Consider the following 55,483-nt stretch of genomic DNA (forward strand, 5'->3'; position numbering starts at 1 on the left):
AATGCGCTCAAGCGCGCGGCTGCAGAAGGGGATGGCGTAGCGCGCGCCCACCGAGCGGTGGGCCTGGAACACTGCCACCGGGATGCTGTCGGTGATGTCGCGCAGGCGCGCGCCGGCTTCCTTGAGCTGGCTGACGTCCTGCCAGATGCCGGTGTAGACGATGGAGCCGTCATCGGCCAGCTCGGCCTCGGGCCGGATCTCGGCGCGCAGCCAGCGTTCCTGCCCATCGGGCAGGATGATCTTGTAGTCCTCGCGCCAGGGGCCGCGCTGCGCGGCCGCTTGCAGCACGCCCTGGACGCAGCGTTCGCGGTACTCGGGCGCAATCTGGGCTGCCGAGATGCGGCCGTCAGCCAGCAGTGCCGCCGGCTCCAGGCCGCGCACCTCCTTGAGCCGGTCGCTGACAAAGGTGAAATGGGTTTGGCCGGTGCGCACATTGACGCGGCAGCGGTAGACCACGCCGGGCACGGTGTTGGTGATGTGGCGCAGCCGCGCCTCGGCGGCCTTGATGGCGGCCTCCATGGACTTGCGCTCGGTGATCTCGGTGCGGATGGCGATGAAGCGCTCCGGCTCACCGGACGCGCCCTTCAGCGGCACGATGGTGGCCTGCACCCAGTAGAGGTGGCCGGCCTTGGCGCGGTTGCAGACATCGCCGTGCCAGACCTCGCCGCTCAAGATGGTGGCCCAGAGGTTCTCGAAAAAGCTGAGCGGGTGGTGGCCCGAGTTGATCATGCGGTGGTTGCGGCCGAGCAGCTCGGCGCGGCTGTAGCCGCTGATCTGGCAGAACTTGTCGTTGACGTAGCTGATGTTGCCGGCCAGGTCGGTGATGCTGACGATGCCATGCTGGTCGAGCGCGAACTGCTGCAATGCCAGCTCGCTCAGGGCGTCCTGCAGCTCCTGCTGGCTGATCTCGCGCTGGTGCACCAGCTCGGACATCAGCTGCGACAGCGCTTCCAGATTGTTGTCGTCATGCAGGGGCGGCAGCGCCGTGCCGGTAGTCTGCAGCAGGCCTTGCGCCGTGCTGCGCAGCGATTCGATGGCCCGGGTGCGGCTGGCCAGTTCGCTGCGCAGGCGGTCGTTGCTGCCGCTCAGCTCGACCGAGCTGAGCTCCAGGCTGCGGGTCTTGAGGTCGAGGTCGCGGTCGCTCTGCTCGTAGGCCCCGTCCACCCGGTCAAAAAAACTGCCCAGGCCGCCCAGCAGCCGCGCCGCGGCCGGCGACAGGCCCGGCTGCAAGGACAGCTGCAAGAGCTCCTGCAGCAGCGCGGGCAGCTGCTGCTCCTCGCTGCCCAGCAGGCGCTTGATCTGGCGAGCCAGTAGCTTGTGCATAGAAGGGCCGAGAGTCGATCGATCCAGAAGGGGCGGCGCCGGCCTCAGGGCCGCTCGCCGAGGTAGGTGATGGTCATGGTCTGGTTGTGCAGCTTGCACTCCAAGTTGCCGGTGAAGGGGCTGATCTCGCCGTTGGAATAGAAACCCGTCAGCACGGCCGATTGGCCGAAGACGTCGGCCACGGCCTCGATCTCTTCCTCCACCCGCTCACCCATCACCAACTTGCGGCCGACGCAGCTGACCAGCAAGGCCAGGCCCTGGCCGCCGGCCTGGGCCACGGCGGCGGCTTCGGCCGCGGCTTGAGCGGCCGCCTCGGCGCCGTCCACCAGAGCATCGGTGCTGGCGTGCATGAGCTTGAGGTAGCCCTCGGGGTCGATGTCACCGGCCAGGGTCAGGCTGCCCACGGCCTCGTCGATGCCCAGGATGGTGCGGATCAGACCGACCTCGCTGTGGTCGCTGCCCAGCATGGCGAAGGGAAACAGCAGGCCGGAGGCCGGCAGGTCCTTGGCGTAGTCGCCCAGGTAGCGCTTGTAGACCGCCAGGGCCGGTTCGCCGTCCAGCTCGAACAGCACATTGCCCTCGCAGCGCGTGACGCGCCGCGCCGGGCCGAAGGGCGACCAGCCGCCGAAGGATCCGTGCGAAAACAGCAGCGCCTCGCCATAGAGGCCGACGCAGACCAGCTGGTCATTGCGCACACCGGCGCTGTTGAGCACCCAGGTCTCGCTGAAGGCCGCGGCGTCGCCGGCCAGGCCGCCGGTGATGGGCAGGTCCGGGCCCAGCACTTCGACCATGCCGGCGATCAGGGCGCTGCCATTGACCGCCACGCCCTGGCCCAGCAGCAGCACCGCGCGCAGGCCGGCCCGCGGCAGTTGCTCGGCCAGGCGGCGGCCGGCGGCTTGCGAGTCGGCCATGCCCAGCAGCTGGGTGCTGGCCTCGATGGCGCGGCTGGGCGCGCTGCCCTCTCGGGCCTCGAAATGCAGGGCGGTCAGCACGCAGCTCTGGTCGCTGACGCCGTCTTTGGAAATCTCGCCGGCCGTGGAGCAGCCGATGCGCAGGGCCTGGGGAAAACGGGCCGCCAGCGGTTCGGCCAGGCGCTGCAACAAGGGGATGGCGCTGAAGGCCAGCAGCAGATCGGGGGGCTCCGGCTGCCAGGCCGCCAAGGCGGCGCTCATATCGTCGTGCTCACGCAGGGTGATTTGAGAGACCTTCATGCAGCGCTTCCTTGGTGGCGTGGGAGTGGCGCGATGGCTGGTGGCCATGCGAGTGGCGAACCATTTTGCATGAGCTGGGGCAGGGGGATTCGGTACAGATGGCCGGTGTTCCCGGAAAACCAGCAATGCTGCGCACTTGTGCGCCGGCGGCGGCTTCAGCGCTTCGCTTCGGCCAGGGCGGCCCAGTCCGGCCAGCTCTGCGCCCGGCCCGGGCAAGCGACCGCGCCGGCCGGCCAAGGCCAGTCGCGCGCCAGCCAGGCCTGCAGCGTGCTCAGCACCTGGTCCTCGCTCAAGACCTTCAGCCCCGCCTCGCTGAGCCAGAAGAACAGCTGGGCCCGGAAGCGCTCACGCCGTGCGTCATGTTCCAGCCGCGACTTGATGGGCTTCAGGTAGAGACAGCCCAGATAGTCCTGGCCCTCGGCTGAGAACAGGGCGTAGTTGAAAGCGCGCCGTTCTTCGAACTCGGCGGCATGGCGCTGCAGATCGGCCAGGTTCTCCGCGAAGCTCAGCGCGGCGGAAGGCCAGCCATTGTCGGGGCCGAAGACATGGCGGATGCGCTCGGCGCTGCCGCGCACGGCGGCGAAATCGGCTTCGGCATGCTCGGGCGCCAGCTTTTCAAGCCGGAAGCCCGCCAGCGCCACGCGCGCTTCGGGTGTGAAGTTGTTCAGCAGCATGGCCTCAGTGCATCAAGGCATTGAGCGCGCCAGCCGCGCGCACAGATAGGTCCAGACAAACTGGGCGGCCGCATAACTGGTCAATTCGGCGTGGTCGTAAGGCGGAGAAACTTCCACGCAGTCCATGCCGACGAAGTTGAGTTGGGGCACCAGCTCTTCGAGGATGCTGAAGACCTGGTTGCTGCTCATGCCGCCGGGCTCGGGTGTGCCGGTGCCGGGTGCGAAGGCGGGGTCCAGGCAGTCGATGTCCAGGCTCAGGTAGACGGGCGGGTGGCCGTGGGCGGCCATGCGCTCGCGCACCTGCTGCAGCAGCGGCGCCAGCTGGGCGGGGCTGTCCAGGCCGCGCAAGGCGCGGGCGTTGTAGATCAGGCCGCCCTGGTCGGCCACATACTCGCGCGCCTCGCGCTGGCCGGCCGAGCGGATGCCGAACTGCACAAAGCACTCGGGCCGCACCAGGCCTTCCTGAATCGCCTCATAGACCCAGGTGCCGTGGCCGCTGGGCTCGCCGAAATGGTCGACCCAGGTGTCGCAATGCGCATCGAAATGGATCACCGCCAGCGGCTGGCCCTGCTGCGCCCGGTAGGCGCGCAGCAAAGGAAGGGTGATGCTGTGGTCGCCGCCCAGCCAGACCATGTGCTGGCGCGCGATCAGCGGGGCGATCAGCGGCACCATGGCCGCGCGCATGGCCTCCAGGCTGGTGTTGGGCAGGGCCAGATCGCCGTGGTCGTGGAGCTGGCCCTCGGGCGTGGTGTCGAACAGCGGGTGGATGCCGTCGCACAGCATCTGGCTGGCTTGGCGGATGGCCGAGGGCCCGAAGCGCGCGCCCGGCCGGTTGGTGACGCAGCCGTCCCAGGCGATGCCGGCGAGGCCGAAGGGCGTGTCGCTGCTACCTTGTTGGGAGGGCGACAAGCCCATGAAGGCGTTCTGGCTGAGAAAAGCAAAGTGGCTCATCGTCATCGCTCCGTCCAACAAACAAGGGCTTGAGCTTGAGCGCTTTCTACTGCGCGACTGTCATGCGTCGTTGGTCCGGTGCTCGGAATCCTCACGTACAGGAAGTACGTTCCGGTTCCTGTGCTCCGTCCGCCTAGCCTGACAGCCGCTCGCTACGAAAACGCTCAAGCTTTTAAGGGCAGATCCAGAGGAAGAGGCGGTGGCCTTGTGCGACTGCGGTCGCGGAGAACGCAGCCAAGTCCGCCACCAGAAACTCCAGCGCCTCGGCTTCCCAATGCGGGCGGCGCTCGGCTTCGGCCGTCAGCCAGGCGCGGGCCAGGGCGGGGAACTGGTCTTCCGAGAGCTGGGCCAGCAGGGTGCCCAGCTCCTCGGGCAGGGCCACCAGCCAGGGGTCGCCTTGCTCGCCGGCCGGGCCCACGCGCTCAAAATCTTGCATGGCGTGGCTCAGCGCCGCCGGGGCGGCGTCCATGGCACCGGGCAGGGCTTGCTGCTTGAGGATCAGGCGCAGGCTGGCCCATTGCGTGGGCTCGACGCCCGAGACCTCCAGCGTGGGCCAGATGTTGGCGTGGCCCGGGGTGTGGGGAATCACGGTCGCGTCTTCGGCGGAGGCGGCGATCAGGTCGGTCAGCATGGCTTGAGTGAGGCTTGGGTGTGGGATGCGCAAATAGTTGGCTGCGCAACAAAGGCAAATTGTCGGTGAAAGCCGAGCCTAGGGTTCTCGGCCGGGCTTGCCGCGCTTCAGACCTGGTGGCAGGCCACCTGCCGCCCGTCCACCTCACGCAGCACCGGAGCCTCTTGCGCACAACGCGCCACCGCCATCGGGCAGCGCTTGTGGAAGGCGCAGCCGCTGGGCGGGTTCAGCGGGCTGGGCAGCTCGCCCTTGAGCAGCACGCGCTCGCGCCGGTCGGCCGCGTGCAGGGCCGGCGTGGCACTCATCAGTGCGCGGGTGTAGGGGTGCAGGGGCTGGGCAAAGATGCGGCGCTTCTCGCCCAGCTCCACCGCGCGACCCAGGTACATCACCATCACCTCGTCGGCCACATGCTCGACCACGCTGAGGTTGTGGGAGATGAAGACATAGCTGGTGCCGGATTGCTCCTGCAGGTCCATGAAGAGGTTGAGGATCTGCGCCTGGATGGACACATCCAGGGCCGACACCGGCTCGTCCGCCACGACGATGCGCGGCTGCAGAATCATCGCCCGGGCAATGGCAATGCGCTGGCGCTGGCCGCCGCTGAACATATGCGGGTAACGCGCCAGATGCTCGGGGCGCAGGCCCACCTGGGTGATCAAGGCTTCGATGCGCTCGCGCCGCTCGGCTTTGCTGAGCGCGGTGTTGATCAAAAGCGGCTCGTCCAGCGTGGCGGCAATGCTCTTGCGCGGGTTGAGCGAGCTGAAGGGGTTCTGGAACACCATCTGCACCTGCTGGCGCAGCGCCTTCAGGCGCGCACCGTCGGCGTCGGCCGTGGCCTCGCCGCCCAGCAGCAGGCGGCCGGCGCTGGGTGGCTCGATCAGGGTCAGCTGGCGCGCCAGGGTCGATTTGCCGCAGCCCGATTCGCCCACCACAGCCAAGGTTTGGCGCGGGCGAAGGCTGAAGCTGACGCCATCGAGCGCACGCACCGTGGCCTTGGGCTGGAACAGGCCCTGGCTGACGCGGTAGTGGCGGCTCAGGTTCTCGGCTTGCAGCAGCACCGGCTGGCTCACGTGTTCATTGCTCATGCTGCGCCTCCAATCGGGCCGCAGGCGGCAGCGGGAAGAAGCAGCGGACGCCATCGGTGCTGAGAGCCGGGCGCTCACTCCGGCAGCGCCCCTGCACCTGCGCGCAGCGCGGGCCCAGCAGGCAGCCGGCCGGGCGGTCCAGCGCGCCGGGCACGATGCCGGGCAGGGCGGCCAGTCGGCGGGCGCCGCGGTTGTGCTCGGGGATGGCGGCCAGCAGGGCGGCGGTGTAGGGGTGGCGCGGCGCGTCGAACAGGGCCGGCAGCGGGCCGGTCTCGACCACCTGGCCGGCGTACATCACGGCCACGCGCTGCGCCATCTCGGCCACCACGGCCAGGTCGTGGGTGATCATCAGCAAGCCCATGCCCTGCTCGCGTTGCAGGCGCAGCAGCAGCTCCATGATCTGGGCCTGGATGGTCACGTCGAGCGCTGTGGTGGGCTCGTCGGCGATCAGGAGCTTGGGGCCGCAGGCGATCGCCATGGCGATCATCACGCGCTGGTTCATGCCGCCCGAGAGCTGGTGCGGGTAGGCCTCGGCGCGGCGCGCCGCATCGGGGATCTCCACCAGCTCCAGCAGCTCCACCACCCGCTGCCTTGCGGCCGCGCCGCGCAGGCCCAGGTGCGTCTGCAGCACCTCGGCGATCTGCGCGCCCACGGTGTAGCTCGGGTCCAGGCTGGAGAGCGCGTCCTGGAACACCATGGCGATGTCGCGGCCGATCAGGCGGCGGCGTTCCCGCGCGTTCAAGCGCAGCAAGTCCTGACCCTGGAACTCCAGCCGGTCGGCGCTGACGCGGCCGGGCGCGTCCACCAGGCCCATCAAGGCCAGCATGGCCACCGATTTGCCCGAGCCCGATTCACCGACGATGCCCAGCAGCTCGCCCGGCGCCAGGCTCAGGTCCAGGCCGTCCACCGCCGGGAAGCGGCCGAACTCGACCCGCAGGTTCTCGATGCGCAGCAGGGGGGGCAGCACGCTTGCGTCCTCAGCCATGGCTCAGCGCGTCCGTTTCAGTTTGGGATCGAGCGCGTCGCGCAGGCCGTCGCCGATCAGGTTGATGCTCAGCACGCTGAACAGAATCGTCAGGCCCGGCAGCGTCACCACCCAGGGCGCGCGCTGCATATAGTCGCGCGCGGCGCTGAGCATGGTGCCCCACTCGGGCGTGGGCGCCTGCACGCCCAGGCCCAGAAAGCCCAGGCCGGCGGTTTCCAGGATGGCGGAGGAGAAACTCAGCGTCGCGTTGACGATCAGCGGCGCCATGCAGTTGGGCAGCACGGCGCTGAACATCAGGCGCAAGGGGCCGGCGCCGGCCACGCGGCTGGCGGTGACGTAGTCTTTGTGGATCTCGGCCAGGGCGGCGGCGCGTGTCAGCCGCGTGTAGCCGGGCAGGGCGCCGATGGCGATGGCGATCACCGTGTTCACCAGGCCCGGGCCCAGCACCGTGATCACGCAGATGGCCAGCAGCAGGCCCGGCAAGGCCAGCATGATGTCCATCACCCGCATGATGGCCGGCGACAGCCATTGCTGGTGAAACGCCGCCAGCAGGCCCAGCAGCACGCCCGGCAGCAAGGACAGCAGCACCGAGGCCAGGCCGATGCCCAGCGACACCCGCCCGCCATGCAGCAGGCGCGAGAGCATGTCGCGGCCCAGCTCGTCGGTGCCGAGCAGGAAGCGTGCGCTGCCGCCCTCGGCCCAGACCGGCGGCTGCAGCATGTGCTCGCGGTACTGCTCGATCGGGCTGTGCGGCGCCACCCAGGGCGCGAACAAAGCGGCCAGGGCGATCAGCGCGAACACGGCCAGCGCCGCCAGGGCGCCGCGGTTGGCGGCAAAGCCTTGCCAGAACTCGCGCAGCGGGCCGGGCGGCTGTTGCGAAAGCAGCTGCTCTTCTTCCTGTGCGCTTGGGGGCAGCGGTGTCGGTGTCGAGGGGGTCGTCATGTCGTCACCGTTCATTGCGGATGCGCGGATTGACCACGCCGTACAAGACATCGACCAGCAGGTTCACGCCGATGAAGGTCAGGGCCGAGATCAGGATGCCGGCCTGCACCACCGGGTAGTCGCGCCGGGCGATGGAGTCGATCAGCCATTTGCCGATGCCGGGCCAGGAGAAGATGGTTTCGGTCAGCACCGCGCCGGCCAGCAGGCTGCCGGTCTGCATGCCGATCACCGTCAGCACCGGGATCAGCGCATTGCGCAGGCCATGGCGCAGCACCACGCGCGCCGGGCTCAGGCCCTTGGCGCGGGCGGCGCGGATGTAGTCCTCGCGCAGCACCTCCAGCATGCTGGAGCGCGTCATGCGCGCCACCACCGCCATGGTGCTGGTGCCCAGCACGGTGGCCGGCAGCAGCAGGTGCAGGCAGGCCGAGCGGAAGGCGCCCTCCTCGCCCGAGAGCCAGCTGTCGATCAGCAAAAAGCCGCTGCGCACCGGCACGTCGTACTCGATGCCGATGCGGCCCGACACCGGCGTCCAGCCCAGCTGCACCGAGAAGAACATGATCAAGATCAGCCCCCACCAGAACACCGGCATGGAGTAGCCCACCGTGGCCACGCCCATCACGCCCTGGTCCAGCAGCGAGCCGCGCTTGAGCCCGGCCGTCACACCCAGCAGCAGGCCCAGGCTCACGGCCAGCAGCAGGGCCGCCAGGGCCAGCTCCACCGTGGCGGGGAAGAGAGCGGCGAACTCCTTGGCCACCGGCTCGCGGCTGACCAGGCTCTGGCCCAGGTCACCGCGCGCCAGCTGCGCCAGGTACTGGCCGTACTGCACATGCAGGGGCTGGTCCAGGCCCATGCGCGCCATCAGCTCCGCATGGGTGGCCGCGTCCAGGCGGCGCTCGCCCATCATGATCTCGATGGGGTCGCCCGGCACCAGCCGGATCAGGCCAAAGGCCACCAGGGTGATGCCCAGCAGCGTGGGCAGCAGGGTGGCGAGTCGCTTGAGCAGAAAGGTCAGCACGAGGGGGAGGTCGGGGGTGGGGCCGCTAGGGCTTGGCGAATGCCGAGCGCCTTGCGACGGTGGGCGTTTGCCAAGTCTTGTTGAGTTGGAATGCGACTACAAAGATACGGAGGAAGGCAAAGCAGAGAACAGCATCTTCTTGAAGGCCTCTGAGTCTATGTGCTTGAAGGTTGAATATGAGTCGAAAGCGGCAGCCTGGCGTCGCCAGGGGCGGCTGTCACTTGCGAACTTGTGGTGGCAGCCTTTTCTTCGCGCTGCTCGCCAATGGCGAACATGAGCGATACCACCGCAAGAGCGAAGGCCGAGCACACCAGACCTAGATACCAGCGCGAGGGCGTGTGTCCTTTCATGGCGGAATCCCAGACCTTGTGAAAGTTCCAATGGGTCTCCGTCGCGAGGATGTACAGAAGCAATGGAACCGCAGGGGCAATGAGGACGCCTGCGGCTACAAGAAAGTACGTAGACATCAAGTAGCTGCTCCCAGGGGCCAAATGGCCGCTCGGAACGATGTGAAGGTTGGGATTCGAATAGTCATGCGTCGCGTCATCGTCTCGCTCGGAATGGCTTTTGCACCCAGCCCGGTTCTGTAAGCCCTAACTTGGTCAGAAGCGCGAGCTCAGCGGCTTGGTCGGCTCGTTCGCTGGCGCCGCCATGGACTTGGCCAGCAGCATACCGCCCGGGCTGGTGGCCACATCGAGCAGGGCGGCGGTTTCGGCGTCCATCGCGCCGCTCCAGTCGCGCGGGCGGTACTTGCTCTGGAAGGTGGCAATCGTCGCCTTGGTCAGCTCGTCCTCGATGCCGCTGCGCGAGGTGCTGTAGCCCACGCGGGTCAGCTTGTCCTGGAACCAGGCCGCGTCTGGCGGCAGGGCAGCGTAGAGCGGAATCTTGGTCGCCACCTGCACCGCGTCGGGCCAGGGGATCAGCCCGGCATCGGCCAGCTGCTTCCAGGGGAAGCTCGGGCCCGGGTCCTGCTTGCGGCCGGGTGCGATGTCCGAGTGGCCGATGATGCGCTCGGGCCGGATGTTGTGGCGCTTGGCGATGTCGCGCACCAGGGCAATGATCTCGTCCACCTGCGCCTGCGGGTAGGGCGGGTAGACGCGGCCCAGCTCCGTGTCCTTGTAGCCGGGGTTGACGATCTCGATGCCGATGGACGCCGAGTTCAGATTGCTGTGCCCCGCCCAGAAGCTCGCCCCCGCATGCCAGGCCCGCCGGTTTTCATCCACCAACTGGTAAATCGCCGCCGGCTCGTCCCGCACCAGGTAATGCGCGCTCACCTGCCCGCCCGTGGCCAGCACCTTCAGCGATTTCTCCCAATCCAGCGCCGTGTAATGCAAGACGATGAACAGCGCCCGGCTGTCTTGCGCCACGGAGGTATACGTCCGGTCGATCTTGGGGCCGGCGGGTTCCGTTGGGGTGCTGGGTATCGTCGTCGCGCAGGCGCTGAGGAGCAGGGCGAGGGCGGCGGTCGGGAGGCTGAGGGAGAAACGGAGATGAGGGGGGCGGGGGAGCGTCATGGGAGGGCAATGGCGTCGGCTGGGGCGGGCGGGGGCGTCAAGGTGGCATTGTTGCCGAAGCGGGGCGGAACGCTTTTGTCCGAGACGCCCGTGCTCGGTCACCTTCAATGGAAGGCCGAGTAAGGAGCGAGGCTTTGAAAACTAGGGCTTGCCCCTCGGGCTTTGGGCCTGCGGTGAGGCGCAGATAGTTTTCTGGAACGGCGGACTCCGCCAGGCGCGCCCGTGGCAACACGGGCAGCCTTGATTCTGATGGATGACTGGTGCGCTGCGGCACAACCATGCGTTGAGAGCCAAGTGCGCGGTGAGTTCGGCGAGCGGGGATCTAAGTCTTGAGCGAGGAGAACAGTGCACTCTTGCGGTGCAGGGGCGCATGTTTGCTACTTGACGTGGGTGGCTAATGGGTGATCCTCGGCCATTTGTGAGTTTTCTTGGATACTGTTGCGGTACGCCGTCAGGTCAGTCGTTCCATTGAACTGGCCGAATAGCAGCATAAAGCCAGGGGATAAGGTGGATAAAAAGCCTGAAGAGTTCAGATTACGAGCGATGTTCAACACCATTCTGGAAGCACCCTGGCTACGAAAGCAGCGATTCGAGCATGGCTTAACCACGCTCCTCACGGATGCGGCCTCCGATGACGAGCTGGAGGCCGTACAACACGTCCTTAAGAATCTGAGCTATCACACCTCGGCTGACCTAGTTGCCGCAGCGGACGAAGCTGCTGCACAAATCTTGTCCGGCTGGTGCCTGGAGCCTAGAGACACGCTCGTTGTTGGTGTGGCAGAGCGTTCAAAAACATGCGGTTCTGGAGCGTACCTCAGGGCCATCGAATTGGCCCTTCCAAGGGAATGGGGGGCGCACAATGCCTTCTGGACCCCCTTTGATTCTGCTTTTCGCCAATCCCACGGCCGAGAGCATTTAGTGATTGTTGACGATTTCATTGGCACCGGTGAAAAGATCACCAATAAGGTCGCCGCTTTGAAGGCGAATCCAAAGACACGCAGCTACAACATCTATGTCTGCTGTTTTGCAGCAATGTCCAAAGGCGCTGCGAAAGTAGACGGGCTCGTGAATGGTGACCTCCTCGTTCATCACTATTTTGATAGATGCATTTCCGACAAAACCGTCGACCCGAAGAAGGCTTCCCTCGCCGCGGGGATGGGATCCCTTGAGGGCAAGATATTTAATCACCCAGGAAAGTACAGTTTCGGCTACATGCAAAGTGAAGCTGCTTTTTATTTAGAAGGATTCAATATACCCAACAATAACTTTCCTATTCTTTGGGTTGATGAGTATGCAGACAAGAAACCAAGAGCGCCCCTATTTGCCCGACGATGACTGGCTCGAAGAATATGAAGAGTCGGTGCGAATGGTTGCGCATCGACGTTTAATTTATTTTCTTTTTAGTGCCACGAAACCAACATCACTAGGTTTTCTGATGCGGCACTTGAAGATGCCGCTGACTGCGATTGCTCATTCGTTTTCTGCCTTGCGCGCGAAAGGGTATGCAACCGAAAGCGAAGACGGAATTGCACTAACGGTCGCCGGGCGCAAGTGGGCGATTCGAGAGCGGAAAGGGATCTTTTGGCCACGCGTCGTAGTGCGATACCAACGCTTGGAACAGCGGGACTCCTACACTCGTGACAACGGTCTCGCACCGAGGCTGTCTGTGCTGCCGGACAGTTTTCGATTGCCGAAGGACCTTGACTCGTGACTCGGCGATCAATATGATTTGCCCGCTTCGCCTGCTAGCGTGGGTGTATTCGCCCTCTTTCTTTGATGGCGGAATATGGTCCACTAGTAGGACTCACGAGTACATGAGTCCTACTAGTCGCCACTCTGTGGCGAGCAGCTAAATTCTTTAGCTGCTGGTAAATATTTTGTTATATTTTGATATTGGTTAATAGTGGCAGGCGAAGCGCTCACAACAACTCTTGATTTCAATCGCTCCAGCAACGCGGCGCTCCTTGCTGCTGTTGCGGAGAGATACAAGGCCCCAAAAGTTATTGGGCGCTATACCGGCTACATCGAGAGCTTCTCAGGCAAGGGGCTTCCTGCCATATTGAGCTTTTCGCACTTGGCCTCCATGCTAGGCATGGACGGCGCCAAGCTGCATGCGATCTCCTTTGCAACACATCTCTTTTACCGGGAGTTTTCGATTCCCAAAAAGAGCGGTGGAAGCAGACGGATTTTAGCTCCGACACCGATACTTGATATCGCTCAGAGATGGGTCCTTAAACATGTGCTCACTACTGGATACCCCACGGTCGAAGAATGTGTTTCTGCTTACGCCAAGGGTAAATCGATATTGACGCATGTTCGACCTCACGTCGAAGCCGAACAACTAGTGAAGCTTGATTTCAAGGACTTCTTTCCGTCAATATCAACACATCAGATCTTTCGGGTATTTAACGACCTAGGATACACGGGGGCAGTATCAAGAACTCTTGCAGCATTGATGACCGTAAATGGCCGCCTACCTCAAGGTGCCGCTACTAGCCCGCTCCTAAGCAATATAGTTCTAGGTGAATTTGATGTGGCCACATCGACACTTTGCTCGGAACGGGGTTTGGCTTATACACGCTATGCCGATGACTTGGTGTTTTCAGGCAAAGATGTATCACACATCGCTTCAGCAGTTGACGAATTGGCTGAGTCTTTTGGATTTAGGCTAAATCATCAAAAAACCAAGCACTACGATAGCAAGGCAGAACCGCGTCATGTCACTGGGCTATTGCTGATTAATGGAGAAGTACGCCTACCGAAGGAGATGCGCCGGCGAATTAGGATGCAGTCCCACATCTTCATCAAGAATTTGCATTCCATTATTGACGGGGGGCAAGATGCATTCACCACTGAAGGCAAGAGTAACATTCATCACCGAGACAAGGTCGACGACTTGCTGTTCGCAGACAGAATTATTGGTCGACTGAAATATTGGAGTTGGGTTGAAAAAGATCACCCCTACCCCAAGATTGCGCTTAATAAGATTGACGCTATATTGCGCATGAGGCTGCAATAAGATTTACTTCGCAGTTCACCTATCCTTCGCGTAGGTCGTCATTTACTTCTCGACTTCGGGCGAGAGGGTCAGCCCCTAAATTCGAAGTCCCAGGCCGTTTTGCCCGGGGTGCCATTCGGCCTCTGACTGCCCAGCTTGCCGTTTCGCACGCCGCCCGGCTCTGACTGACCCCATCTGCTGAAGACGACATGCCCGACTTCCCCCTCCTCCAAACCCCACGCCTCCTCCTCCGCGAGATCACTGAGGCCGACGCCGAGGACCTGTTCCGCATTCACAGCGATGCGCGCCACATGGCCTGGTTTGGCAACGACCCGCTGACGGATTTGAGCGAGGCCAAGCGGCTGATTGCCACCTTCGCCAGTTGGCGGCAGTTGCCCAACCCCGGTGTGCGTTGGGGTCTGCAATTGAAAGACCAGCCCGGCCTGATCGGCAGCTGCGGCTTGTTCGCTTGGAACCGTGGCTGGAAGAAGTGCAGCTTGGGCTACGAGGTGGCGCCCGAGGTGGCGGGCCGGGGCCTGATGCGCGAAGCGCTGACGGCGGCACTCGACTGGGGTTTCGGCGAGGGCATGCAACTTCACCGGGTGGAGGCACAGGTCCACGAGGACAACGTGGCCTCGGTCGCCCTGCTGCAGCGCCTGGGTTTTGCCCAGGAGGGCCGCCAGCGCGAAGTCGCGTTCTGGGGCGGACGCCACCACGATCTTTTGCAGTACGGGCTGTTGGCTCGTGAATGGCGAGGCGCTGACAGCCAGGCCGACTGAGCGACCTTGATTGAAAGAGCAGCCCAGGAGGCAGAGAGCTTGGCGTGAACGCATGGCCAGCCCACCCTGGAGTTCCCGTGCTGGCGCTTTCTCCTCGCTACAGTCGCCCCACCATGTGCAATCTCTACAACGTCAGCCCCAAGGAAGAGGTCGAGCGGCATTTCCGGGTGGTGGTGAAAGCCGGCGGGGCGGGCGAAGAGGCCTACCCGCTGGCGCCGGTGGGGCCGTTCGGGCGCGGCCTGTTCATCCGGGCGGGCAGTACCGCCGCTGGAGGCGATGAACCTGGCCGCCAGGCCGTGATCGGCCAATGGGGCATGGTGCCGCCGCGCTCCAAGCAGCCACGGCCGGCGGGGCGGGCGATTCTGACGAACAACGCGCGGATCGAGTCGGTGGCCGAGCGGCCCACGTACCGCGATGCCTGGCTCAGCGGCCGGCGTTGTTTGATCCCGGCGCAGAGCTACCAGGAGCCCAACTGGGAGACCGGCCGCAACATCTGGTGGCCGCTGCGCCGCGCCGATGGCCTGCCTTGGGCGCTGGCCGGCATCTGGTCGGAGTGGCAGCACCCCGAGACGGGCGAGCTCATCCCCAACTATTCGATGCTGACGCTCAATTGCGACGCACACCCGCTGCTCAATCGCCTGCACAAGCCCGACCCGGCCCTGCCGCCGGACGCGCAGGACAAGCGCGCCGTGATGACGATACGGCCCGAGGACTGGCAGGCCTGGCTGCGCGGCTCGGTCAGCGAGGCGCAGGCCTTGCTGGCGGCGGAGCGCCTGCCGGCGCCGGAGGCGTTTGATCTGGGCCCGGCCGAGCACACCGATGCCTTGCTCTCCCGGCTGCGCGCAGGCCCGCCGCAGGGCAGCCTGTTCTGACGAGTTCAGCGTGACGAGATTTAGGCCTCGTCCGCCCCCTCATCCTTGAGCCAGCCAATGCGCCCCTGGCCCGACTCCTGCAGCCGCGCCAGCAGGGGCGCCACGGCAGGCAAAGGCAAAGCAAAGCGGAATTCGACCTGGCTGCCATGCTGCACGCCGAGCAGCTCGGCGCCGGCGCCTTCGATCTCGCGGCGCAGCAGGCCCTCAAACGCATAGGGCACGGTGCAGCGCAGGGTTTGCAGGGCGACGCGCGGCACTTTCTCGGCCTGCAGCAGGGCCTGGGCCACGCTGTCGGTGTAGGCGCGCACCAGGCCGCCGGCGCCGAGCTTGGTGCCGCCCCAGTAGCGCACCACGGTGGCCAGCACGCCCTCCAGATCCTGGTGGCGCATCACCTCCAGCATGGGCCGCCCGGCCGTGCCGCTGGGCTCGCCATCGTCCACCGCCGCCGACTGGCCGCCGGCCAGCAGGGCCCAGCACACATGCACAGCCGTGGGGTGCTGTTCCCGAAGCTCTTGCACCCGCGCCAGCGCCGCCTCGCGCCCGCTGCAGGGCTCGACGCAGCCGATGAAGCGGCTCTTCTTGATGATCAGCTCGCTGTGGACGGCCTGGGCGATGGAGAAGCTCGAAGGCGATGAAGACATGGGCGCTATTCTCGCGGCAGGGCTGGGCGAGCACGGCGCAAGCGCCGCGCAAATGGCCGGCGAGACGGGTGCAGAAGTGTGGGGCACCGGCTGAACCCATACGCCTCAGCCCAGGAGACGGGTCTGCCACCCCATCACTCCAGGCGCAGCGCTCATGGGTGTCCGCGACACAGCGCTGTTCGTCCTGATTCGGCGGCCCCAAGCACTTGGGAACATGCTTAAATAATCTCCGCCATGTCTGCATCAGAAAACGAACATCGCATCTCCGTTGATCAGTTGCGCGTGGGCGTCTACGTCTACTTGGATGTGGGTTGGATGGAGCATCCCTTCAACTTCAACAACTTCAAGATCAAGACCGAAGAGCAGCTGCAGACCATTCGCAGCCTGGGCCTGGCCAGCGTGCGCTGGGCGCCGTCCCTGAGTGATGTGAAGCCTTTGGCCAAGAGCGATCAGCCCCCGGCCGCCCCCACTGCGGAGGAACTGGCCCGCCAGGCCGAGTTGGCCGCCTTGATGGCTGCCAAGCAGCAGCGCATTCAGCAGCTGGCCGAACACCGCGAGAAGATCGAGCGGGTCGAGCGTGCCTTTGCCAATGCCGCCGGGGTCATCAAGGGCATCAACAAGACCATTTACTCGCAGCCCAAGCAAGCGCTGAGTGACACCACCGAGCTGATCGGCGGCATCGTCGACGAGATGCTGGCGGCGCCGGATCTGGCCATTCAGGTGATGGGCGACAAGCCCGGCAATGAGGATGTCTATCTGCACTCGCTCAATGTGGCCGTGCTGGCCATGGTGCTGGGCAAGGAGATGAGCATGCCGGCCGAGTTGGTCAAGATGGTGGGCATGGCCGCGGTGTTCCACGACATCGGGCTCAATGACATTCCCGAAAACATCATGCGCAAGGCCGGGCCCTTGAGCAAATTCGAGCGCGAGGCGCGCGAGCTGCACTGTCAGTACGGCCTGGACCTGGCGAAGAAGATCGGCCTGTCCAATGTGCTGTGCAACATCATCTATCAGCACCACGAGGCCTATGACGGCAGCGGCTACCCGAAGAAGCTGGTGGGTGAGGCGATCGACCCCTTGGCCCGCCTGGTGGCGGTGATCAACACCTACGACAACCTCTGCAACGCGCCCCATATCGCCAACTCGCTGACGCCGCACGAGGCCTTGTCGCAGATGTTTGCCCAGCAGCGCAGCCGCTTTGACCCGCGCTTTCTGCAGGCCTTCATCAAGTTCATGGGTGTGTACCCGCCGGGCACCATCGTGGGCCTGTCCAATGATGTGATCGGCTTGGTGATTCGCGTCAACGCCGCCCGGCCGCTCAAGCCCACCGTCATCACCTACGACGCGGGCATTCCGAAGAGCGAAGCCATGATGCTGGACCTCAACGAAGAGGGCGATGTCCACATCAGCAAGGCCTACCGCCCCAGCCAGCTGCCGGCGGCGGTGTATGAGTACCTGGCGCCGCGCAAGCGGGTCAACTACTACTTCGACGGGGGCAAGCCCGCATGAGCTGGGACGCTGCCACTCTGGATCGCGTCATGTGCGACCAGAGCTCGGAGATGCTCTTGGTGGTGGACCCCAAGTCGCTCCACATCATCTCGGCCAACCGGCAGGCTGAAGTCACCCTGGGCTACGAAGCGACGCCGCTGGTCGGCCGCGCCATCACCGAGGTGGAAAGCAGCCTGGCCGATATCTTCTATTGGGAAGATGTGCGCATGGGCGGCGGCAGCGATATCGACAACGCCGAGTCCATGTACATCTGCGGTGACGGCGTGGCGCTGCCGGTGATCAAGTCGATCCGCCGCTTGCGGGGGGACTTCGAAGACGTCTTGGTGCTGCGGGTGCGTGACGGCGCCAGCCTGAAGCGAGGCGAGGCCCAGTTGGCGGCGCTGTCGGGTCAGTTGCAGGCCACCTTGGAGTCGATCTGGGAAGGCGTTTTGGTGGTCGATTCGGCCGGCCATATCGTCAATATGAACCGCCGATTCAGCGCCATGTGGGAGATCCCCGAGGCCGTGCTGCTGCAAGACAGCGAAGCCATCATCGCCTTCCTGATGGAGCAGCTGAGCACGCCGTGGGAGCTGGAAGACGACATCACAGCCTTCAGCCAACAGGGCGGCCAGGATTCACAGACCGTCTGTGACATCACCAAGCTCAAGAACGGCCGTTTGTTCGAGCGCCGCGCCCGCCCGCAAATGGATCGCGGCGAGGTGGTCGGCCTGGTCTACAGCTTCCATGACATCAGCGACTTTGTGCACGCCCGTCAGGAGGCCGAGGAAGCCTCGCGCTCTAAGAGCCGCTTTCTGGCCAATATGAGCCATGAGATCCGCACGCCCATGAATGCGATCCTGGGCCTGCTCAAGCTGCTTCAGCGCACCGAACTCAGCACGCGCCAGCGCGATTACGCCAGCAAGACTGAGGGCGCGGCCCGCTCGCTGCTGGGGCTGCTCAACGACATTCTCGATTTCTCCAAGGTCGAAGCCGGCAAGCTGACGCTGGACCCGCAGCCTCATGCCCTGACGCAAATCTTCCGCGACTTGTCGGTGATCCTGGCTGCCAATGTGGGCGCCAAACCGGTGGACCTGCTGTTTGATCTGGACCCGCAGTTGCCGCCCTTGCTGCGCCTGGATGCCTTGCGCTTGTTGCAGGTGTTGATCAATCTGGCCGGCAATGCGCTCAAGTTCACCGCATGCGGCGAGGTGGTGGTTGGCGTCCAGCTCTTGCAGCATCAGGGCGATGCGGTGCGGCTGGAGTTCACGGTGACGGACACCGGCATCGGCATCGCGCCAGAGCACCATGCCAAGATCTTTTCCGGCTTCAGCCAGGCTGAAGCGTCCACGACGCGCCAGTTCGGTGGCACTGGCTTGGGGCTCGCCATCAGCATGCGCCTGCTGGAGCTGATGGGCGGCCAGATCACGCTGGAAAGCGCCCTCGGTCAAGGCAGTCGCTTCAGCTTTCAACTCGACGTGCCGGTGGTGCAGGCCGAGGCCGATGCACAGCGCGCAGCAGCGGCGAGCCAGGGTCAGGTCTTGCTGATCGACGACAACGCCCATGCCCGCGAGCTGCTGAGCCGCATGTTGGTCGCCGAAGGCTGGCAGGTAGTGGCGGCAGCCAGCGTGGCCGAGGCGCAGGCCTGGATGGCGGCGGCGCCCGATGGCTTGGCGCTGGAACTGGTGCTGGCGGATGCGCAGTTGCCGGGGGAGGATGTTTGGGCCTGCCTGGCGCAGCTGCGTGCCCGGCCCGGCTGGGCCGATCTGCCCCTGGTGATGAGTGGCACGCCGCTGCAGCTGGAAGCGCTGGCGCCGGCCGAGCAGGCGCAGCTGAAGGCCTTCCTGGTCAAACCCCTGATGGCGGTGGCCTTGCGTGAAGCGCTCTGCCCAGCCAAGGACCAGCCCTCAGAAGGTCAGCACGATGGGGATGCCGCCGCAGCAAGCGCCGGCGCGCCGCCGCTGGCGGGCATCCGCTTGCTCGTGGTGGAGGACAACCTCAACAACCAGCAGGTCGCGCGTGAGCTGCTCGAAGATGCCGGCGCCACGGTACGCCTGGCCTCGAATGGGCAGGAGGCGGTGGACATCATGCGGGCCGATGCGGGCGCGGTGGACCTCGTGCTGATGGATGTGCAGATGCCGGTGATGGATGGCTACACCGCCACCCGCATCTTGCGCAAGGAGCTGGGCCTGCGCCTGCCCATCGTGGCGATGACGGCCAATGCCATGGCCTCGGACCGCGAGGAATGCCTGGCTGCGGGCATGGATGACCATGTGGGCAAGCCTTTTGATCTGGACCGGCTGGTGCGGCTGATCCAGAAGCTGGGCCGGCCCACCCGGCGCGGCTCGGACGGTTCGGTCGAAAGCGCAGCAGAAGCAGTTGCTGGAGCAGCAAAGTTTGTCTTTCCCACCTTGCAGGTACCCGCGCCCTTGCTGGAGCGGGCCCTGGCTGACGGCATTCAGATCCAGCTGGCCATGGACCGTTTCATGGGCAAGGTGGCGATGTATCAGAGCAGCGTGGCGGGCTTTGCCGTCTCCGCGGCTGAGTTGCCGGCGCAGATCGAGGCGGCGCTGCAAGCCCGCGATTGGCCCGCCGCCCAGCTGCAGGTTCACGCCAGCAAAGGCATGGCGGCCATCTTGGGCGCTGAGCGCCTGGCTCAAATGCTGGCCGACGGTGAAACCCAGCTGGAACAGGGCGAGGCGCCAGACGCCGCCTGGCTGGCCGCGCTGCCCGCGCAGTTGCATGGCACGGTCGACGCCTTGACGGCGCTGGCCGATGCCTTGATGGCCGTCGCGCCGGGTGCCATGAAGTAGCCGCCGCGGCTTCGGGGCAGACTGCACGCATCGCACATACGCATCGCACATAGGCCTCGCATGCCAGGCGCTCGACCTGACATGCCCAAACTATTTGGCGCGGGATGAATCCAAACACCTCCGCCCGCGCATCCAAGCCTGCGTCCCGATCAGTTTTCTCTTCTTGATCGCCCGAACACTCACTCACTCAAGCATTGCAGGAGCAGCGCCCATGGACTTCATCGATCTGCGTCACGTCCTTCCCTTCCTGGTGCCCATCATGGCGCTGATGATTCCCATCGTGGCCATCATCATGGGCATCCAGGCCAAGATGCGGCGTGAGCAACTGCTGCACGAAACCCTGCGCCAGCTGGCCGACAAGGGCCAGCCTCTGCCGCCAGAGCTCTTGAATCAACTCACCGGCGACGGCCAGGCGCGCATCGATGCCCAGCGGCGGCGCACGAACGCCGGCTTGCAAGCGGGCGCGATCAATGTGGCCGCAGGCCTGGGCTTGGCTCTGATGTTCTATCTGATGAACCCGGGCAGCTGGCTCTGGGCCATCGGTTGCCTGCCGGGCTTCATCGGCATCGCCTTGTTGATCGTGTGGCGGGTAGAGACGCGCGGCCAGAAGGATGCTCAGGCGAACGCCTAAGATCAGGCTCCGCGCATGGTCGACGAGGCTTTCAGCCGCGAGGATGCACAAGACGCCCAGGACCGCCTCTGGGTGCGCCAGGTGCAGCTGCATGACGACCGTGCGGCCTTTGCCTGCTTGCTGCGCCGCCACCAGGGCATGGTGCGCGCCCTGCTGCGCCGCCTGACCCGGGGCGACGCGGCGCGCGCCGACGAGCTGGCGCAAGAGGCGTTCTTGCAGGCCTACCGCGCGCTGCCGGGCTTTCGCGGCGAGGCACGCTTTCGCAGCTGGCTCTACCGCATCGCCTGCAACTGCTTTTTGCAGCAGCAGCGCCTGGGCGCGAGCGAACTGGCCCAGCACAGCGAGAGCCTGGCGGAGGACGATGGGGCCTGGGAGGGCGAGACGGCGGTAGGCGCACAGGCCGAGCTGCCCCACCAAGTGGCCCTGCGCCTGGATCTGGGCCGGGCGCTGGCGCGGCTGAGCGCGCCGGAGCAGGAGGCCATCGTGCATTGCTACTTGGCTGACTTGTCCCACAGCGAGGCGGCCGCGCTCTTGGGCTGGCCGCTGGGCACGCTCAAGACCCATCTGCTGCGTGGCAAGATCAAGCTCAAGGAATTCCTGCAGGCCTGGGCGCCGCACGCGACTGAAGAGGTGTTGCCATGACGCACACGACAAGCTCATTGAACCCCAGCTCGGACCGGCTGGACCCCGCCGACGAGGCCTGGCTGGACGGCCTGCTGCGCGAGGCGGCGGCCGATCTGGCGCAGGAGGCGGCAGCGCTGGATGGGGTGGATTTCAGCGCCGCGGTGCTGGCGGCCTTGCCGGCGCAGCAGCTGGCTTTGAGCGCAGCGGCAAGGCCCTCGGCCGCCGCCCGGCTGCTGGCTTGGCTGATGCCGCTGGCGCTGGGTCTGGCCGCGGCGGGCTTGCTCTGGCTGCTGCCCGAGGGCCTCAGCGCCTGGGGTTCGCCCGAGGCGCTCAGCTTGAAGGGACTGGAGCGATGGCTGCCGCCGCTGGCGCTGGCGGTCTGGCTGGCCTGGGGCTCGACGCAGCAGGCGCTGGGGGCTTTTGAAGGCCGGTGAACGTGGGTGAGATCGGCGGGGTCGAGGCCCTCAGGGCTGGGTGCCGGGCGGCAGTCGGACCCGGCTGGCCACCTCCGCGCCCACATGCTTGCTGAGAATTCGCTCAATCTCGCCGTCGGCCACCATGGCGGCCAGATGGCGGCGCATCAGCTGGCGGTCGGCCGCGCTGACCAGGGTTTTGCTGGCGACGATGCTGCCGATGGCGCTGTCGCCCGGCGCCCAATCGAGCATGGTCAGGCCCTTCATGGCGTCGCCGCGCCAATGTTCGAGCACCATGGGGTGGGCAAACATCAAGTCGCCACGGCCGGCCTTCAAGACCTTCAAGGCGGTCGGAAAGTCACCGACCTCGCTGACCCGCTTCAGGGCGCGCAACTGTTCGATCCAGGCGTCGATCTGCTGCCCGTGGCGGAAGCTGCGCACCACCAGCAATTGCAGCTTGGGGTCGGCGAGGAAATCGTCAAAGCTCGCCAGGCTGCGTGCGGTTTCGCGCGACATCAGGGCGTAGTTGCGGGTGCCCAGATAGGGCCAGAACTCGGCCAGCTGCTCGCGCTCGGGAGTCGCCACCCCGGACACCGTCATCTCCAGCGTGCCTTGCTTGAGCTGCTCCCATATGCGCGCACGCGAGTCGACGCGGGTGTTCAGCACGCAGCCGCTGCGCCGGGCCAGCGCTTCGACCACGTCTTTGTCCACGCCTTGCGGCTGGCGCTGGGCGTCGAAATAGCCGAGGCTGCCGAATTCATACAGGGCCACGCTATAGGGGCCGCAGGCCCGGGCTGTGGCGGGCGCCAAGCCCAGGCATGCGAGGAGCAGAGCCAGGGTGATCGTCAGGGCCGAGCGCGGAATGCGGGCCGGACGCAGTTCAAGGGGCATGGTTCGCCTCGAGTTGCATGTCGCGCGCCAGGGCTTCGCCGACATGGCGTTTGAAGATGTCGTAAAGGCTGCCGTCGGCCTGCATCGCGCGCAGCGCGGTCCGCAGGCGCTCGCGGTCGGCGTCGGCGACACGTTGGCGCGACACGATCAGCGCATGAATGATGCGTTCCTTGGGCGCCCAGTCCATCACCTTCACCTGATTTTGCAGGCCTTCCTGCCGCAGCAAGCGTATCAGGCTGGTGGGCAAGGCCAGCAGCGCATCGACACGGCCGAGCTTGAACATGCGCACGGCAGTTTCGAAATCTGCCAACTCGATCACGCGGTGTTGTTCGCGCAGGCTTTTCAGCCAGCTGTCGTAAAAGCTGCCGTGCTTGAAGCTCTTGACCACGCCCACCAAGCTTTTCCCTTCGGCTAAAAAGGCTTCCGGCGTGCTCAGCCGTTCGCTCAGCTCCGGGCGCAGCAGGGCGTAGTTCCGGGTCTGAAAGTAGGGGATGAAGCTGGCGAACTGCTCGCGTTCGGGTGTTGGAATGCCGGAGACGCTCAGGTCCAGCAAGTTCTTGGACATCTGGTCCCAGATTCGCACTCGCGACTCCACCACGACCTGGAAGCGGCAACCGCTGCGCCGCGACAGTTCTTCCACCACGTCCTTGTCGATGCCGGCATAACTGCCATCGGCTTCTCGGTAGAAGAGCGCACCCAGCTGGTAGTAGGCCAAGGTGTAGGTGCCGCAGGGCCGGGCTACATCGGCGGCCCTGGGCTGGCCACACAGGGCCAGCAGAGTCAGGAGGCAGAGAACGGATCTAGGCATGGCAGCTGAGCAACCGCGGCTGCTGGCTCGTCCGCTGGGCGGATCTTCGAAAGCCCCTGAGCGGGCAGTTTACGGCCGGAATACAGCTGCGACAATCGCGGCACTATGCTGAAGTTCGAACTGCTCAAGACCGAAGGCCACGCCCGCCGTGGCCAGATGACGCTCAACCATGGGGTCGTGCAAACGCCGATCTTCATGCCGGTGGGTACTTATGGCACCGTCAAGGGCGTGATGCCGCGCTCGCTCGAGGAGATGGGCGCCCAGATCATCCTCGGCAACACCTTCCACCTGTGGATGCGGCCGGGCCTGGACATCATGAGCAAGTTCGGCGGCCTGCACCAGTTCGAGAGCTGGAACAAGCCCATCCTGACCGACAGCGGCGGCTTCCAGGTCTGGAGCCTGGGCGAGATGCGCAAGATCAGCGAAGAGGGCGTCAAGTTCGCCTCGCCGGTCAACGGCGACAAGCTCTTCCTGACGCCCGAGATCTCGATGCAGATCCAGACGGTGCTCAATTCCGACATCGTCATGCAGTTCGACGAGTGCACGCCTTACGAAAGCAAGGGTCACATCACCACCGAACTGGAAGCCCGCAAGAGCATGGAGATGAGCTTGCGCTGGGCCAAGCGCTGCCAGGACGAGTTCGCCCGCCTGGAGAACCCCAACGCGCTGTTCGGCATCGTCCAGGGCGGCATGTTCGAGAACCTGCGTGACCATTCCCTGGCCGGCCTGGCCGAGCTGGACCTGCCCGGCTATGCCATCGGCGGCCTGTCGGTGGGCGAGCCCAAGGAAGACATGCAGCGCGTGCTGGCCCATATCGGCCACCAGCTGCCCGCGCAAAAGCCGCGTTACTTGATGGGCGTGGGCACGCCGGAAGACCTGATCGAAGGCGTCAGCCGCGGCATCGACATGTTCGATTGCGTCATGCCCACCCGCAATGCACGCAACGGCCATCTGTTCACCCGCTTTGGCGACCTGCGCCTGCGCAACGCCCGCTACAAGACCGACGAGCGGCCGGTGGACGAGACCTGCACTTGCTACACATGCAAGACCTTCAGCCGCGCCTACCTGCACCACCTGGACCGTTGCGGCGAAATGCTGGGCCCCATGCTAACCAGCATTCACAACCTGCACTACTACCTGAACCTGATGCAGGAAGCGCGTGACGCGCTGGATCTGCCCGGCGAGGGCGGCTTCGCCGCCTTCCAGGCCAAGTTCGCGGCCGACCGCGCCCGAGGGGTCTAGTTCGGTGTTCGCCCTCAAGGCGCTCAATGTCGAGCTGGGCTGGTCGCTGGACGACATCGCCGCGCTTGAAGACGCCTTGTTTGCCGACGACGTCGGTCTCGATCAGCCCATGCAGGCGCCGATGATCGACGGCTTCATCTGCGCCTTGGTCAGCGGCCCTAAGCATGTGGCGCCCGAGCAGGCCCTGGCCTGGGTTTTCGATGCCGAGCACGGCCAGCAGCAGCCCAGCTTTGCCGACCTGGCCCAAGCCCAGCAGGTGCAAGCCCTGCTGCTCAAGCAATGGCAGGCCACGGCCGCGGCCTTGCGCGAGCCCGAGCGGCAGGTCTACCAGCCCCTGTTCGGCTGCACCGAGGGCGAAGACGGCCAGCCGCTGGTCATCCTCGACGACTGGTGCCAGGGCTATCTGTGCGGCATCCAGCTGGACGCGCCGGCTTGGCAGCCGCTGCTGCTGGCGCACCCGGAATGGTTCGAGACCCTGCAGCTCTACGGCAGCGAGGCCGGCTGGGAACGCTTGGAGCAGCAGCCGCCCAGCGAAGCGGCGCACGACCAAGCCGCGGCCGAGCTGGTACGGCAAGCGCAGCAGATCCAGCGCTATTGGCAGGGCCAGCGCGATGCCGCAGAGGCGGCCGCCGCGTCAGGGGCGCCGGCGCTGTGTGCTTGCGGCAGTGGCCGACCCTATCCGCTGTGCCACGGCGCCAACTGACGCGTCCATTGACGGCGGTCGGTCCGCTTGGCGTGTCTTCTAAGTGCGTTAAAGAAGCTGCTTTGGCACGCCGCCGCTGAAAAGGGCTTGGCGACGCGTGCGCCATCGAGTCATTGCAGGTCGTTCACAAGTGGCTGCGAGGTGGATACAGTCGCGCCAAATTTGTTGGCCAGACCGGGCGAGTTCCATAGTGATCAGATCGCCAGCTACCAGCCGCCGAACTGTGTCGGGCACCGGCCTCATCTACGCATCCGCCATTGACAACATGCCGTCCGCTGGTGAGTGCCTTCGAACCCCCCTCCATTGCGCCGGTGAGCGCCTGCGCTGAGCGGCAAGCCGTTCCACTCCATTTCCGCCGAATCAATGAAGTGCCAGTGCTGCTCACGTCAGTAGGCGATGCTCACCCTTTGTACCGCGACCGAAGACGGGCCTAAGCTTCTGGCATCAGAGTTTTTGGCTTTGTGTTCAGCTGGCAGTTCCTGTCGTCAGCCCGATCTATGCGTGGACTCACCCTTGTGTGACGCCGCCTTTCTTGCGCAGTGCGCGCCGGCTGGCCAGCAGCAGCAGGCCGGAAGTCATTAGTACGACAGAGGCTGGCTCCGGAATAGGATTGGCGTGCGTATACCCCCAGATGTCCGCGGACAGCGTCACCTTCGCGTACATGACTTCGTCGGTGTCGTTGGTCAGCGTCACTGAATTCGCGGTCCAGTGCCCGCTGTCTGTCGCGCCGACGTAGCTGTTGTTCAAGACAGTGGAACGCACCTCGAGCTCATGACGAACGAAGTGGGTCTGGTTTGAGTTGTCGACCATGGCCCAGAAGCTCATCCCTGCGCGAGAGAACTCCCCGCCAAAAATCGGGTTGACTGTGACGCCACCGGTCGTTCCGACCTCGATGTCGACATCGAAGCTGAACGTGATGCTGGTCCATGGGGTCAGCGATAAATTACCGTAGATCATGGAATTCGCCGGCAGTACAGCCCTGGCGGAGAACTCTGAGCGATCGTCAAACAACGTGGATGGCTGAGCCCAACCAGACAGCCTCATCGTCGTGGTCAAGCCCGGGACGCTTCCGGGCCCGATGGAAGCTGCCACGGCTGCTGTGGGAGTGTCTACCTGCGTCGAGATCGCGTCGAGCGGCTGAGCCCCAACGGCACCACCATACTTGTAGGTTCCTGCATTCAAGGCACCTGCCTGGGCTTCGATCTTGTTCCCGAGTATTGCATTCGGGAGAACAAAGCCCATTGCCGGATCGATGCCGTCTTCTGGCTTCAAATCAGTCAGTCCGATACGGAAGTCAGAAACCGCGATTGACCCGAAGCTCGCGGCCGTAGCCGATGTGCAAAGGACCGCGCCCGAAAGTAACGCGAAGACAGCTGGCGCCACGCGCCTGGATACATAGACATTCATGCTTTGTTCCCCCTGAAGCCACCATGCTAACTGCCCGATCCGCTGGTACTTCATGGGGACTTCCCGAGAACCAGCCCCGGGGCAGGCGTGTAGCTCTCTCAGCATTGGCGCGTCGGGCCCACATAGCTGGCCATGATTACCCTGGACGAACACCTCTCACACTTCATGTCGCCGCGGCTATCCGTCCAGCGCTCTGGCCACAAGTAGCTTCAGGGTTTGGCGCATAGGCGGTTCCTTTCTTCCAGAGGTCAACTCTCTGTGCCGTGTCGGCTCAAGCTAGCGATGAATCCGACGGCAACTTACCCAATAAAGCGTGGCCGGGCCGTCGGGACTCCGTCTGGCGCACCCCGCCATAGGCAGCCAACCATCGCCTCCGGTGCCGTCGGCTGCATGTTCCCCAGCTTGGAGTCCTAGCCATCTCGCAGCGCTTGATGGAAGCTTGGTCAGGTCGGGCCCGCACGTCTCAACCTGGCTGGCTTGAGATCGCTGGGCCAGGCGCGACAACTTGTGCCGATCCGTCGCCAGTCTGTGATGCGAGTCGCACTTAACTCGGCGCCCAGGGTGTCCTTTGGCACGGTGAACGCCAGAGGCCCTGGGCCATGATGGGCTCATCATGAAGTCCCTGCCGCTGCGATTCTTGTGGCTGCCGCTGCGCGGCGTGATCCGCCTGCTGCTGGCGCTGCTGATCCTGTTCGAGGAATGGGGTTGGGAGCCGCTGGCCCGGCAACTCGCGCGCCTGGCGCAATGGCCGCCATTGCGGCGCTTGGAGGCGGCCATTGGCCGGCTGCCGGCCTATGGCGCGCTGGCCGTGCTGCTTTTGCCGGCGCTGGCGCTGCTGCCGGTCAAGATCGGCGCGCTGTGGCTGATCAGCAGCGGCCGTGCCGGCCTGGGGCTGATCCTCATCGTGCTCGCCAAGCTGCTGGGCACGGCCGTGCTCGCGCGCCTGTTCAGCCTGACCCGGCCCGCGCTGATGCAGCTGGCCTGGTTTGCCCGCGGCTACCAGCGCTGGAGCTTGTGGAAGGCCGGGCTCCTGGGCTGGCTGCACGCCAGCTGGGCCTGGCGCCAGGCCCGGGCGATGCGCAGGCTGCTGCGCCTGCAGTGGCGACGCTTTCGCCAGGCCTGAGCGAGCGTTCCGATCAGAGAATCTGCGCGACCTGGTCGAAGCCCAGGCGCGGGCCGCGCGGGTAGTTGCCGGCCGGGTCGCCGTAGCCGAGGTTGATCAGGAACTGCGACTGGAAACGGCCGTCGGGGAAGAACTCGGCATTGACCTTGGCATTGTCGAAGCCGCCCATGGGGCCGCAGTCCAGGCCCAGCAGACGGGCGGCGATGATGAAGTAGGCGCCTTGCAGATGCGAGTCGCGGCTGGCGGTGCTGGCGGCCATGGCGGGGTTGCCGACGAAGGAGTCGCGCGCGCCGGGCACGGCCGGGAACTGGGTCGGCAGGTGTTCAAAGAACTGGCTGTCGGCCGCGACGATCACGGTCACCGGTGCGGCCAAGGTCTTGGCCAGATTTCCCGCCGCCATGGCCGGCGCCAGGCGCTGCTTGGCCTCGGGGCTGCGCACGAAGACATAGCGCACCGGTTGGCCGTTCATGGCCGTAGGGCCCCACTGGGCCAGCTCAACGATCTGCTGCAGCACGGCATCGCTGACCGGCTGGTCCTGAAACTTGTTGAAAGTGCGGGCTTGGCGGAAGGCTTGGTCGAGGACCTGGCTGCTGACGTGGCTCATGGTGCGGCTCCGGTGCGGTGGGGGGTGAGCCGCACTGTAGGGTGCCTCAGGCCCGAAGTCGGTGCGCTGGCTTGAAGTCAGGCTTCAATTCGATTGAATGCTGAGGTCTAGGCCCCTCGTAGCAGGGCGGCAAAGCGCTGCAGATACTCCGGCACGCGGATGAAGACGTAGAGGCTGACGGCCAGATTGGCCAGGCCCACGGTCAGGAAGAGCTCGGGGATGCTGAAGCCGGCCGCGCTGAGCAGCAGGCCGGCACCCAGGGAGCTGGCGATCATGAACAGGGCGTTGAGGATGTTGTTGGCGGCGATGATGCGGGCGCGGTAGGCTGGCTGCGAGCGCAGCTGGATCAGCGCGTACATGGGCACGCTGTAGAGGCCGGTGAACAGGGCCAGCAGGCCCAGATCGGCCATCACCCGCCAGTGCGCGGGCTGGGCGAAGAAGACCGACAGGCCCTCGAGTGCCGCCTTGGCCGGCAGGCCGCGCGAGGCGAAGTACAGGTCCACCGAGAACAGCGTCATGCCGATGGCGCCGACCGGCACCAGGCCGATCTCGACCGCGCGGCGCGAGAGCAGCTCGCAGAGCAGGGAGCCGATGCCTATGCCGACCGAGAACATCACCAGCAAGGCGGTGGCAACTTGCGCGTCGCCATGCAGCACCTCTTTGGCAAAGGCCGGGAAGTTGCTCAGATAGACGGCACCGAAGAACCACATCCAGGAGATGCCCAGCAGGGAGCGGAACACCACCGGCTCTTCACGTGCCAGCTTGAGGTTGCGCCAGGTCTCGGTGAAGGGGTTCCAGTTGATGGTGAGGCCGGGGTCGGTGGGCGGCGAGTCGGGGATGTAGTGGGCCAGCCAGCGGCCGAGCACGGCGGTCAGCAGGCAGGCGATGGCCACGTACTGCGCGCCCACGCCGGGCATGGCGATCAAGAGGCCGCCCAGCACCTGGCCCAGCAGGATGGCAACAAACGTGCCCATCTCGACCATGCCGTTGCCGCCCAACAGCTCGCGCTCGCTGAGCTGCTGCGGCAGGTAGGCGTATTTGACCGGGCCGAACAGGGTGGAGTGCAAGCCCATCAAGAGCACGCAGGCCAGCAGCACCGGCACTTGGGTCGTGAAGTAGCCCCAAGCGGCCAGGGCCATGATGGCGATCTCCACCGACTTGACCCAGCGCATCAGCCGCGCCTTGTCCAGCTTGTCGGCCAGCTGCCCGCTGGTGGCCGAGAACAGCACATAGGGCAGGATGAAGAGCGCGTTGATCAACAGCCCGGCCTGCGCGGCCGGCAACCAGTCCAGCTGCAGCTGGTAGGTGATCAGGATGATCAGCGGGAATTTGAAGAGGTTGTCATTGCCGGCATTGAGGAACTGCACCCAGAAATAGGGCGCGAAGCGGCGCTGGCGCAGCAGCGCGAATTGGCTGCTGTGCGTCGAATCGGCTTGGGACATGGGTGGCGGTTCCGGCGTGGGGGTCAGGTCTTGCGGCGGGCAGACAAGCAGTCAAGGAGGGCAGCGCTGGGGCTCACCAGAACTGCCATTGCCCCGAATGGACCACCCAGATGCCCAGCAAGCCATTCGTCACGGCATGGGCGATCACGGCGCACCAGAGCCGGCCGGTGCGCACATACAGCCAGGCATAGGCCAGGCCGGCGACGATGGCGGCCAGCCACAAGGTGTGGGCCAGCATGAAGACAAAGGTGGACAGGGCAATGGCTTTGAGGCCGACGCGCTGCGGGTCCACAGTTTCGAACTGGGGGCTTTCGATCCAGCGCATCAGAAAACCGCGCCAGAACAGCTCTTCCATCACCGGCACCAGCAGGGCCGCGCCGATCCAGCGCAGCACGATCAGCGGCCAGTCGAGCTGGCCCTGGTCGTTCACCGGCACAAAGCTGGCGGTGGCCTCGCCCAGCTGCATCCAGGGCGCGTCGAGGTGGATCCACAGGCCAAATACGGCCACGCCGATGCCCACGCTCCAAAGCGTCTGGCGGGCGTTGGGGCGGTTCTGGCGGGCCAGCTCGCCATAGTCCTTCCAGAACCAGAACAGGGCGCCGCCGACGATGGCCACGCTCAGGCCGTAGACCCAGCGCGGGTCCAGCGCTCCGCCGGCCGGCAGCGCGCCACGCAAGGCCAGCAAGCCCATGAAGAGCGCAAAGGGAATGCTGCGCGCCAGGGCGGCGGCGCTGAGGCCGAGGGGAGGGGCTGTCTTCATGGTCGCTGGTGGGTCGGACAAGACGCGCAGCGTACCGCGAAACCATGACGGCTTCCCCCGGGGTCAGCCCGGTGGGGCGGGGCTCAGATGGGCGCGCAGCGCGGCAATCGCGTGGCGCACCTTGGCCGGCTGGGCATCGCGCTGCGGCGTCAGCGCATGGATGGGCAGGGGCGGCAGTTGCAGGCCCGGCAGCAGGGGCAGCAGCTGGCCGGCCTGGACCGAGGCGTGGACATCATCGCCGCCCAACATGGCCAGGCCCAGGCCGGCTTCGCAGAGCTGCTGCAGGCTGAGCTGGTTGTTGCTGCTGGCGCGCGGCCGCAGGTTCAGCTGCAGGGCTTCGTCGCCGCGCCGCAGGCTCAGGGCAAGGGGCTGGTCGGTGCCGCTGCGCAGGGCCAGCCAGTCGTGGCCACGATCGGCCAGATCGGCAAGGCTGGCGGGCACGCCTCGCTGCGCCAGGTAAGCAGGCGCGGCGTAGAGCCCCATGCTTTTCTCGCCGATGCGCTGGGCCACCCAGCTGCTGTCGGGCAGGCGGCCGAAGCGGATGGCCAGGTCGATGCGCCGGTCGACCAGATCGGTGGGCCCGTCTTCCACCTCCAGATGCAGGCTCAGGCCCGGATGTGCTTGCAGCAGGGGTGCCAGGGCCGGGCCCAGTTGGCGGGCAAAGCCCACGGGCGCGGCGACGCGCAACTCGCCCTCGGGCGCGTCGCGCAGCTGGATCAGCTGCTGTTGTGCGCCACGCGCGGCGCTGAGCATGGCGGCGCAGCCGGCGTGAAAAAGCTCGCCCGCCGGAGTCAGACTGAGCTTGCGGGTGCTGCGGTGCAAGAGCGTGACGCCCATATCACGCTCCAGCGCCCGCACCTGTTGGCTGACGGCCGAGGTGGTGGTCTGCAGCTGGCGCGCGGCGGCGACAAAGCTGCCTTGCTCCACCACCGTGGCCAGCACGGCCATGCGCTTGAGTTGGTCCAGCATGAAATGAAGTTTTTCTAAAGAGTCCAAGGCGATTCTGAGGACTTATGGCTGGATTGTGAAGTCCATAAAGTTGAGTCCATCGCAACCCGCCGGCCGCTGTGGCTGGCATATGAACTGAAGGACTGACTATGAAGATCGCATTGATTGGCGCCACCGGTTTCGTGGGCTCGGCGCTGCTGAAAGAGTTGCTGGCGCGCGGCCACAGCGTGCGAGCGCTGCTGCGCGACCCGGCCAAGCTGGCCGCGCAGCCGGGGCTGGAGGTGCATCAGGCCGATGCCACCCAGGCCGAGGCCGTGGCCGCGGCGGTGCAGGGCGTGGACGCGGTGCTGAGCGCCTACAACCCCGGTTGGGGCCACCCGGCGCTGTTCGAGGAGTTCCTGCGCGGCTCGGCCGCCATCACGGTCGGCGTCAAGCAGGCCGGCGTGGCGCGGCTGCTGGTGGTGGGCGGCGCGGGCAGCCTCTACGTGGCGCCCGGCGTGCAGCTGGTGGACACGCCGCAGTTCCCGGCCGAGTGGAAGGCCGGCGCCCTGGCGGCACGCGAGGCGCTGAACCGCCTGCGTGGCGAGCAGGAGCTGGACTGGGTGTTTGTCTCGCCGCCGGCGCACTTGGAGCCGGGCGAGCGCAGCGGCCAGTACCGCCTGGGCGGCGAGGAGCTGCTCAGCGATGCGCAGGGCCAGTCACGCATCAGCGTGGCCGACCTGGCCGTGGCCTTGGTGGATGAGCTGGAGGCGCCGCGGCATCACCGCGAACGCTTCACCGTGGCCTATTGAGCTCGAGCGCTCAGGACGTGCGCTGCTCCAGCACAAAGTTGGCGCCATCGTACTGGCCCAGCTTGTCGACCAGATAGGGCATGCAGGCCTGCAGATCGTCGTGCAGGGTGAAGGGCGGGTTGACCACGAACATGCCGCTGCCCAGCATGCCGAAGCCGCGCACATCGCCTTGCTGCTCGACGGTCAGGCGCACATGGAGCCAGCCCTTCTTGGCGCCTGCATCGGCGGCGGCCTTGAGGCGCTGGACCAGCTGCGCGGCCTCCAGCAGTTGCAGCTGCGGGTACCAGATCAGGAATACGCCGTCGGCAAAACGCTCCAGTCCTTCGCGCAAGGCGGTGACGACCTTGGCGTAGTCGGTCTTGAGCTCGTAGGACGGGTCCATCAGCACCACCGAGCGGCGCGAGGGTGGTGGCAGCTCGGCCCGGATGGCGCTGAAACCGTCTTTGTCGCTGACCTGGGTGTTGGGCCGGGTGGCGAGGTAGGTTTCGAGGATGCGGTAGTCGGTCGGGTGCAGCTCGTAGACGCGCAGGCGGTCGGTCTCGCGCATCAGCAGATTGGCGATCGCCGGCGAGCCCGGGTACTGGCGCAGCTGGCCGTCCGGGTTGAACAGGCGGATCGGCTCCATATAGCGGGCCAGGGGTTCGGGCAGGTCCTTGGCGTCCCAGAGCTTGGACACGCCGTGGACGTACTCGCCTTTCTTCTGCGCGTACTTGCCTTCGATTGAGTAACCGCCGGCACCTGCATGGGTGTCAACGAGGGTGTAGGGCTTCTCTTTTTCCGCCATATAGCGGAGCACCTGGGTCAGGACCAGGTGCTTGAGAACATCGGCATGGTTGCCGGCATGGAAGGCGTGGCGATAGGCGAGCATGGGCGAACTGTAGCGTGCGTGGCCCGCGCGAGGGTGTTTCGCTCGCCCGGGCGGGGCCGGGAAAGCGTGCTCAATCGAGCGGAAAGGCGCCGGGGCTCAAGCTTTGGCGCGCTTCCGTCAGAGGCACGCTGTGGTGCGGGGCCTGGTACTGGCGCTCGGGGCGCAGGGCCATACGCGGGCCGCTCGGCACCTGGGCAACGCCGGCTTCCACGGCCCGGCCTTGCCAGCGTGAGCCTGGGCGCAGGCGGTAGTCGCCCGTGGCGGGGTTGACGAAATCGTCCCAGCTGGCGTGGCCGTTGCCGGAGGCTTCCCAGTCGCGGGCGAGCGCCAGGCGGCTGGGGCCGGCCAGCAGATTGTTGAGCAGGCGCACGCGTACCGGCGCCGGGCCGGAATTCGTCTTCAGCTGCAGATAGTTGCCACCCGAGGCCCGCCGGTCGATCAAGGTGTTGTGCACCAGGATCAGCTCGTTCTCGGGCCAGACCTGGCCCTCGGCGCCGTAGGCCAGCAGCGTGGGGTTTTCGGTCTGCGCGCCTTGCACGATCAGATTGCCCATCACCCAGGCCCGGCCGCCGTTGGGGAACTCCAGTTCGTAGCTGGCGCGGCCATCGGGCTCGTCGCTGAGGCTGCTGTAGAGCAGCTGGGTGAAGGCGGCGCGGCTTTTCAGCAGGTGGCCGAAGTGGCCGTGGTGCAGATGGCAGCCGATCACGCGCAGCTCGGCGATGCGCCCGACGTAGAGGTTGTGGTTGTGGCGCTGGCCCGGCAGGATGGGGCCGAACTCGCAGTCCTCGAGATGCAGGCGCGCGTCGGCCTCGTTGTTGCTCAGCAGGCCCATCTGGTTGCCGTGGAAGCGGCAGTCACGCAGATGCAAAGAGCCTCGGTCCATGCGGATGCCGGCGCCATTGCCATCGGGCACGCGGGCGCCGCTGAAGTCAAAGCCTTCGATGCGCTGCCCTTGGCCGGCCGTGACGAAGATGCCTTTGCCCATGATGTGGGCGCCCTCGGCCTTGAGCCGAACACGGCCACCCACGGCGCGCAGATGCAGGCCGTTCTGCGGCCAGTGCGCCACATCAGCCCGGTACTCGCCGGCGTCCACCTCGATCAGGCAGCCCTCGCCCGCTGCGTGCGCGGCGGCGGCCAGGCTGCGCAAGGCGCGGCGCGGGCCGACCTGCAGCACTTGCCGGGGCTGCGCCCAGGCGCCAAACCCGCTGCAGGCGAGCGCGCCGGCCAGCCAGCGGCGTCGTGTGATCGGGTGCTGGGGGGTGATGAAAGCAGGGGCGGCAGGCATGGCGGCAGAGTCTATCCATCTAAGCAGGCGCCAGCCGGCACTGCCACAGGACGCAAACACTTGCAGCCGCGGGGCGGAGCTCCGGGCGGGTTAATCTGCGAGCTGTTCAACGTGTTCCATCGTTCTTCTGTCGCGTTCCGGCGCATCTTTGTTGCTGCTCATGCCCAATCTTTTCGACCCCATCCAGATCGGCGATGTTTCGCTGGCCAACCGCATCGTCATGGCGCCGCTGACGCGCAGCCGCTCGCCCGGCCTGGTGCCCGGCGAGCTGGTGGTCGAGTACTACCGCCAGCGCGCCACGGCCGGGCTGATCATCAGCGAGGGCACTCAGGTGTGCGCTGAAGGACAGGGTTATATCGACACGCCCGGCATCCACACGCCCGAGCAGGTGGCGGGCTGGAAGCGCGTGACCGACGCGGTGCATGCCGCCGGCGGCAAGATCGCTGCCCAGCTCTGGCATGTGGGCCGCATTTCCCACACCAGTTTCCAGCCTGAAGGCCGGGCGCCGGTGTCCTCGACCTCGCGCGCCGCCACTGGCCAGAGCTTCACGAAAGAGGGCTTTGTGCCCAACTCCGCACCGCATGCGCTGCGCACCGAGGAGATCGCCGGCGTGGTGGCCCAGTTCGCGTACGCGGCCCGCTGCGCCATGGAGGCGGGTTTCGATGCGGTGGAGGTGCACGGCGCCAACGGCTATCTGCTCGACCAGTTCATGCGCGACAGCATCAACGACCGCACTGACGACTACGGTGGCACCATCGCAAATCGTGCGCGCTTCACCATCGAGGTGATGACGGCTGTCAGCCAGGCCATCGGCAATGGCCGCGCCGGCCTGCGCCTGAGCCCGGTGACACCGAGCAATGATGCTGGCCCCGACAGCCAGGCTCAGGCGCTCTTCAACCATGTGGCCGAGCAGCTGGCGCCGCTCAAGCTGGCCTTCTTGCATGTGGTGGAAGGCCAGACCGGCGGCGCGCGCGACTACGCGCCGTTTGACTACGCCGCCATGCGCGAACGCTTCGCCGGCCCCTGGATGGTCAACAACGGCTACACCCGCGAGATGGCGCTGCAAGCCGTGGCCGAACACCGCGCCGACCTGGTCGCCTTCGGCCGCCCCTTCATCTCCAACCCCGACCTGGTGCGCCGCCTGCGCCTCAACGCCGAGCTGCAAACCCCCGAGCGCGCCACCATGTACGGTGGCGGGGCGCAGGGGTATACGGACTATCCGGCGCTGGGCGGCTGACGTTCAGCTGGAGACACGGCCGGGCCCGATGGTCTTGGCCAGGAACTTTTCCAGGTCGCCAAACAGTCGCAGGCGATACGGGTAGTGGCTCAGCTGGTGGTCGCCGTTTTCCAGGGTCACGAACTCATGGGGTTTGCCGGCGGCCTTGAGGGCTTCGGCCATCAAAACGCTGTGGCGGTAGTCGGCCTGGCGATCATGGGTGCCGTGAATCAGGTAAACCGGAATTTGAATCTTGTCAGCGTGGTGCCGGGGCGATGTAGCGAGCAGGCGTTCTCGGTCATCACGGTAATGACCAATCTGCCGACGTACGGCTTCCTTGCTGGAGTCCTGGCCTTCGTTTTCTGTCAGCTCGACGAGATCGGTCACTGGAGCAAATGCAAACGCTCCTTTGAACAGCAACGGTGTCTTGATCGCTCCCATCAAGGCCGCATAACCACCGTAACTGGCGCCAACGATGGCCACGCGGGCAGGGTCTGCAATGCCTCGCTTGATGAATTCCGCGACAGCGTCGCTGAGGTCGTCCTGCATCTCGAGGCCCCAGCGACGGAGACCGGCTTCCATGAAGGCGCGTCCGTAGCCGGTGGAGCCTCTGAAATTGACTTGCAGCACGGCATAGCCGCGGTCGGCCATGAAGGACACCCAGTCGCCAAACTCCGGGCCGTCGTCAGCCTGCGGACCGCCGTGCGGAAACAGCACCAGGGGCAAGGCCTTGTCTTTTTGGCTGCCGTGGGGGAGGGTCAGGTAGCCGTGCAGGGTCAGGCCGTCGCGCGCCTTGAACTGAATCGGTCGCTTTGAGGCCAGGGCTTGGAGATTGAGCTCTGGGTAGAGCGGGGCCAAAGTCTTGATACTCGGGTTGTCTCCCTCCTCGCCCAAATAGAGCGTGCCGGGGAGTCCGACTTTGCTGGACCGAAGCACATAGCGCAAACCATTGGCACTGACGCTGCCGATTTGGTTGAACCGCTGGGGCAAGGCCTCGTCAATGGCCTTCTGCCATTCTTTGTATCGAGGGTCCCAAAAATAGATACTGGAATCACCCAGGCGCGTGGTGTTGATGCCGACGGCTTCACCTTTGGGGTCATGAATCAGGCTGCCGTCAAGGTCGTAGCGTTCATCACTGAGCTTGACGGTCATAGACAAATTAGGGTCCCGTAGGTCCACCACTTGAACCGCGGTCATGCCCTTGTGCTCAGCAAGCACGTAGAGCTGATGGGGATCCAGACCAAAACCGAGCACCGCGAGCGAGCGCTGCGAAAGCGGACCAAAACTGCGCAGGATTCGCCAGTTGTTGCCGTCGGTGTCACACACCCAGATGGTGTAGTCGCCCTCTTCGCTCATGGTCATGGCGACGCGGGCCCGGTGCTGGCGGTCGGTCACCCAGTCAATCGCTTCGGGGCGCCCTCCTGCATAGAACTTGCGTTCGCCCGTGTCTACGTTGACTTTGTAGATGACCCGTGTGTAGCTGCGTTCGCTATTGGGCAGGCGGAGCAGAATGTGCTTGCCGTCTTCGGGTAGCCAATCGATGACCCGGTCCTGGTTGCTCACCCAGCGCAGCTCATTACTCCCGACTTTAGCTTTGACAAGGTTGACCAATTGGCTGCCGTCTGCATTGACGGCCACCAGGCGTGTTTCCATGGTGGGTTGACTTTGCACGAAATTGATCATGCGCTTGGCCGGGAAGCGCAGGCTGAGCACCAGTCTTTCGTTGTTGACCCAGCGGAACCACTGGAAGATGAATTCCAGGTTGTCGGTCGATGTGACTGTCTGCACAGGACCACCAGTAAAGGCTCGCGTCACCAGCGTGCTGGTGCTGCCGTTGTTGACGATGGCGGCAATGCGCTCACCATTGGGCGAAATGGCCACTTGCTGCATCAGTGGTCGGCGCGCAAATGCCTCCAGTGGATGCGGTTGATTGGGTGTTGTCGGGGTCTGCGCCCAGACTGGCAGGGTCGTGACAGAGCAAGCCCCGACCAGGCCTTGCAAAACTTTGCGTCGCTTGAAACTTGCCATCCCTGCCAGCCTCCCGAGCCTTGCGGCCCTTGTTGTTTCGAATGGCCCGCATTCTTTGATGCAGCCCTGAAACTGACGATGGGTGTTTGCCCGGGGAATAGGCGACCTGACCACACCGTCTAGCTTGACGGTCAGCGTCGCATCCTGGCCCTGAAGAGTTCCGGTATCGACACCTCGCGCGGCCCCGGCAGGAGCTCGAAACTTTCGCCGGCCTGCAGGGAGCCGGCCGTCTTGACGGCCAGGTAGAAACCGCACCAGCCGCTCTCGCTCATCAGCTTGGCTGCCTTGTTGAAGCCCATGACGGCGTTGAATTTGAAGCAGGGTTGGCGCGGCTCGCTGACGATCAGTTCGGCTGCGGCGAAGCGCAGCACATCACCCACCCAGACCTGGCTTTCGAGCAGGCCAGCCAGAGTCAGGTTTTCGCCCAGGCTGCCAGGTGGCAGCGTTTCGCCCCAGGCGGCCGCGCCGGCCTGCGCGCGCACGGTTTGCCAGAAGGCGTAGTGCTCCTGAGGGTAGGCGTAGACGGCCTTGCTGAGCCCGCCGTGGACGCTCAGGTCGACCTGCTCATCGCCTGCCAGTCCCATGGGGTTCAAGGCGACCGGCCCGTGAACGGGGCGCTTGGCGATGCCGCTGCGCACCTCTTGTCCGTCCAGACAGCGCAAGGTCTGGGCGGCCGCCACATTGATGCTGATCAGTTTGCTCATGGGCTGAAGTGTGACAAATCTGGCGCCTCCGCCGAACAGTGCAGCTGCAATCCGACGCGGGCATGACTTCATTCTGGAAATGCATAACAGCGGGTTCTCCCAGAGTTACGGCGTCGTTACATTGGAGTGACAATTGCTTCCCCGCCGTGAACCGACGGGGAAAATTGCATCGATCGAAGCGCGTCGCTCCCACCGGAGTGAGCCTTGCCTGAGAGAGCCGGAACCGTCACAGCGGGCTTGGTCATCAGCGGCATTGGGTCAGGCCCGACCTGCGTGTACTCCCTATCAAGTGAGTACATGCTTACGAGCTTGACCCAATTCTGCTTTTATATTGATTGGGAACGCTATGAACCAACCCGTGATGGAAGGGCTGCGCCTGAATGTGCCGGCTTATGTGAAACACCAGCGCTTGATCGCCTGGGTGGCCGAGGTCGCGGCACTGACCCAGGCCAAGGATGTGTACTGGTGTGACGGCTCCGAAGAAGAGTACGACCGCCTCTGCGCCCAGCTGGTTGCGGCCGGTACCTTCAAGAAACTCAACCCGGCCCTGCGCCCGAACAGCTATCTCGCTTGCAGCGACCCCAGCGATGTGGCGCGCGTGGAAGACCGCACTTACATCTGCTCGGCCAAGAAGGAAGACGCCGGCCCGACCAATAACTGGATGGACCCGGCTGAGATGCGGACCCTGCTGCAGACCGGCGATAAGGCCTTGTTCAAGGGTGCCATGGCCGGCCGTACGCTTTACGTCGTGCCCTTCAGCATGGGCCCGATCGGCTCCCCGATCGCCCACATCGGCATTGAGCTGTCCGACAGCCCTTATGTGGCCGTGAACATGCGCACCATGACCCGCATGGGTCGTGCCGTGCTGGACGTGCTGGGCCAAGACGGCACCTTCGTGCCCTGCGTGCACACCGTCGGCGCGCCGCTGCAGGCAGGCCAGGCCGATGTGAAGTGGCCGTGCAACCAAACCAAGTACATCGTCCATTTCCCGGAAACCCGCGAAATCTGGTCCTACGGCTCGGGCTATGGCGGCAATGCCTTGCTGGGCAAGAAGTGCTTTGCCCTGCGCATCGCCTCGACCATGGGCCGTGCGGACTCGCAGGGGCCCTCCGGTAGCCCAGGCTGGTTGGCCGAACACATGCTGATCCTGGGCGTGACCTCGCCTGCGGGCAAGAAGTACCACTTCGCGGCCGCCTTCCCCAGCGCCTGCGGCAAGACCAACTTCTCCATGCTGATTCCGCCGGCTGCTTTTGACGGTTGGAAGGTGACCACCATTGGTGACGACATCGCTTGGATCAAGCCCGGTACCGATGGTCGCCTCTACGCCATCAACCCCGAGGCAGGCTACTTCGGCGTCGCCCCTGGCACCAACACGCTGACCAACTTCAACTGCATGGCCAGCCTGAACCAGAACGTGATCTTCACCAACGTCGGCCTCACCGACGACGGCGATGTCTGGTGGGAAGGCATGACCGACACCCCGCCGGCACACCTGATCGACTGGCAAGGCAAGGACTGGACGCCGGCAATTGCCAAGGAAACCGGCGCCAAGGCCGCCCATCCCAACGCCCGTTTCACCGTCTCGGCCATCAACAATCCGGCGCTCGACGCCGATTGGGACAACCCGGCCGGTGTGCCCATCGATGCCTTCATCTTTGGCGGCCGCCGCTCGACCACCGTGCCTCTGGTGACCGAAGCCCGTGACTGGGTGGAGGGCGTGTACATGGCCGCCACCATGGGCTCGGAAACCACTGCTGCCGCAGCGGGCCAGCAAGGCGTGGTGCGCCGCGACCCCTTCGCCATGCTGCCCTTCATGGGCTACAACATGAGCGACTACTTCCAGCATTGGCTGGACATGGGCAAGAAGTTGCAGGCCCTTTGCGCAACGTCCGGTGCCAAGCTGCCGGCCATCTACTGCGTCAATTGGTTCCGCAAGGGCGCCGACGGCAAGTTCGTCTGGCCGGGCTACGGCGAAAACATGCGCGTGCTGAAGTGGATGCTGGACCGCGTCGAAGGCACGGGCCAGGGCGAGGAACATGCCTTTGGCGTCACCCCGCGCTACCAGGACATCAACTGGCAAGGTCTGAACTTCAGCCAGGAGCAGTTCAACATCACCACCCATATCGACAAGGCCGCGTGGGCGGTCGAGATGGGCCTGCATGAGGAACTGTTCGCCCAGCTGGCGTATCACCTGCCAGCCGAGTTGCCCGCCACCAAGGCCAAGATCGAAGCGCGCCTGGCCGCCGAGTGATGCATCTCTGAGCCTGGACTTTGCAGCAAGCGCAGCAAAGGCCAGTTCGGAAAGCAAAAAGCCCGCAGAAGCGGGCTTTTTTACGTCCGTAGGCAGCGCAGGGCTGCCGAAGCGGTTTCAGCGGCGGCAGTTGGCGGCGCGCAGTTCGGCGGCGAAGGTGGGCATGCTGTCCTGGTAGAAGTCGGCCAGGGCCAACAGCTCGCGCTGTGCGCGGGCTTCGGCCGCGGCGGCCATGCGTGCCTTGACGGATTCCATCAAGCGCAGCCAGACGCGGGCGCCGATGGCGGTGAAGGTGCCGCCATGACGCACGTTTTGACGCAGGTTCTGACGTGCGGGGAGGCCGAAAGTTTGGGTCGCGATGCTCATGGCAATTCCTGTTGGGTGGTTTTTTGAACCGATGCTGGATTGTCGGGTAAACCCTAGTGCGATTGCCAATGAATTGTTGGAATTGAAGATATAAGTAATCCGTATATCTTGAGTCAGGGTGAACGCCGTGAACTTCCGCAATCTCGATCTGAACTTGCTGCGCGTCTTCGATGCCGTGATGGCCGAGCAAAGCCTGACCCGGGCGGCCCAGCGCCTGGCCATGACCCAACCGGCTGTCAGCCATGCGCTCAAGCGTTTGCGCGAGGCTACGGGCGAGGATCTCTTCGTCCGTCAGGCCTTTGGCATGAAACCGACTTCGCGGGCCGAGGGCTTGTGGCCCGAGGTGCGCCTGATCCTGCAGCGTCTGCAATCGCTGCTGGCGCCGGGGGAGTTCCAGCCCGAGCAGGAGGAACATACCTTTCGCATTGCCATGGCCGATGCCACGGCGGCCTTGCTCTTGCCGCCCTTGGTGGCGCAGCTAGAGCAGGCGCGCGCCTTGGCCAATGTCCATGTACTGCCGCTGACCACCCGCGACCCACGCGCCCTGCTCGACCAAGGCGAGGTGGACATTGCCGTGGGCTACTTTCCTGGCGCCGTGGCCGCCTTGCGCGCTCAGGGCGGCCAGTCGGTGATCCGCCAGCATCGGCTCTACGACAGCGAGTACGTCTGTGTCATGCGCCGCGGCCACCCCTTGGCGGAGCAGACCTTGGACCTCGAGGCCTACTGCTCGGCCCACCATCTGCTGGTCAGCTTTTCCGGGCGACCCCATGGCTTTGTCGATGAAGCCTTGAATGCCGTGAACCGCAGTCGTCGCATCGTGCTGACGGTCAACCAGTTTTTCACGGCCGGGCGGGTGGTGGCTCAATCTGACTTGCTGACGGTGCTGCCCGCCAGCTTCATCGAAGCCACGGGCTACCGCAGTCAGTTGATCGAGCGCCCCTTGCCGGTGCCTTTGTCACGGGTTCATGTGGACATGCTCTGGCATTTGCGCAGCGAAGGGCGCAGTGCCGAGAGCTGGCTCCGTGAACGTGTGATCGAGGCCGCACGGCGAGCCCAGGCGGTGGGAGTGCTTGCGAACGAAGCCACTGCGGCGACAATCGCACCATGAGCATCGACCTGACCGACACCGAGTTCGCCGAACTCGACGAACTTCTTGCCACCACGCCCGCCCCGCTGCAGGCCCTGGACGCGTCCATGTTGGACGGCTACCTGTGCGGCGTGCTGGTGCAGCCGCGCATGATCGACATCGAGGAGTGGCTGCCCAATATCTTCGACTACGACGGCGGCGTGCTGCCCGAGGAAGTCGACGCGACCTGGCTGGCCCGCATCCGTGAACTGGTCGAGCGCCGCTACACCGCCCTCAACAAGGCCATGGTGGAAGACGGCTGGTTCGATCCCGTCGTGCTGGACCTGGAAGAGCCTGCCGAAGGCGATGCGGAAGCTGCAACGCCGGCGCCGGCCGATGGCAGCGAGGAAGACGCCCAGGCTCGGGCCACCTATGCCGGCATGAGCTTGATTTCGCGCACGCTGATGCCCTGGGTGGCGGGTTTCCAGCATGCCGCTTTGTGCTTCCCCGATCTGGCCGATATGCCGGACGATGCCGTGATGGCCGCCCTGGCGCGCCTGTACCGCCATCTGCCCGCGGAAACGGACGAAGAGAAGGAAGTTGTCGCCACCTTGGACCGCGAGCACCCGCTCAAGGATCTGGACGAGGCGATCGAGGAACTGATCGTCACCGTGGCCGATTTGCGCGATCTGACCGAAGAACAGCGCTACCACGTCGAGACGCTGCGTCGCGAAGGCCCCAAGCTCGGCCGCAACGACCCTTGCCACTGCGGCTCGGGCCGCAAGTACAAGCAGTGTCACGGCGCCAACTGAGCGTGGCGCGGTTTTGCTGAGCTGGCGCAACCCTGATGCGCCTGCAACTGCTGTCCGATCTCCATCTGGAGACGGAGTCCTTCGACCCTGAGCCCGCGCCCGGCGCCGACCTGCTGGTGCTGGCTGGCGATGTAGACAGCCGCTGGGACGGCTTGCGCCGTTTTCGCGATTGGCCCGTGCCGGTTTTGTTTGTGCCCGGCAATCACGAATACGACGGGCGCGACTTTGATCAGGCCCGTTCGGGCCTGCAAGCCTTGTCGGACGAACTCGGCTTCACCTTGCTCGACGACAGCGCCTGCATCCGCAGCGACGCTGCCGGGCGACGGGTGCGCTTTCTTGGCAGTACGCGCTGGAGCGATTTCGATGCTTTCGGCCCGGCGCAGCGCGAACGCGCCCTGCGCGCCGGCAGCTACTTTCAGCGGGTCATGGGCGCAACCCGTGGCGGCGCTTCCTTTGACGCCGCCGCGGTGCGGGAGCAAGCCCTGCGCTGCCTGCATTGGTTGGAGGGTGAGCTGAGCCAAGTTGAGCATGGCGCGGACTGGGATGCCACCGTGGTCATCACCCATTTCGCGCCCAGCTTGCGCAGTGCGGACCCGCGCTATGGCAAGCAGCCGGGAACGGCCAGTTTCTGCAATGACGACGAAGCCCTGTTGCCGCGCGCGCGCCTGTGGTTGCACGGCCATCTGCACTGCCAGAACGACTATCGCTTTGAGCATGCCGGCGGTGACACGCGGGTGGTCTGCAATGCACGTGGCCACGGACGCAAGGGCGAACCGGCGGGCTTCGAGCCCCGCTTGTTGATCGAGGTGTTTCCCGATCGGGCTTGATCGACATCAGCAGGGCAGTGCGCTCCTGTGTCAGACTTCGAAGTTGAAGCCGGACACTTGTTCTCGGCGCATCAAGGAGTGTTGTCGATGAAGATTCTCGTTGCCGTTGATGGAAGCAGTTACACCAAGCGCATGCTGGCCTATCTGGCCGCCCACGATGAATGGCTGGGCGGTGCACACCAGTACACCGTGCTGCATGCGGTGCCGGCCATTCCGCCGCGGGCGGCTGCCGTGCTCGACAAGGACTTGCTGAAGGGCTATTACGCCGACGAAGGCGAGAAGGTCCTGAAAACTTTGCGCAGCTTCTTTGCCAAGCAGAAATTGCCGGCCGAGTTCGTCAACAAGGTGGGGCCGGCGGCCGACGTGATCGCCAGTGCAGCCGAAAAAGGCAAGTTCGATCTGCTCATACTGGGCTCGCATGGCCACAGCGCGATCGGCAATTTGGTGCTCGGTTCAGTGGCCACCAAAGTGATGGCGCATTGCAGCGTGCCGGTGCTGCTGGTGCGCTGAGCGCGTCGTTTCAGTTGCGCTTGGCAGACAGCCAGGCCAAGGGGGATTCAAGCGCAGCGCGGGAGCGCTGCGACTCCAGTTCCACCTCGCTGATGCTGGCGCGGTAGTCGTCACCATCTTCCAGGCTGGCCTCCATGCCGAAGGCAGTACCGAGGTCGGCCGGGTCTTGCTCATGCACGGTGGGCGAGTTGCGGCGGAAGAAGCGCAAAGCTGGGGCGAATCGCATGTCAAACCTCGCACATCGGTGGGTAAAGCGAGCATCAGTAGCTGCGAAACCAGTGTGCGCGATGGCCCGAGTTTGCGAATCCCCAAACTGGGTGCTCTTCGCGGCACAGTTGGTAAAAAGACACGGTTTTTGGGTGTGGCAAAATCGCGCGCTCACAAATCCTTACCAGGCAGTGAGGGGAAAAACCCTTCACTCCCCCCTTGGATGGATGGTCAGCCCAGACCGTTGTGGCTATTCTCCGTGCCATCCAAGACGCCAACTGCGTCACGAACTCCAACCAAGAAGTCCCGATGAATGCATCTCTGATGAAGTGGCTCGCCCTGAGCATGGTCGGTATGGTCATGAGCAGCGCCGTGGTGCTGGCCAGTTCGGTCCAGGATCAGGCCCGCCCCGAGACCCGCCGCATGGCTCAGCCGGGCGCAAGTGCAGATGTGGTGGTGGCTGCCGTGGCGGCGCCGGCTGCATCTTCGGCACGGGCCGAATAAACGTACATCACATCGACAGGGCTGCGCGCGCGCCCAGAGCCAGCGCGCGGCCGATTTGGTCCAGCAAGGCCACCCGCGCCGGTGCAGCCACCAGGTCCGACATCAGCTTCCACTGATGCCAGTACAGCGTCACATCGACGCTCAACTCCGGCCGCAGGAGCACCAGCGCACCGCTCTGCAGCAGCGGCCGCACCTGCAACTCCGGCGCCACGCCGACACCCCAACCCATGCGGACGGCTTGCACATAGGCCTCGCTGGACGGCACATAGCGCTCTTGCAGCCGCGGTGCCTGCACCTGGAAGGCCTTGGACACCCACTGCACCTGACTGTCGTCCTTGCGGTTGAAGACCAGAAAAGGCGTGCTGGCGAAATTGGCTTCGTTCAGGCCCTCGGGCAGTTGCCGCCGCAGGAATTCCGGGCTGGCCACAGCGACATAGCGCATCACCCCCAGCGGTTGCACCAGACAGCCTCGCAGCGCCTGGCTGACCGTGCTGACACAGCCCAGCACTTCGCCCTGGCGTAGCCAATCATGGGTGAAGTCCTGGTCGTCCACCACCAGCTCCAGGCCATAGCCTTCGCGCAGGCCGGCCTGCACCACCGGGTCCAGGGCCGGCAGCACCCAGGTGGCCAGGCTGTCGGCATTGATAGCGATGGCGATGCGCTCGTTCGGCGCCACCTGCGCGCCCAGTTCGCGCGCCACATCGGTGCGCAGTGCCTGCAGCTGGCGTGCAAAGCGCAGCAGCACCTTGCCCGGTTCGGTCAGACGCAGCGGCCGTGAGCGCACCACCAGCAGCTGGCCGACTTGCGCCTCCAGGCTGCGCAGGCGCTGCGAGATGGCGCTTTGGGTGATGGACAGGCGCTGAGCGGCGCGTTCGAAGCTGCGCTCATCGGCCAGGGCGGCCAAGCAGTCCAGTCCAGCGGAATCCAGGTCTTTCATAAGTCCGGCTAATGTACGCCGACAAATATGAATCACGCTTCTGGTTTGCACGGACTCTGCCGACAATCCGCCACCCATGATGGATAGCAACCCCAGCGCCCTCGGCGCCATGACCCAAGGCTGGCTCAGCGGCGCCAGTTTGATCATGGCCATTGGTGCGCAAAACGCTTTGGTGCTGCGTCAAGGTTTGCTGAGAAGCCATGTGGCGCCGGTGGTGGCCCTGTGCGCGGTGTCAGATCTGTTGTTGATCTGCCTCGGCGTTTTCGGCCTCGGCGCCGCCATCGCCTCCAGTGCCTGGTTGATGAACGCCTTTCGCTACGGCGGCGCTCTGTTCCTGCTCTGGTACGGCGTGCAGGCAGCCCTCCGTGCCTGGCGCGGCACCGGTGCGCTCGAAGCTGCCGCCGGTTCGGCCGGCTTGGCAGCCACCTTGCTCAGCGCACTGGCCATGACCTATCTGAACCCGCATGTCTATTTGGACACGGTGGTGCTCTTGGGCCTGCTCGGCAACCAGCAGCCGGCGGATTTGCGCTGGGCGTTCGCGACGGGCGCCTCCCTGGCATCCGTGATGTGGTTCACGCTTTTGGGTTTTGGCGCAGCCGCGGCCGCCGGCCCCTTGCGCCGGCCGTTGGTTTGGCGCGGCATTGATGCACTGATCGCTTTGCTGATGTTTGCCTTGGGATTACAACTGCTGCTGGGTCCCATTGGCGTTTGAATTTGAACTTGTGGAGTACACGCAATGAAAGTCGTCGTCCTGGGAGCCGGCATCATCGGCATCAGCACCGCTTGGTACCTGCTGGAGCAAGGCCATGAGGTGACCGTGGTGGATCGCCAGCCCGATGCGGCGCTGGAAACCAGCTTCGCCAATGGCGCGCAGATCTCGGTCAGCTTCTGCGAACCTTGGGCCAATGCCGGCGCGCCCTTCAAGGTGGCCAAGTGGCTGCTGCGCGACGACTCGCCCCTGCTGTTTCGCCCCAGCCTGGACCCCAAGCAATGGATCTGGGGCCTGAGCTTTTTGACCCAATGCAGCAACGCCGCCTTTGAGCGCAATGTCGAGCAGTTGGTGCAGTTGGGCCGCTACAGCCATGAGTCGCTCAAGACCCTGGTCAGCCAGACCGGCATCGAGTACGAGCGCCTGGAGCGAGGCATCCTGCACTTCTTCTCCTCGCAGGCCGACTTCGAGGCCGGTGCCGCCGGTGCCGAGATCATGCGTCGCCACGGCGTGGACCGCCGCGTGTTGGGCCGCGATGAGGTGCTGAAGATCGAGCCGGCCCTGGCTGCCTTCGGCCGCAACATCCACGGCGGCACCTTCACGCCCAGCGATGAATCGGGCGACGCCAAGGTCTTCACGCAAAAGCTGGCCCAGCTCTGTCAGCAGCGCGGCGCTACCTTCCTGTACGAGCACGACATCCTGCAGCTCTCGCGCAGCGGCCAGCAGATCGACGCGGTGCAGATTGCCGACGTGCGCAGTGGCAAGAAGCGTGAGCTGCGCGCCGACGCTTTTGTCGCCGCCATGGGGTCCTTCACGCCCGCACTGGTAAAACCCTTGGGCGAGTTCCTCAACATCTACCCGGCCAAGGGCTATTCGGCCACGCTCAAGCTCAAGAAGCCGGAGCAAGCCAGCGTCGTCAGCCTGCTCGACGACACCCGCAAGATCGCCATTTCGCGCCTGGGCGACAGCATCCGCATCGCCGGCACGGCCGAGCTCTGCGGCTTCGACAGCGACCTCAGCCGTCCAACCTCGCGCACCCGCTGCGAGGCCCTGGTCAAGCGCTATGAAGAGTTGTTCCCCGGTGTGGCCGACCTCAGCGAGACCAATTACTGGACCGGCCTGCGCCCGAGCACGCCGACCAACATCCCCTACATCGGCCGCAGCAAGAAGGCTGCCAATCTTTGGCTCAATGCCGGCCACGGCACCCTGGGCTGGACCCATGGCGCTGGCTCCGGCCATGCCCTGGCCGAATTGATGGCCGGACGCCGCCCGCCCATGGAGTTCAACTTCTACGGTTCGGGCTTCTGAGTCAGGCAGCCCGGGCGCGCCTGCCGCAGGCGGGCCGGTACAATCCGCGCCCCCCTGCCGTTCGGCCCATTCCTGCCGTTTTCCCATGAGCCACGCTTCCGCCCCGTCCTTCTGCGCCATTGACTTTGGCACCTCCAACTCGGCGATTGCCGTGCCCAAGGAGGAGGGAGGCATGCGTCTGGTGGAACTGGAGGGCGCGCACACCACCATGCCCACGGCGGTTTTCTACTTTGTGGAAGGCCGGCATGATGCCGATGGCCCGCCGCGCGCCTTCGGCCGTGCGGCGGTGGCGGCTTATGTCGAGGGGGCAGATGGCCGGTTGATGCGCTCGATGAAGAGCATCCTGGGTTCGGGCCTGATCGAGCAGACCACCGATGTCGGTGGCGGCCGAGGCGTCAAGTACTCGGACATCCTGGCCGGCTACCTCAAGCGCTTGCGTAACACGGCGCAGGCTTCGGGTGCCGTCGGTGCCCTGAACAAGCTGGTGCTGGGCCGGCCGGTGTTCTTCGTTGATGGTGAGCCGGCGCGTGACGCCGCAGCGCAAGCCTCGCTGGAAGCGGCCGCCCACAAGGTCGGCTTCGACGAGGTGCATTTCCAGTTCGAGCCCATCGCGGCGGCCTTCGACTTTGAGCACCAGATCGACCGTGAGCAGATCGTGCTGGTCGCCGACATCGGCGGCGGTACCTCCGACTTCTCCGTCGTGCGCGTCGGCCCCGAACGCATGAACCGCCTCGATCGCCGCGACGACATCCTGGCCAACCACGGCGTGCACATCGCCGGCACTGATTTCGACCGCCACATCGAATTGGCCAGCGTCTTGCGCGAGTTCGGCTACCGCAGCTTCGGCCCCGAGCGTGCCGGTTCGCCGCCGCGCGAAGTACCCAGCGGCGTCTATTTCGACCTGGCCACCTGGCACTTGATCAACACCGTCTACAGCCCGCAGCGCGTGGCCGAGCTGCGCCAGATGCGCAGCTTCTACGGCAATATCCAGCACCACCAGCGCCTGATGACGGTGGTGGAAGATCACCTCGGCCACGAACTGGCCGGCCGTGCCGAAGACGCCAAGATTGCCGTCTCCGGCGGTGGCGACACCGTCATCGACCTCGGCCTGGTCGAAAGCGGCCTCGAAGTTGCCTTGAGCGAAACGGTGGCGGTGCAGGCGCTGGAAGCCGACATTGGCCGCATCGTCCAGGCCGGCCGCGAGGCCGTGGCCCAGGCCGGCTTGCGGCCCGATCAGATCAACGCGCTCTACTTCACCGGCGGCTCCACCGGCCTGCGCTTCCTGGCCGAGAAGATCGCCGCCGACTACCCGCAAGCCCAGCATGTGCGCGGCGACCGTTTTGCGTCGGTGGCCACGGGCCTCGGTCTGCACGCCGCACGCCTCTTCACTCAGTAAACCCGACAGGTGGGGCGCCGTGGTCGGCGCTGCTAGAGTCCTCGCTTCGTTTCAAAACGGCGACACAGACTCATGGCCTTCAGCCCCGCCCCTCGTCTCTTGCCCCTGGCCATTGCGCTGGCCCTGGGCTGCCTGAATCCCTCGTTCGCGCAAGCGCCGCAAGCAGCGACTGCCACGGCTGATGCCGAGGGCTATCAGCAGCCTTCGGCGGCCATGCGTGCCGTGCTCGACGCGCCGGGCCTGCCGGTGCACCAGCTCTCGCCCGATCAGAAGACGCTGGCGGTGCTTCAGTTGCAGCGTCACCGCACCATCGCCGATCTGGCTCGCCCCATCCATCGCCTGGCCGGTGGCCGGTATGACGCCGCGGCCGGCGGCCCACAGATGCTGAGCGTGATTGAGTCCTTGCAGCTGCGTGACCTGGCACGGCCCGAAGCGCCGGCGCGCGAGCTGCGCCTGCCGGCCGGTGGCGCTTTCCACCAGCTGCGCTGGTCGCCGGACGGCCGCCGCTTCCTGCTCAACCGCCGCAGCGACAAGGCCATCGAGCTCTGGGTCGGTGAGGTCGCCACCGGCGCGCTCAAGCCGCTGCGCGGCGTGCGCCTGAACACCATGTACGAGCGCAATGTGGCCTGGCTCAATGCCGACGAGCTGGTGGTGGTGGCCGTGCCGGACCAGCGCGGCCCGGCACCGCAGTTCAGCGTACCCAGCGGTCCGTCCATTCAGGAGTCCATGGGCCAGACCTCGCCCGAGTACACGCGCCAGGACCTGCTCAAGAACCGCCAGGACGAGGCCTTGTTCCAGCACCAGGCCAGCGCCGTGCTGCGCCGGGTGGACCTGCGCAGTGGCGCTTCGCGCGAGATCGGCGCGCCGGGCCTGATCGCTCAGGTACAGACCGTGGGCACGCAGGGCGCGCTCTTGGTCGAACGCCTGGTGCCGCCCTTCAGCTACCAGGTCGGCGCCAATGACTTCGGCCGCGAGGTCGAGCTGCGCGACGCCCAGGGCAAGCTGCTGCGCAGCCTGGGCGCCGTCAAGACCCGCCAAGGTGTGCCGGTCGAAGGCGTGATCACCGGCCCGCGCGACTACTGGGCTTCGCCCCTGGCCGATGGCGCTGTCTACTGGGTGGAAGCTCTGGACGGCGGTGACCCGAACACCAAGGTCAGCCATCGCGACCGTCTGATGCGCCTGGACGCGCCCTACCAGGGCGAGGCGCGAGAGGTCCATCGCACCGCCGGCCGCCTGATCAACCTGAGTTTTGTCGAGTCCAAGCCACGCGCCTTGGTGGCCGAGTTCGACCGTGACCGCCGCTGGCTCAGCGTCGACCTGCTGGCGCTGGACGGCAGCGCGCCGCCGCAGCGCCTGCAGGACCGCTCGCAACGTGACCGCTACAAGGATCCCGGCCAGCCGCTGACCCGTGTGCTGCCCAACGGCCACAGCGTCGCGCGCTTGGATGCTGAAGACCGCTTGCTGCTGGTCGGCCAGGGCGCCAGCCCGGCCGGCGACCGGCCCTTCATCGACCGCCTGAGCCTCAAGACCGGCCAGACCGAGCGCCTGTTCCAGTCCGGCAGCACGCACTACGAGCGGCCCATCACCTTGCTGGCCGATGGCCGCTTGCTGAGCAGCCGTGAGACCTTCAACGAGCCGCCCAATCTGCTGCTGCGCAGCGGTGCCGATTTCGGCCAGATGCAGGCCCTGACCCAGCACCGCGACCCGACGCCGCAGCTGCGCGACATCCAGCGCGAGCTGGTCAAGTTCAAGCGCGCCGATGGCGTGGAGCTGAGCTTCTGGCTCTACTTGCCGCCCGATTTCAAGAAGGGGGAGCCGCGCCCGACTTTCGTCTGGGCCTACCCGCTGGAGTTCACCGATGCCTCGACCGCCGGCCAGGTCAGCGGCTCGGCCACGCGCTTCAACACCTTCGGCGGCACCAGCCCGCTGATGTTGCTGCTCGACGGCTATGTGGTGTTGATGGACGCGACCATGCCCGTGGTCGGCGATCCGAAGACGGTCAACGACAGCTTTGTCGAGCAGATCACGGCCAATGCCCAGGCCATCATCGACAAAGCGGTGGAGCTGGGCGTCAGCGAGCGCTCTCAGATGGTGGTGGGCGGCCACAGCTACGGCGCTTTCATGACGGCCAATCTGCTGGCCCACACCGACCTGTTCAAGTCCGGCATTGCGCGCAGCGGCGCCTACAACCGCACGCTCACGCCCTTCGGCTTCCAGAGCGAACGCCGCACCTACTGGGAGGCGCAAGACGTCTACCTGCGCCTGTCACCGTTCAACTACGCCAACAAGCTCAAGGAACCCATCTTGCTGATCCACGGCGAGAACGACGACAACCCGGGCACCTATCCGATCCAGACCCAGCGCCTGTACCAGGCTCTGGCCGGTACCGGCGGCAAGGTCCGTTATGTGACCTTGCCGCTGGAGTCACACGGTTATGCGGCGCGCGAGTCGCAAGGCCATGTGTTGCGCGAGATGAGCGACTGGATGAAGCGCCAGACCCGCGATCCGCGGGCCCCCAAGCCTTGAGTCGGCTTCAGTAGCGGCCGCGCGGCGGCGGGCCGCGCCGGGCCGGCGGGCGCTGCGGGGCTGCCGGTTTCGCCTGCGGCCGGCTGACGTCGGCCAGCATCAGGCAGGCGCTGACTAGGCCTTCCACCGCCTCTTCCAGATCCTTGGGCGGCTCCAGCGACTCGATTTCTTCGAGCAAGTCGTCGGCGTCCTCGAGGTCATCCGGATCCAGGTGCATGAAGATGGCGGCCAGGGGTTCCAGCAGGTCGGCCGCGTCCTCGCGCATCAGCTCGGGGAAGCGTTCGGTGGCCAGGGCGAAGCCGGCCACCCAGGGGAAGACCACTTCAGAGGGCTCGGCCTCGTCTTCTTCATCCTCGCCCTGCATCTCGAACACCCAGGGGTCGAACCACTGGCGGTCGACGATGGCTTGGTTGAGCTGCTGGTAGCGGCGCTTGACCAGGGCCAGCAGCGGCCGGCTGTCGAAGCGCTCGGGCGGGTTGCGGCCTTCCTCGCTGTCCAGCACATGGCGGGTCCACTGAAAGGCCGGCACGGCCTTGGGCTGCAACAGCACGCCGACCAGAAAGCCGTCCAGCATGCTGACATCGAGCGGTTCCAGGGGCGCCGGAACCTGATCCAGCAGCGTCTGCAAATGTTCGAGTTCGGCTTCGTTCAGTGGCTCGGCCGGCGCTTTCACGGCGGCGGCCGGTGCTGGGCGCTCGCCAGGCCGACTGCCAGCCCGGGCATTGGGGCCTTGGCCCGGCGCCGAGCCTGGGCGACGGCCGGGGGCCTGTCGGGGGGCGTGGGCGGGCGAACGTGGGCGCGGCGGCTTGGTGTTTGAATTCATGACGCTATTGTCCGGCGGAAGCTGTGCTTGTCCACGGCTGTCCGGTCAAGTGCCGGAGAACTCCCACCGAATGGGGATACCCAGGCCGGCTTTCGCCACCTAGAGTACGGACCAAGCGAGGCGTTCCACGAACCCTTGCAAACGTCCCAACGACGTCCTTTCGAGGACTTTCAACGCTCATCTGGCCTGCCAGGTGGGCGTTTTTTTTGCCCCGGCGCTGCCGGTGCGCCAAAGCCGCCCGCCAAGGCCAGGCGCAGCGCCGCCACCAGCAGTTGCACCGGCCGCGGCGTGGCGCTGCTCCAGGGCCGCAGGGCGTAGATGGCGTCGCCAAAGAAGCCGACCGGCCGCCAGTCCGGCAGCAGTTCGACCAGCTCGCCGCTCGCCAGCGCCGCAGCGGCGCTGAAATCGGGCAGCAGGGCGAGGCCCAGTCCGTCCAGCGCCGCTTCGCGCAGGATTTCGCTATTGCCGGCGCGCAGCGGGCCTTGCACCTGCACTTTCACGCGCTCCGCCTCCTGCCCGACGTCCTGGCGCTCGAACAGCCACTGCGCCGGCCCGGGGCGCAAGTAGGCCAGGCAGGCGTGTTCCGCCAGATCCTCAGGGCGGCTCGGCGCCGGGCGCTGGCGCAGATAGGCCGGGCTGGCCAGGAGCAGGGCGCGGCTGTCGCAGAGCTTGACAGCGACATGGCTGTCGAGCGGCGCGCTGCAGTGGCGCACGGCCAGGTCGAAACCTTCCTGGGCCAGGGCAACGAGGCGGTCGGACAGGTCCAGCTCGATCTGGATCTCCGGGTAGTCCTGGCAAAAACGATTCAGCAGCGGCGCCAGATGCTGGCGCCCCAGGGCCACCGGCGCGCTCAGGCGCAGGCGGCCGCGCGGTTGGCCGACGGCGTCGCGGCTGGCACCCAGGGCGGCCGTGATCTGGGCCAGCGGCGCGGCCGTTTCGGCCACCAGGCGCTGGCCGGCTTCGCTCAGGCGCACCGAGCGCGTGGTGCGTGCCACCAGGTTCTGACCCAATTGGCGCTCCAGGTCGGCGATGCGCTGGCTGACCGCGGCCTTGGACAGGCCCAGACGCTGCGCAGCCTTGGTGAAACTGCCCAGCTGGGCGATCACGCTGAGGGCGTGGAGCTGGCCCCAGAGCTGGTCAGGACGCGCTTCGGTGCTGGTGGGTGACTTCATGATTGTTCATTTTGCCGAACAATCAAGTTGCTGAATATGGATTGGCAGCCCAGCCCGGCCTGCCTAGACTGGGCCACCGACCCGGAGACCCCCCGCCATGAGCCACAACCCCGTTCCTCCCTTCGAGCGCCGCGACGATGTCGGCCATTTCATCAACGGCCGTGCACAGGCCGCCAGCTCGGGGCGCAGCCAGCCGATCTACAACCCGGCCACCGGTCAGGTGGTGCGCCAGGTGCAACTGGCCAGCGCGGCCGATGTGGAGTCCGCCGTGGCCGCGGCGCAAGCGGCCTTCCCGGCCTGGGCCGATGCGCCGCCCTTGCGCCGCGCGCGGGTGATGTTCAAGTTCCTGGAGCTGCTGCACGCGAACAAGGACGAGCTGGCCGCCATGATCACGGCCGAACATGGCAAGGTCTTCACCGACGCGCAGGGCGAGGTGGCGCGCGGCATCGACATCGTCGAATTCGCCTGCGGTGCACCGCAGCTGCTCAAGGGCGATTTCAGCGACCAGGTCTCGGCCGGCATGGACAACTGGACCCTGCGCCAGCCGCTCGGTGTGGTGGCCGGCATCACCCCCTTCAACTTCCCCTTCATGGTGCCCATGTGGATGGCGCCGCTGGCCCTGGTGACCGGCAACTGCTTCATCCTGAAGCCCAGCGAACGTGACCCCTCGCCCAGCCTGTTCGTGGCCGAGCTGCTGCAACGCGCTGGCCTGCCGGATGGTGTGTTCAATGTGCTGCAGGGGGACAAGCTGGCCGTGGACGGCTTGCTGCACCACCCCGATGTGAAGGCGCTCAGCTTCGTCGGCTCCACGCCCATCGCCCAGTACATCTACCAAACAGGCGCGGCCCAGGGCAAGCGCGTGCAGGCCCTGGGCGGGGCCAAGAACCATATGGTGGTGATGCCCGATGCCGACATCGAACAGACGGTCGATGCCTTGATCGGCGCGGCCTACGGTTCGGCCGGCGAGCGCTGCATGGCGATCTCGGTGGCGGTGCTGGTCGGCGATGTGGCCGATCGCATCATCCCGGCCGTGGCCGAACGGGCCCGCCGCCTCAAGATCAAGAACGGCATGGAACTCGATGCCGAAATGGGCCCCATCGTCAGCCGCGAGGCGCTGACGCGCATCGAGAACTACATCGCCCTGGGCGTGGAGGAGGGCGCCAGTCTGGTGGTGGACGGCCGCGGCCATCAGGTGGCCGGTCATGAGGGCGGTTTCTTCACCGGCGGCACCCTGTTCGACCATGTGCGGCCCGAGATGCGCATCTACCGCGAGGAGATCTTCGGCCCGGTGCTGGCCTGCGTGCGCGTGCCCGATTTCGCGGCCGCAGTTGAGCTGGTCAACACCCATGAGTTCGGCAACGGCGTGGCCTGCTACACCAGCGACGGCCACATCGCCCGCGAATTCGTGCGCCGCATCCAGGTCGGCATGGTGGGCATCAATGTGCCCATCCCGGTGCCCATGGCCTGGCAGGGCTTTGGCGGCTGGAAGAAGAGCTTGTTCGGCGATATGCATGCCTACGGCGAAGAGGGCGTGCGCTTCTACACCAAGCAGAAAAGCGTGATGCAGCGTTGGCCGGCCAGCGTCGCCAAGGGTGCCGAGTTTGTAATGCCGACCAGCCGCTGAGCGAGCGGCGTCGTGTGAACAGGCCCTGGGCGAAAATG

53 protein-coding genes and 1 pseudogene (1 of these 54 cut by a window edge) are annotated in these 55,483 nt (G+C 65.5%); 26 read left to right on the top strand and 28 right to left on the bottom strand.

The window, feature by feature from the left end; translation table 11 throughout:
* The 11 genes from LNV28_RS23225 to LNV28_RS23275 all read right to left on the bottom strand — a co-directional run.
* Positions 1–1,323, bottom strand: the beginning of a protein-coding gene (locus LNV28_RS23225) for a PAS domain-containing protein (RefSeq protein ID WP_263518083.1). 1,893 nt of this gene lie to the left of the window's left edge; the window shows 1,323 of its 3,216 coding nt (coding positions 1–1,323); the start codon lies at positions 1,321–1,323; the stop codon falls past the left edge of the window.
* A gap of 44 nt (positions 1,324–1,367) precedes the next feature.
* Positions 1,368–2,534, bottom strand: coding sequence for an FIST signal transduction protein (locus LNV28_RS23230; RefSeq protein ID WP_263518082.1), 1,167 nt, complete (start codon positions 2,532–2,534; stop codon positions 1,368–1,370).
* A gap of 155 nt (positions 2,535–2,689) precedes the next feature.
* Entirely contained in the window at positions 2,690–3,208 is a 519-nt protein-coding gene (locus tag LNV28_RS23235) for a hypothetical protein (RefSeq protein ID WP_263518081.1), read from the bottom strand.
* 12 nt (positions 3,209–3,220) lie between these two features.
* A complete protein-coding gene (speB, locus tag LNV28_RS23240; RefSeq protein ID WP_411970016.1) occupies positions 3,221–4,165 on the bottom strand; it encodes an agmatinase in 945 nt (314 codons plus the stop codon).
* Positions 4,166–4,331: 166 nt separating this feature from the next.
* The gene (locus LNV28_RS23245; RefSeq protein ID WP_263518079.1) at positions 4,332–4,790 is read right to left on the bottom strand and encodes a hypothetical protein; all 459 of its coding nucleotides are present in this window, start codon (positions 4,788–4,790) and stop codon (positions 4,332–4,334) included.
* Between the two features lie 107 nt (positions 4,791–4,897).
* Positions 4,898–5,875, bottom strand: coding sequence for a peptide ABC transporter ATP-binding protein (locus LNV28_RS23250; RefSeq protein WP_263518078.1), 978 nt, complete (start codon positions 5,873–5,875; stop codon positions 4,898–4,900).
* Positions 5,865–6,860, bottom strand: coding sequence for an ABC transporter ATP-binding protein (locus tag LNV28_RS23255; protein ID WP_263518077.1), 996 nt, complete (start codon positions 6,858–6,860; stop codon positions 5,865–5,867). The genes LNV28_RS23250 and LNV28_RS23255 overlap by 11 nt, the downstream gene beginning before the upstream one ends.
* Positions 6,861–6,863: 3 nt before the next feature.
* A complete protein-coding gene (locus LNV28_RS23260) occupies positions 6,864–7,802 on the bottom strand; it encodes an ABC transporter permease subunit (protein ID WP_263518076.1) in 939 nt (312 codons plus the stop codon).
* 4 nt (positions 7,803–7,806) lie between these two features.
* On the bottom strand, positions 7,807–8,817 hold the full coding sequence (locus LNV28_RS23265; protein WP_263518075.1) for an ABC transporter permease: 1,011 nt from the start codon (positions 8,815–8,817) through the stop codon (positions 7,807–7,809).
* 155 nt (positions 8,818–8,972) lie between these two features.
* Entirely contained in the window at positions 8,973–9,284 is a 312-nt protein-coding gene (locus LNV28_RS23270; protein ID WP_263518074.1) for a hypothetical protein, read from the bottom strand.
* A gap of 135 nt (positions 9,285–9,419) precedes the next feature.
* Positions 9,420–10,331 carry an N-acetylmuramoyl-L-alanine amidase gene (locus LNV28_RS23275; RefSeq protein ID WP_263518073.1) on the bottom strand — a complete coding sequence of 304 codons (912 nt, stop codon included), beginning with the start codon at positions 10,329–10,331 and terminating at the stop codon, positions 9,420–9,422.
* A 543-nt stretch (positions 10,332–10,874) separates the two neighbouring features.
* On the opposite strand from LNV28_RS23275, the gene LNV28_RS23280 reads away from it, so the two are divergent.
* The 5 genes from LNV28_RS23280 to LNV28_RS23300 all read left to right on the top strand — a co-directional run bounded on the left by LNV28_RS23280 (position 10,875) and on the right by LNV28_RS23300 (position 14,980).
* Positions 10,875–11,666 (top strand): phosphoribosyltransferase-like protein, encoded by a 792-nt coding sequence (locus LNV28_RS23280; RefSeq protein WP_263518072.1) that lies wholly within the window; start codon positions 10,875–10,877, stop codon positions 11,664–11,666.
* Positions 11,653–12,042 carry a hypothetical protein gene (locus LNV28_RS23285; protein ID WP_263518071.1) on the top strand — a complete coding sequence of 130 codons (390 nt, stop codon included), beginning with the start codon at positions 11,653–11,655 and terminating at the stop codon, positions 12,040–12,042. The genes LNV28_RS23280 and LNV28_RS23285 overlap by 14 nt, the downstream gene beginning before the upstream one ends.
* 192 nt (positions 12,043–12,234) lie before the next feature.
* Positions 12,235–13,350: a reverse transcriptase family protein gene (locus LNV28_RS23290; RefSeq protein WP_263518070.1), complete on the top strand. Its 1,116-nt coding sequence runs from the start codon at positions 12,235–12,237 to the stop codon at positions 13,348–13,350.
* Between the two features lie 188 nt (positions 13,351–13,538).
* Entirely contained in the window at positions 13,539–14,108 is a 570-nt protein-coding gene (locus tag LNV28_RS23295; protein WP_263518069.1) for a GNAT family N-acetyltransferase, read from the top strand.
* 113 nt (positions 14,109–14,221) lie between these two features.
* Positions 14,222–14,980 (top strand): SOS response-associated peptidase, encoded by a 759-nt coding sequence (locus LNV28_RS23300; protein ID WP_263518068.1) that lies wholly within the window; start codon positions 14,222–14,224, stop codon positions 14,978–14,980.
* A 20-nt stretch (positions 14,981–15,000) separates the two neighbouring features.
* Here the strand turns inward: LNV28_RS23300 and LNV28_RS23305 are convergent, their stop codons facing one another.
* On the bottom strand, positions 15,001–15,621 hold the full coding sequence (locus LNV28_RS23305; RefSeq protein WP_263518067.1) for an IMPACT family protein: 621 nt from the start codon (positions 15,619–15,621) through the stop codon (positions 15,001–15,003).
* Between the two features lie 234 nt (positions 15,622–15,855).
* Between LNV28_RS23305 and LNV28_RS23310 the strand changes: the two genes are divergently transcribed.
* The 5 genes from LNV28_RS23310 (at position 15,856) to LNV28_RS23330 (ending at position 21,608) form a co-directional block, all read left to right on the top strand.
* The gene (locus LNV28_RS23310; RefSeq protein WP_263518066.1) at positions 15,856–17,130 is read left to right on the top strand and encodes a cyclic di-GMP phosphodiesterase; all 1,275 of its coding nucleotides are present in this window, start codon (positions 15,856–15,858) and stop codon (positions 17,128–17,130) included.
* On the top strand, positions 17,127–19,919 hold the full coding sequence (locus LNV28_RS23315; protein WP_263518065.1) for a hybrid sensor histidine kinase/response regulator: 2,793 nt from the start codon (positions 17,127–17,129) through the stop codon (positions 19,917–19,919). The genes LNV28_RS23310 and LNV28_RS23315 overlap by 4 nt, the downstream gene beginning before the upstream one ends.
* Positions 19,920–20,130: 211 nt before the next feature.
* Positions 20,131–20,550 carry a DUF6249 domain-containing protein gene (locus tag LNV28_RS23320; RefSeq protein WP_263518064.1) on the top strand — a complete coding sequence of 140 codons (420 nt, stop codon included), beginning with the start codon at positions 20,131–20,133 and terminating at the stop codon, positions 20,548–20,550.
* Between the two features lie 15 nt (positions 20,551–20,565).
* Positions 20,566–21,192, top strand: a complete 627-nt coding sequence (locus LNV28_RS23325; RefSeq protein WP_263518063.1) for an RNA polymerase sigma factor — start codon at positions 20,566–20,568, stop codon at positions 21,190–21,192.
* Entirely contained in the window at positions 21,189–21,608 is a 420-nt protein-coding gene (locus tag LNV28_RS23330) for a hypothetical protein (protein WP_263518062.1), read from the top strand. Before LNV28_RS23325 ends, LNV28_RS23330 begins: the two co-directional genes overlap by 4 nt.
* A gap of 30 nt (positions 21,609–21,638) precedes the next feature.
* Here the strand turns inward: LNV28_RS23330 and LNV28_RS23335 are convergent, their stop codons facing one another.
* Together LNV28_RS23335 and LNV28_RS23340 are read right to left on the bottom strand one after the other, a co-directional pair.
* Positions 21,639–22,478: a substrate-binding periplasmic protein gene (locus tag LNV28_RS23335; RefSeq protein WP_263518061.1), complete on the bottom strand. Its 840-nt coding sequence runs from the start codon at positions 22,476–22,478 to the stop codon at positions 21,639–21,641.
* Positions 22,468–23,286 (bottom strand): substrate-binding periplasmic protein, encoded by an 819-nt coding sequence (locus LNV28_RS23340; RefSeq protein WP_263518060.1) that lies wholly within the window; start codon positions 23,284–23,286, stop codon positions 22,468–22,470. The genes LNV28_RS23335 and LNV28_RS23340 overlap by 11 nt, the downstream gene beginning before the upstream one ends.
* Before the next feature lie 105 nt (positions 23,287–23,391).
* On the opposite strand from LNV28_RS23340, the gene tgt reads away from it, so the two are divergent.
* Positions 23,392–24,528, top strand: coding sequence for a tRNA guanosine(34) transglycosylase Tgt (gene tgt, locus LNV28_RS23345; protein ID WP_263518059.1), 1,137 nt, complete (start codon positions 23,392–23,394; stop codon positions 24,526–24,528).
* Positions 24,529–24,532: 4 nt separating this feature from the next.
* Positions 24,533–25,231, top strand: a complete 699-nt coding sequence (locus LNV28_RS23350; RefSeq protein WP_263518058.1) for a UPF0149 family protein — start codon at positions 24,533–24,535, stop codon at positions 25,229–25,231.
* A 507-nt stretch (positions 25,232–25,738) separates the two neighbouring features.
* Here the strand turns inward: LNV28_RS23350 and LNV28_RS23355 are convergent.
* The gene (locus LNV28_RS23355; RefSeq protein WP_263569047.1) at positions 25,739–26,692 is read right to left on the bottom strand and encodes a hypothetical protein; all 954 of its coding nucleotides are present in this window, start codon (positions 26,690–26,692) and stop codon (positions 25,739–25,741) included.
* 559 nt (positions 26,693–27,251) lie between these two features.
* On the opposite strand from LNV28_RS23355, the gene LNV28_RS23360 reads away from it, so the two are divergent.
* Complete coding sequence (locus LNV28_RS23360; RefSeq protein WP_263518056.1) at positions 27,252–27,761, top strand: hypothetical protein; 510 nt, start codon at positions 27,252–27,254, stop codon at positions 27,759–27,761.
* Positions 27,762–27,774: 13 nt separating this feature from the next.
* On the opposite strand, the gene LNV28_RS23365 is transcribed toward LNV28_RS23360, so the two are convergent.
* From LNV28_RS23365 to LNV28_RS23380, 4 genes and pseudogenes are all read right to left on the bottom strand, one after another.
* Positions 27,775–28,365, bottom strand: coding sequence for a malonic semialdehyde reductase (locus LNV28_RS23365; protein WP_263518055.1), 591 nt, complete (start codon positions 28,363–28,365; stop codon positions 27,775–27,777).
* Between the two features lie 125 nt (positions 28,366–28,490).
* Positions 28,491–29,807, bottom strand: a pseudogene (locus tag LNV28_RS23370) (MFS transporter); the annotation flags it as partial.
* A gap of 73 nt (positions 29,808–29,880) precedes the next feature.
* On the bottom strand, positions 29,881–30,567 hold the full coding sequence (locus LNV28_RS23375) for a CAAX prenyl protease-related protein (protein ID WP_263518054.1): 687 nt from the start codon (positions 30,565–30,567) through the stop codon (positions 29,881–29,883).
* A 63-nt stretch (positions 30,568–30,630) separates the two neighbouring features.
* On the bottom strand, positions 30,631–31,533 hold the full coding sequence (locus LNV28_RS23380; protein ID WP_263518149.1) for a LysR family transcriptional regulator: 903 nt from the start codon (positions 31,531–31,533) through the stop codon (positions 30,631–30,633).
* 131 nt (positions 31,534–31,664) lie between these two features.
* Between LNV28_RS23380 and LNV28_RS23385 the strand changes: the two genes are divergently transcribed.
* Complete coding sequence (locus LNV28_RS23385) at positions 31,665–32,306, top strand: NAD(P)-dependent oxidoreductase (RefSeq protein ID WP_263518053.1); 642 nt, start codon at positions 31,665–31,667, stop codon at positions 32,304–32,306.
* 10 nt (positions 32,307–32,316) lie between these two features.
* On the opposite strand, the gene LNV28_RS23390 is transcribed toward LNV28_RS23385, so the two are convergent.
* On the bottom strand, positions 32,317–33,174 hold the full coding sequence (locus LNV28_RS23390; protein ID WP_263518052.1) for a 23S rRNA (adenine(2030)-N(6))-methyltransferase RlmJ: 858 nt from the start codon (positions 33,172–33,174) through the stop codon (positions 32,317–32,319).
* Between the two features lie 70 nt (positions 33,175–33,244).
* Positions 33,245–34,459, bottom strand: coding sequence for a hypothetical protein (locus tag LNV28_RS23395; protein ID WP_263518051.1), 1,215 nt, complete (start codon positions 34,457–34,459; stop codon positions 33,245–33,247).
* 160 nt (positions 34,460–34,619) lie between these two features.
* Between LNV28_RS23395 and LNV28_RS23400 the strand changes: the two genes are divergently transcribed.
* Positions 34,620–35,696, top strand: a complete 1,077-nt coding sequence (locus LNV28_RS23400; RefSeq protein WP_263518050.1) for an alkene reductase — start codon at positions 34,620–34,622, stop codon at positions 35,694–35,696.
* 3 nt (positions 35,697–35,699) lie between these two features.
* Here the strand turns inward: LNV28_RS23400 and LNV28_RS23405 are convergent, their stop codons facing one another.
* Positions 35,700–37,817 carry a S9 family peptidase gene (locus LNV28_RS23405; protein ID WP_263569048.1) on the bottom strand — a complete coding sequence of 706 codons (2,118 nt, stop codon included), beginning with the start codon at positions 37,815–37,817 and terminating at the stop codon, positions 35,700–35,702.
* 17 nt (positions 37,818–37,834) lie between these two features.
* Positions 37,835–38,407 (bottom strand): MOSC domain-containing protein, encoded by a 573-nt coding sequence (locus tag LNV28_RS23410; protein WP_263518048.1) that lies wholly within the window; start codon positions 38,405–38,407, stop codon positions 37,835–37,837.
* A gap of 346 nt (positions 38,408–38,753) precedes the next feature.
* Here LNV28_RS23410 and LNV28_RS23415 point away from each other — a divergent pair, with 346 nt between their 5' ends.
* A complete protein-coding gene (locus LNV28_RS23415) occupies positions 38,754–40,658 on the top strand; it encodes a phosphoenolpyruvate carboxykinase (GTP) (RefSeq protein WP_263518047.1) in 1,905 nt (634 codons plus the stop codon).
* A 117-nt stretch (positions 40,659–40,775) separates the two neighbouring features.
* Here the strand turns inward: LNV28_RS23415 and LNV28_RS23420 are convergent, their stop codons facing one another.
* A complete protein-coding gene (locus tag LNV28_RS23420; protein ID WP_263518046.1) occupies positions 40,776–41,024 on the bottom strand; it encodes a hypothetical protein in 249 nt (82 codons plus the stop codon).
* Between the two features lie 127 nt (positions 41,025–41,151).
* Between LNV28_RS23420 and LNV28_RS23425 the strand changes: the two genes are divergently transcribed.
* From LNV28_RS23425 to LNV28_RS23440, 4 genes are all read left to right on the top strand, one after another.
* Entirely contained in the window at positions 41,152–42,132 is a 981-nt protein-coding gene (locus tag LNV28_RS23425) for a LysR family transcriptional regulator (RefSeq protein ID WP_263518045.1), read from the top strand.
* Positions 42,129–42,902: a UPF0149 family protein gene (locus LNV28_RS23430; RefSeq protein WP_263518044.1), complete on the top strand. Its 774-nt coding sequence runs from the start codon at positions 42,129–42,131 to the stop codon at positions 42,900–42,902. Before LNV28_RS23425 ends, LNV28_RS23430 begins: the two co-directional genes overlap by 4 nt.
* Before the next feature lie 35 nt (positions 42,903–42,937).
* A complete protein-coding gene (locus tag LNV28_RS23435) occupies positions 42,938–43,729 on the top strand; it encodes a metallophosphoesterase (RefSeq protein ID WP_263518043.1) in 792 nt (263 codons plus the stop codon).
* Between the two features lie 87 nt (positions 43,730–43,816).
* Positions 43,817–44,239 (top strand): universal stress protein, encoded by a 423-nt coding sequence (locus tag LNV28_RS23440; protein WP_263518042.1) that lies wholly within the window; start codon positions 43,817–43,819, stop codon positions 44,237–44,239.
* Between the two features lie 10 nt (positions 44,240–44,249).
* Here LNV28_RS23440 and LNV28_RS23445 read toward each other — a convergent pair whose 3' ends face one another.
* Positions 44,250–44,465 (bottom strand): hypothetical protein, encoded by a 216-nt coding sequence (locus LNV28_RS23445; RefSeq protein ID WP_263518041.1) that lies wholly within the window; start codon positions 44,463–44,465, stop codon positions 44,250–44,252.
* Between the two features lie 290 nt (positions 44,466–44,755).
* On the opposite strand from LNV28_RS23445, the gene LNV28_RS23450 reads away from it, so the two are divergent.
* Positions 44,756–44,950 (top strand): hypothetical protein, encoded by a 195-nt coding sequence (locus LNV28_RS23450; RefSeq protein WP_263518040.1) that lies wholly within the window; start codon positions 44,756–44,758, stop codon positions 44,948–44,950.
* A gap of 7 nt (positions 44,951–44,957) precedes the next feature.
* On the opposite strand, the gene LNV28_RS23455 is transcribed toward LNV28_RS23450, so the two are convergent.
* Positions 44,958–45,887, bottom strand: a complete 930-nt coding sequence (locus LNV28_RS23455) for a LysR family transcriptional regulator ArgP (RefSeq protein WP_263518039.1) — start codon at positions 45,885–45,887, stop codon at positions 44,958–44,960.
* 76 nt (positions 45,888–45,963) lie between these two features.
* On the opposite strand from LNV28_RS23455, the gene LNV28_RS23460 reads away from it, so the two are divergent.
* The 4 genes from LNV28_RS23460 (at position 45,964) to LNV28_RS23475 (ending at position 51,826) form a co-directional block, all read left to right on the top strand.
* Positions 45,964–46,599: a LysE/ArgO family amino acid transporter gene (locus tag LNV28_RS23460; protein ID WP_318013898.1), complete on the top strand. Its 636-nt coding sequence runs from the start codon at positions 45,964–45,966 to the stop codon at positions 46,597–46,599.
* 24 nt (positions 46,600–46,623) lie between these two features.
* Complete coding sequence (locus LNV28_RS23465; RefSeq protein WP_263518038.1) at positions 46,624–47,904, top strand: D-amino acid dehydrogenase; 1,281 nt, start codon at positions 46,624–46,626, stop codon at positions 47,902–47,904.
* Positions 47,905–47,989: 85 nt separating this feature from the next.
* A complete protein-coding gene (locus LNV28_RS23470) occupies positions 47,990–49,300 on the top strand; it encodes an Hsp70 family protein (protein ID WP_263518037.1) in 1,311 nt (436 codons plus the stop codon).
* Positions 49,301–49,372: 72 nt separating this feature from the next.
* Positions 49,373–51,826, top strand: a complete 2,454-nt coding sequence (locus LNV28_RS23475) for an alpha/beta hydrolase family protein (RefSeq protein WP_263518036.1) — start codon at positions 49,373–49,375, stop codon at positions 51,824–51,826.
* A 7-nt stretch (positions 51,827–51,833) separates the two neighbouring features.
* Here LNV28_RS23475 and LNV28_RS23480 read toward each other — a convergent pair whose 3' ends face one another.
* Both LNV28_RS23480 and LNV28_RS23485 read right to left on the bottom strand, forming a co-directional pair.
* Positions 51,834–52,649, bottom strand: a complete 816-nt coding sequence (locus LNV28_RS23480) for a YecA/YgfB family protein (RefSeq protein ID WP_263518035.1) — start codon at positions 52,647–52,649, stop codon at positions 51,834–51,836.
* Between the two features lie 170 nt (positions 52,650–52,819).
* The gene (locus tag LNV28_RS23485; protein ID WP_263518034.1) at positions 52,820–53,821 is read right to left on the bottom strand and encodes a LysR family transcriptional regulator; all 1,002 of its coding nucleotides are present in this window, start codon (positions 53,819–53,821) and stop codon (positions 52,820–52,822) included.
* A gap of 97 nt (positions 53,822–53,918) precedes the next feature.
* Here LNV28_RS23485 and LNV28_RS23490 point away from each other — a divergent pair, with 97 nt between their 5' ends.
* Complete coding sequence (locus LNV28_RS23490) at positions 53,919–55,445, top strand: CoA-acylating methylmalonate-semialdehyde dehydrogenase (protein ID WP_263518033.1); 1,527 nt, start codon at positions 53,919–53,921, stop codon at positions 55,443–55,445.
* The last annotated feature ends 38 nt before the right edge of the window (positions 55,446–55,483 follow it).

This window comes from Paucibacter sp. DJ2R-2 (assembly GCF_025717675.1).
GTDB lineage: Bacteria > Pseudomonadota > Gammaproteobacteria > Burkholderiales > Burkholderiaceae_C > Paucibacter_A.

Excerpts from the sequence above, each read along its gene's own strand:
- LNV28_RS23320 (WP_263518064.1), top strand. The coding sequence starts at position 20,131 with ATGGACTTCATCGATCTGCGTCACGTCCTTCCCTTCCTGGTGCCCATC.
- LNV28_RS23420 (WP_263518046.1), bottom strand. The coding sequence starts at position 41,024 with ATGAGCATCGCGACCCAAACTTTCGGCCTCCCCGCACGTCAGAACCTG.
- LNV28_RS23360 (WP_263518056.1), top strand. The coding sequence starts at position 27,252 with ATGAAGTCCCTGCCGCTGCGATTCTTGTGGCTGCCGCTGCGCGGCGTG.
- LNV28_RS23375 (WP_263518054.1), bottom strand. The coding sequence starts at position 30,567 with ATGAAGACAGCCCCTCCCCTCGGCCTCAGCGCCGCCGCCCTGGCGCGC.
- LNV28_RS23270 (WP_263518074.1), bottom strand. The coding sequence starts at position 9,284 with ATGTCTACGTACTTTCTTGTAGCCGCAGGCGTCCTCATTGCCCCTGCG.
- LNV28_RS23340 (WP_263518060.1), bottom strand. The coding sequence starts at position 23,286 with ATGCCTAGATCCGTTCTCTGCCTCCTGACTCTGCTGGCCCTGTGTGGC.
- LNV28_RS23230 (WP_263518082.1), bottom strand. The coding sequence starts at position 2,534 with ATGAAGGTCTCTCAAATCACCCTGCGTGAGCACGACGATATGAGCGCC.
- LNV28_RS23415 (WP_263518047.1), top strand. The coding sequence starts at position 38,754 with ATGAACCAACCCGTGATGGAAGGGCTGCGCCTGAATGTGCCGGCTTAT.
- LNV28_RS23480 (WP_263518035.1), bottom strand. The coding sequence starts at position 52,649 with ATGAATTCAAACACCAAGCCGCCGCGCCCACGTTCGCCCGCCCACGCC.
- LNV28_RS23395 (WP_263518051.1), bottom strand. The coding sequence starts at position 34,459 with ATGCCTGCCGCCCCTGCTTTCATCACCCCCCAGCACCCGATCACACGA.
- LNV28_RS23305 (WP_263518067.1), bottom strand. The coding sequence starts at position 15,621 with ATGTCTTCATCGCCTTCGAGCTTCTCCATCGCCCAGGCCGTCCACAGC.
- LNV28_RS23475 (WP_263518036.1), top strand. The coding sequence starts at position 49,373 with ATGGCCTTCAGCCCCGCCCCTCGTCTCTTGCCCCTGGCCATTGCGCTG.
- LNV28_RS23470 (WP_263518037.1), top strand. The coding sequence starts at position 47,990 with ATGAGCCACGCTTCCGCCCCGTCCTTCTGCGCCATTGACTTTGGCACC.
- LNV28_RS23255 (WP_263518077.1), bottom strand. The coding sequence starts at position 6,860 with ATGGCTGAGGACGCAAGCGTGCTGCCCCCCCTGCTGCGCATCGAGAAC.
- LNV28_RS23280 (WP_263518072.1), top strand. The coding sequence starts at position 10,875 with ATGTTCAACACCATTCTGGAAGCACCCTGGCTACGAAAGCAGCGATTC.
- LNV28_RS23445 (WP_263518041.1), bottom strand. The coding sequence starts at position 44,465 with ATGCGATTCGCCCCAGCTTTGCGCTTCTTCCGCCGCAACTCGCCCACC.
- LNV28_RS23365 (WP_263518055.1), bottom strand. The coding sequence starts at position 28,365 with ATGAGCCACGTCAGCAGCCAGGTCCTCGACCAAGCCTTCCGCCAAGCC.
- LNV28_RS23260 (WP_263518076.1), bottom strand. The coding sequence starts at position 7,802 with ATGACGACCCCCTCGACACCGACACCGCTGCCCCCAAGCGCACAGGAA.
- LNV28_RS23410 (WP_263518048.1), bottom strand. The coding sequence starts at position 38,407 with ATGAGCAAACTGATCAGCATCAATGTGGCGGCCGCCCAGACCTTGCGC.
- LNV28_RS23400 (WP_263518050.1), top strand. The coding sequence starts at position 34,620 with ATGCCCAATCTTTTCGACCCCATCCAGATCGGCGATGTTTCGCTGGCC.
- tgt (WP_263518059.1), top strand. The coding sequence starts at position 23,392 with ATGCTGAAGTTCGAACTGCTCAAGACCGAAGGCCACGCCCGCCGTGGC.
- LNV28_RS23300 (WP_263518068.1), top strand. The coding sequence starts at position 14,222 with ATGTGCAATCTCTACAACGTCAGCCCCAAGGAAGAGGTCGAGCGGCAT.
- LNV28_RS23390 (WP_263518052.1), bottom strand. The coding sequence starts at position 33,174 with ATGCTCGCCTATCGCCACGCCTTCCATGCCGGCAACCATGCCGATGTT.
- LNV28_RS23460 (WP_318013898.1), top strand. The coding sequence starts at position 45,964 with ATGATGGATAGCAACCCCAGCGCCCTCGGCGCCATGACCCAAGGCTGG.
- LNV28_RS23455 (WP_263518039.1), bottom strand. The coding sequence starts at position 45,887 with ATGAAAGACCTGGATTCCGCTGGACTGGACTGCTTGGCCGCCCTGGCC.
- LNV28_RS23465 (WP_263518038.1), top strand. The coding sequence starts at position 46,624 with ATGAAAGTCGTCGTCCTGGGAGCCGGCATCATCGGCATCAGCACCGCT.
- LNV28_RS23310 (WP_263518066.1), top strand. The coding sequence starts at position 15,856 with ATGTCTGCATCAGAAAACGAACATCGCATCTCCGTTGATCAGTTGCGC.
- LNV28_RS23335 (WP_263518061.1), bottom strand. The coding sequence starts at position 22,478 with ATGCCCCTTGAACTGCGTCCGGCCCGCATTCCGCGCTCGGCCCTGACG.
- LNV28_RS23295 (WP_263518069.1), top strand. The coding sequence starts at position 13,539 with ATGCCCGACTTCCCCCTCCTCCAAACCCCACGCCTCCTCCTCCGCGAG.
- LNV28_RS23450 (WP_263518040.1), top strand. The coding sequence starts at position 44,756 with ATGAATGCATCTCTGATGAAGTGGCTCGCCCTGAGCATGGTCGGTATG.
- LNV28_RS23435 (WP_263518043.1), top strand. The coding sequence starts at position 42,938 with ATGCGCCTGCAACTGCTGTCCGATCTCCATCTGGAGACGGAGTCCTTC.
- LNV28_RS23355 (WP_263569047.1), bottom strand. The coding sequence starts at position 26,692 with ATGAAGTACCAGCGGATCGGGCAGTTAGCATGGTGGCTTCAGGGGGAA.
- LNV28_RS23385 (WP_263518053.1), top strand. The coding sequence starts at position 31,665 with ATGAAGATCGCATTGATTGGCGCCACCGGTTTCGTGGGCTCGGCGCTG.
- LNV28_RS23250 (WP_263518078.1), bottom strand. The coding sequence starts at position 5,875 with ATGAGCAATGAACACGTGAGCCAGCCGGTGCTGCTGCAAGCCGAGAAC.
- LNV28_RS23330 (WP_263518062.1), top strand. The coding sequence starts at position 21,189 with ATGACGCACACGACAAGCTCATTGAACCCCAGCTCGGACCGGCTGGAC.
- LNV28_RS23325 (WP_263518063.1), top strand. The coding sequence starts at position 20,566 with ATGGTCGACGAGGCTTTCAGCCGCGAGGATGCACAAGACGCCCAGGAC.
- LNV28_RS23440 (WP_263518042.1), top strand. The coding sequence starts at position 43,817 with ATGAAGATTCTCGTTGCCGTTGATGGAAGCAGTTACACCAAGCGCATG.
- LNV28_RS23245 (WP_263518079.1), bottom strand. The coding sequence starts at position 4,790 with ATGCTGACCGACCTGATCGCCGCCTCCGCCGAAGACGCGACCGTGATT.
- LNV28_RS23490 (WP_263518033.1), top strand. The coding sequence starts at position 53,919 with ATGAGCCACAACCCCGTTCCTCCCTTCGAGCGCCGCGACGATGTCGGC.
- LNV28_RS23485 (WP_263518034.1), bottom strand. The coding sequence starts at position 53,821 with ATGAAGTCACCCACCAGCACCGAAGCGCGTCCTGACCAGCTCTGGGGC.
- LNV28_RS23235 (WP_263518081.1), bottom strand. The coding sequence starts at position 3,208 with ATGCTGCTGAACAACTTCACACCCGAAGCGCGCGTGGCGCTGGCGGGC.
- LNV28_RS23315 (WP_263518065.1), top strand. The coding sequence starts at position 17,127 with ATGAGCTGGGACGCTGCCACTCTGGATCGCGTCATGTGCGACCAGAGC.
- LNV28_RS23430 (WP_263518044.1), top strand. The coding sequence starts at position 42,129 with ATGAGCATCGACCTGACCGACACCGAGTTCGCCGAACTCGACGAACTT.
- LNV28_RS23275 (WP_263518073.1), bottom strand. The coding sequence starts at position 10,331 with ATGACGCTCCCCCGCCCCCCTCATCTCCGTTTCTCCCTCAGCCTCCCG.
- speB (WP_411970016.1), bottom strand. The coding sequence starts at position 4,165 with ATGACGATGAGCCACTTTGCTTTTCTCAGCCAGAACGCCTTCATGGGC.